54 protein-coding genes and 2 pseudogenes (1 of these 56 running past the window's edge) are annotated in these 57,671 nt (G+C 41.3%); 33 read left to right on the top strand and 23 right to left on the bottom strand.

What is annotated here, in order from left to right:
* Positions 1-569: the 5' portion of a GGDEF domain-containing protein gene (locus HLH18_RS07845; RefSeq protein WP_350642737.1), read on the bottom strand. Its footprint begins 634 nt before the window's first position; 569 of the gene's 1,203 nt are visible here — the first part of the coding sequence; it begins with the start codon at positions 567-569; its stop codon lies beyond the left edge, outside the window.
* A 400-nt stretch (positions 570-969) separates the two neighbouring features.
* Here HLH18_RS07845 and HLH18_RS07840 point away from each other — a divergent pair, with 400 nt between their 5' ends.
* From HLH18_RS07840 to HLH18_RS07830, 3 genes are all read left to right on the top strand, one after another.
* Entirely contained in the window at positions 970-1,917 is a 948-nt protein-coding gene (locus tag HLH18_RS07840) for a pirin family protein (RefSeq protein ID WP_171546392.1), read from the top strand.
* Between the two features lie 27 nt (positions 1,918-1,944).
* A complete protein-coding gene (locus HLH18_RS07835) occupies positions 1,945-2,343 on the top strand; it encodes an OsmC family protein (RefSeq protein ID WP_171546391.1) in 399 nt (132 codons plus the stop codon).
* A 98-nt stretch (positions 2,344-2,441) separates the two neighbouring features.
* Positions 2,442-3,089 carry a glutathione S-transferase gene (locus HLH18_RS07830; RefSeq protein ID WP_171546390.1) on the top strand — a complete coding sequence of 216 codons (648 nt, stop codon included), beginning with the start codon at positions 2,442-2,444 and terminating at the stop codon, positions 3,087-3,089.
* A gap of 23 nt (positions 3,090-3,112) precedes the next feature.
* Here HLH18_RS07830 and phoR read toward each other — a convergent pair whose 3' ends face one another.
* The 3 genes from phoR to HLH18_RS07815 form a co-directional block, all read right to left on the bottom strand.
* On the bottom strand, positions 3,113-4,471 hold the full coding sequence (gene phoR, locus HLH18_RS07825; RefSeq protein ID WP_171546389.1) for a phosphate regulon sensor histidine kinase PhoR: 1,359 nt from the start codon (positions 4,469-4,471) through the stop codon (positions 3,113-3,115).
* Positions 4,472-4,496: 25 nt separating this feature from the next.
* Positions 4,497-5,207, bottom strand: coding sequence for a phosphate regulon transcriptional regulator PhoB (gene phoB / locus HLH18_RS07820; RefSeq protein ID WP_067725841.1), 711 nt, complete (start codon positions 5,205-5,207; stop codon positions 4,497-4,499).
* Positions 5,208-5,426: 219 nt separating this feature from the next.
* On the bottom strand, positions 5,427-6,137 hold the full coding sequence (locus tag HLH18_RS07815) for a TetR/AcrR family transcriptional regulator (RefSeq protein WP_171546388.1): 711 nt from the start codon (positions 6,135-6,137) through the stop codon (positions 5,427-5,429).
* A gap of 233 nt (positions 6,138-6,370) precedes the next feature.
* Here HLH18_RS07815 and HLH18_RS07810 point away from each other — a divergent pair, with 233 nt between their 5' ends.
* The 9 genes from HLH18_RS07810 (at position 6,371) to HLH18_RS07770 (ending at position 16,110) form a co-directional block, all read left to right on the top strand.
* Positions 6,371-7,219 (top strand): SDR family NAD(P)-dependent oxidoreductase, encoded by an 849-nt coding sequence (locus HLH18_RS07810; RefSeq protein WP_171546387.1) that lies wholly within the window; start codon positions 6,371-6,373, stop codon positions 7,217-7,219.
* 661 nt (positions 7,220-7,880) lie between these two features.
* Positions 7,881-9,362, top strand: a complete 1,482-nt coding sequence (locus HLH18_RS07805) for a putative porin (protein ID WP_171546386.1) — start codon at positions 7,881-7,883, stop codon at positions 9,360-9,362.
* Between the two features lie 24 nt (positions 9,363-9,386).
* Entirely contained in the window at positions 9,387-10,442 is a 1,056-nt protein-coding gene (locus HLH18_RS07800) for an ABC transporter substrate-binding protein (protein ID WP_171546385.1), read from the top strand.
* 15 nt (positions 10,443-10,457) lie between these two features.
* Positions 10,458-11,708 (top strand): MFS transporter, encoded by a 1,251-nt coding sequence (locus tag HLH18_RS07795; protein WP_171546384.1) that lies wholly within the window; start codon positions 10,458-10,460, stop codon positions 11,706-11,708.
* Positions 11,705-12,547 carry an ABC transporter permease gene (locus HLH18_RS07790; RefSeq protein ID WP_171546383.1) on the top strand — a complete coding sequence of 281 codons (843 nt, stop codon included), beginning with the start codon at positions 11,705-11,707 and terminating at the stop codon, positions 12,545-12,547. Before HLH18_RS07795 ends, HLH18_RS07790 begins: the two co-directional genes overlap by 4 nt.
* 2 nt (positions 12,548-12,549) lie before the next feature.
* Positions 12,550-13,362 carry an ABC transporter permease gene (locus tag HLH18_RS07785; protein WP_171546382.1) on the top strand — a complete coding sequence of 271 codons (813 nt, stop codon included), beginning with the start codon at positions 12,550-12,552 and terminating at the stop codon, positions 13,360-13,362.
* Positions 13,363-13,373: 11 nt separating this feature from the next.
* Positions 13,374-14,402 (top strand): ABC transporter substrate-binding protein, encoded by a 1,029-nt coding sequence (locus HLH18_RS07780; RefSeq protein WP_171546381.1) that lies wholly within the window; start codon positions 13,374-13,376, stop codon positions 14,400-14,402.
* Positions 14,403-14,423: 21 nt separating this feature from the next.
* Complete coding sequence (locus HLH18_RS07775; protein ID WP_171546380.1) at positions 14,424-15,257, top strand: ABC transporter ATP-binding protein; 834 nt, start codon at positions 14,424-14,426, stop codon at positions 15,255-15,257.
* Positions 15,258-15,279: 22 nt separating this feature from the next.
* Positions 15,280-16,110, top strand: a complete 831-nt coding sequence (locus HLH18_RS07770; protein ID WP_171546379.1) for an ABC transporter permease — start codon at positions 15,280-15,282, stop codon at positions 16,108-16,110.
* A gap of 180 nt (positions 16,111-16,290) precedes the next feature.
* Here HLH18_RS07770 and HLH18_RS07765 read toward each other — a convergent pair whose 3' ends face one another.
* A complete protein-coding gene (locus HLH18_RS07765) occupies positions 16,291-17,388 on the bottom strand; it encodes a sigma-54 interaction domain-containing protein (RefSeq protein WP_171546378.1) in 1,098 nt (365 codons plus the stop codon).
* Between the two features lie 224 nt (positions 17,389-17,612).
* Between HLH18_RS07765 and HLH18_RS07760 the strand changes: the two genes are divergently transcribed.
* A complete protein-coding gene (locus tag HLH18_RS07760) occupies positions 17,613-17,828 on the top strand; it encodes a TOBE domain-containing protein (protein WP_086193917.1) in 216 nt (71 codons plus the stop codon).
* A 37-nt stretch (positions 17,829-17,865) separates the two neighbouring features.
* Positions 17,866-18,687, top strand: a complete 822-nt coding sequence (locus HLH18_RS07755; RefSeq protein WP_171546377.1) for an ABC transporter ATP-binding protein — start codon at positions 17,866-17,868, stop codon at positions 18,685-18,687.
* A 113-nt stretch (positions 18,688-18,800) separates the two neighbouring features.
* On the opposite strand, the gene HLH18_RS07750 is transcribed toward HLH18_RS07755, so the two are convergent.
* The 4 genes from HLH18_RS07750 to HLH18_RS07735 all read right to left on the bottom strand — a co-directional run bounded on the left by HLH18_RS07750 (position 18,801) and on the right by HLH18_RS07735 (position 24,659).
* Positions 18,801-20,162, bottom strand: coding sequence for an LLM class flavin-dependent oxidoreductase (locus tag HLH18_RS07750; RefSeq protein WP_171546376.1), 1,362 nt, complete (start codon positions 20,160-20,162; stop codon positions 18,801-18,803).
* A 311-nt stretch (positions 20,163-20,473) separates the two neighbouring features.
* Positions 20,474-21,844, bottom strand: coding sequence for an LLM class flavin-dependent oxidoreductase (locus HLH18_RS07745; protein WP_171546375.1), 1,371 nt, complete (start codon positions 21,842-21,844; stop codon positions 20,474-20,476).
* Positions 21,845-22,016: 172 nt separating this feature from the next.
* Complete coding sequence (locus HLH18_RS07740; protein WP_171546374.1) at positions 22,017-23,384, bottom strand: MATE family efflux transporter; 1,368 nt, start codon at positions 23,382-23,384, stop codon at positions 22,017-22,019.
* A gap of 120 nt (positions 23,385-23,504) precedes the next feature.
* Positions 23,505-24,659, bottom strand: coding sequence for a methionine aminotransferase (locus HLH18_RS07735; protein WP_171546373.1), 1,155 nt, complete (start codon positions 24,657-24,659; stop codon positions 23,505-23,507).
* A 223-nt stretch (positions 24,660-24,882) separates the two neighbouring features.
* Between HLH18_RS07735 and HLH18_RS07730 the strand changes: the two genes are divergently transcribed.
* From HLH18_RS07730 to HLH18_RS07720, 3 genes are read left to right on the top strand one after another with little or no spacing between them, the layout of a single operon-like run.
* Positions 24,883-27,747 (top strand): type VI secretion system Vgr family protein, encoded by a 2,865-nt coding sequence (locus tag HLH18_RS07730; protein WP_171546372.1) that lies wholly within the window; start codon positions 24,883-24,885, stop codon positions 27,745-27,747.
* Positions 27,747-29,342 carry a glycoside hydrolase family 19 protein gene (locus HLH18_RS07725; protein ID WP_171546371.1) on the top strand — a complete coding sequence of 532 codons (1,596 nt, stop codon included), beginning with the start codon at positions 27,747-27,749 and terminating at the stop codon, positions 29,340-29,342. The genes HLH18_RS07730 and HLH18_RS07725 overlap by 1 nt, the downstream gene beginning before the upstream one ends.
* Positions 29,343-29,365: 23 nt before the next feature.
* Entirely contained in the window at positions 29,366-29,899 is a 534-nt protein-coding gene (locus HLH18_RS07720; RefSeq protein ID WP_171546370.1) for a hypothetical protein, read from the top strand.
* A gap of 342 nt (positions 29,900-30,241) precedes the next feature.
* Here the strand turns inward: HLH18_RS07720 and HLH18_RS07715 are convergent, their stop codons facing one another.
* Positions 30,242-31,168 carry a Dyp-type peroxidase gene (locus tag HLH18_RS07715; protein WP_171546369.1) on the bottom strand — a complete coding sequence of 309 codons (927 nt, stop codon included), beginning with the start codon at positions 31,166-31,168 and terminating at the stop codon, positions 30,242-30,244.
* Between the two features lie 162 nt (positions 31,169-31,330).
* Between HLH18_RS07715 and HLH18_RS07710 the strand changes: the two genes are divergently transcribed.
* A complete protein-coding gene (locus HLH18_RS07710) occupies positions 31,331-31,951 on the top strand; it encodes a LysE family transporter (protein WP_171546368.1) in 621 nt (206 codons plus the stop codon).
* Between the two features lie 91 nt (positions 31,952-32,042).
* On the opposite strand, the gene znuB is transcribed toward HLH18_RS07710, so the two are convergent.
* The 3 genes from znuB to HLH18_RS07695 are packed head-to-tail and all read right to left on the bottom strand — an operon-like array spanning position 32,043 to position 34,108.
* Positions 32,043-32,843 carry a zinc ABC transporter permease subunit ZnuB gene (gene znuB / locus HLH18_RS07705; RefSeq protein WP_171546367.1) on the bottom strand — a complete coding sequence of 267 codons (801 nt, stop codon included), beginning with the start codon at positions 32,841-32,843 and terminating at the stop codon, positions 32,043-32,045.
* 3 nt (positions 32,844-32,846) lie between these two features.
* Positions 32,847-33,638, bottom strand: coding sequence for a zinc ABC transporter ATP-binding protein ZnuC (gene znuC / locus HLH18_RS07700; RefSeq protein WP_171546366.1), 792 nt, complete (start codon positions 33,636-33,638; stop codon positions 32,847-32,849).
* Entirely contained in the window at positions 33,611-34,108 is a 498-nt protein-coding gene (locus tag HLH18_RS07695) for a transcriptional repressor (protein WP_131290535.1), read from the bottom strand. Before HLH18_RS07695 ends, znuC begins: the two co-directional genes overlap by 28 nt.
* Before the next feature lie 141 nt (positions 34,109-34,249).
* On the opposite strand from HLH18_RS07695, the gene HLH18_RS07690 reads away from it, so the two are divergent.
* The 10 genes from HLH18_RS07690 (at position 34,250) to HLH18_RS07645 (ending at position 42,443) form a co-directional block, all read left to right on the top strand.
* Positions 34,250-35,089: a metal ABC transporter solute-binding protein, Zn/Mn family gene (locus HLH18_RS07690; protein WP_214647302.1), complete on the top strand. Its 840-nt coding sequence runs from the start codon at positions 34,250-34,252 to the stop codon at positions 35,087-35,089.
* A gap of 171 nt (positions 35,090-35,260) precedes the next feature.
* Positions 35,261-35,659, top strand: a complete 399-nt coding sequence (locus HLH18_RS07685; protein WP_131290529.1) for an ATP synthase subunit I — start codon at positions 35,261-35,263, stop codon at positions 35,657-35,659.
* A gap of 105 nt (positions 35,660-35,764) precedes the next feature.
* Positions 35,765-36,640, top strand: a complete 876-nt coding sequence (gene atpB, locus HLH18_RS07680; protein ID WP_004649569.1) for a F0F1 ATP synthase subunit A — start codon at positions 35,765-35,767, stop codon at positions 36,638-36,640.
* Positions 36,641-36,723: 83 nt separating this feature from the next.
* Complete coding sequence (atpE, locus tag HLH18_RS07675) at positions 36,724-36,969, top strand: F0F1 ATP synthase subunit C (RefSeq protein WP_000424060.1); 246 nt, start codon at positions 36,724-36,726, stop codon at positions 36,967-36,969.
* 38 nt (positions 36,970-37,007) lie between these two features.
* Positions 37,008-37,478 (top strand): F0F1 ATP synthase subunit B, encoded by a 471-nt coding sequence (locus tag HLH18_RS07670; protein WP_131290525.1) that lies wholly within the window; start codon positions 37,008-37,010, stop codon positions 37,476-37,478.
* An 11-nt stretch (positions 37,479-37,489) separates the two neighbouring features.
* The gene (locus HLH18_RS07665) at positions 37,490-38,026 is read left to right on the top strand and encodes a F0F1 ATP synthase subunit delta (protein ID WP_086193904.1); all 537 of its coding nucleotides are present in this window, start codon (positions 37,490-37,492) and stop codon (positions 38,024-38,026) included.
* 46 nt (positions 38,027-38,072) lie between these two features.
* Positions 38,073-39,617, top strand: a complete 1,545-nt coding sequence (gene atpA, locus HLH18_RS07660; RefSeq protein WP_131290520.1) for a F0F1 ATP synthase subunit alpha — start codon at positions 38,073-38,075, stop codon at positions 39,615-39,617.
* Between the two features lie 88 nt (positions 39,618-39,705).
* Positions 39,706-40,575 carry a F0F1 ATP synthase subunit gamma gene (gene atpG / locus HLH18_RS07655; protein WP_131290517.1) on the top strand — a complete coding sequence of 290 codons (870 nt, stop codon included), beginning with the start codon at positions 39,706-39,708 and terminating at the stop codon, positions 40,573-40,575.
* 26 nt (positions 40,576-40,601) lie between these two features.
* Positions 40,602-41,996, top strand: coding sequence for a F0F1 ATP synthase subunit beta (atpD, locus tag HLH18_RS07650; RefSeq protein WP_131290513.1), 1,395 nt, complete (start codon positions 40,602-40,604; stop codon positions 41,994-41,996).
* A gap of 27 nt (positions 41,997-42,023) precedes the next feature.
* Positions 42,024-42,443 (top strand): F0F1 ATP synthase subunit epsilon, encoded by a 420-nt coding sequence (locus HLH18_RS07645; protein WP_131290509.1) that lies wholly within the window; start codon positions 42,024-42,026, stop codon positions 42,441-42,443.
* Positions 42,444-42,902: 459 nt separating this feature from the next.
* Here HLH18_RS07645 and HLH18_RS07640 read toward each other — a convergent pair whose 3' ends face one another.
* On the bottom strand, positions 42,903-43,847 hold the full coding sequence (locus HLH18_RS07640) for a hypothetical protein (protein ID WP_171546365.1): 945 nt from the start codon (positions 43,845-43,847) through the stop codon (positions 42,903-42,905).
* An 81-nt stretch (positions 43,848-43,928) separates the two neighbouring features.
* Positions 43,929-44,372: an AAA family ATPase gene (locus tag HLH18_RS07635; protein ID WP_171546364.1), complete on the bottom strand. Its 444-nt coding sequence runs from the start codon at positions 44,370-44,372 to the stop codon at positions 43,929-43,931.
* 349 nt (positions 44,373-44,721) lie between these two features.
* On the opposite strand from HLH18_RS07635, the pseudogene adhP reads away from it, so the two are divergent.
* Positions 44,722-45,757 (top strand): annotated as a pseudogene (adhP, locus tag HLH18_RS16250) (alcohol dehydrogenase AdhP).
* Positions 45,758-45,815: 58 nt separating this feature from the next.
* Here adhP and HLH18_RS07625 read toward each other — a convergent pair.
* The 5 genes from HLH18_RS07625 to HLH18_RS07605 all read right to left on the bottom strand — a co-directional run bounded on the left by HLH18_RS07625 (position 45,816) and on the right by HLH18_RS07605 (position 49,374).
* On the bottom strand, positions 45,816-46,421 hold the full coding sequence (locus tag HLH18_RS07625) for a PM1805 family lipoprotein (protein ID WP_171546363.1): 606 nt from the start codon (positions 46,419-46,421) through the stop codon (positions 45,816-45,818).
* Between the two features lie 147 nt (positions 46,422-46,568).
* The gene (locus HLH18_RS07620) at positions 46,569-46,946 is read right to left on the bottom strand and encodes an RcnB family protein (protein ID WP_171546362.1); all 378 of its coding nucleotides are present in this window, start codon (positions 46,944-46,946) and stop codon (positions 46,569-46,571) included.
* Between the two features lie 207 nt (positions 46,947-47,153).
* Positions 47,154-47,699 (bottom strand): glutathione peroxidase, encoded by a 546-nt coding sequence (locus HLH18_RS07615; protein WP_171546361.1) that lies wholly within the window; start codon positions 47,697-47,699, stop codon positions 47,154-47,156.
* A gap of 175 nt (positions 47,700-47,874) precedes the next feature.
* Entirely contained in the window at positions 47,875-48,408 is a 534-nt protein-coding gene (locus HLH18_RS07610; RefSeq protein WP_171546360.1) for a PM1805 family lipoprotein, read from the bottom strand.
* A gap of 186 nt (positions 48,409-48,594) precedes the next feature.
* Complete coding sequence (locus HLH18_RS07605) at positions 48,595-49,374, bottom strand: helix-turn-helix transcriptional regulator (RefSeq protein WP_502708114.1); 780 nt, start codon at positions 49,372-49,374, stop codon at positions 48,595-48,597.
* 162 nt (positions 49,375-49,536) lie between these two features.
* Here HLH18_RS07605 and HLH18_RS07600 point away from each other — a divergent pair, with 162 nt between their 5' ends.
* On the top strand, positions 49,537-50,451 hold the full coding sequence (locus HLH18_RS07600; protein ID WP_171546358.1) for a DMT family transporter: 915 nt from the start codon (positions 49,537-49,539) through the stop codon (positions 50,449-50,451).
* 412 nt (positions 50,452-50,863) lie between these two features.
* On the opposite strand, the gene tsaC is transcribed toward HLH18_RS07600, so the two are convergent.
* The 3 genes and pseudogenes from tsaC to HLH18_RS07585 form a co-directional block, all read right to left on the bottom strand.
* Entirely contained in the window at positions 50,864-51,433 is a 570-nt protein-coding gene (gene tsaC, locus HLH18_RS07595) for an L-threonylcarbamoyladenylate synthase type 1 TsaC (RefSeq protein WP_171546357.1), read from the bottom strand.
* Positions 51,434-51,478: 45 nt separating this feature from the next.
* A pseudogene (gene dprA / locus HLH18_RS07590) lies at positions 51,479-52,625 on the bottom strand (DNA-processing protein DprA).
* Positions 52,626-52,714: 89 nt separating this feature from the next.
* A complete protein-coding gene (locus tag HLH18_RS07585; RefSeq protein WP_171546356.1) occupies positions 52,715-53,875 on the bottom strand; it encodes a LysM peptidoglycan-binding domain-containing protein in 1,161 nt (386 codons plus the stop codon).
* A gap of 119 nt (positions 53,876-53,994) precedes the next feature.
* Between HLH18_RS07585 and def the strand changes: the two genes are divergently transcribed.
* The 3 genes from def (at position 53,995) to HLH18_RS07570 (ending at position 57,141) form a co-directional block, all read left to right on the top strand.
* Positions 53,995-54,525, top strand: coding sequence for a peptide deformylase (gene def / locus HLH18_RS07580; protein ID WP_171546355.1), 531 nt, complete (start codon positions 53,995-53,997; stop codon positions 54,523-54,525).
* 93 nt (positions 54,526-54,618) lie between these two features.
* Positions 54,619-55,047 carry a DUF2946 family protein gene (locus HLH18_RS07575; protein WP_171546354.1) on the top strand — a complete coding sequence of 143 codons (429 nt, stop codon included), beginning with the start codon at positions 54,619-54,621 and terminating at the stop codon, positions 55,045-55,047.
* 87 nt (positions 55,048-55,134) lie between these two features.
* Positions 55,135-57,141 (top strand): TonB-dependent copper receptor, encoded by a 2,007-nt coding sequence (locus HLH18_RS07570; RefSeq protein ID WP_171546353.1) that lies wholly within the window; start codon positions 55,135-55,137, stop codon positions 57,139-57,141.
* The last annotated feature ends 530 nt before the right edge of the window (positions 57,142-57,671 follow it).

Below are 57,671 nucleotides of genomic sequence, written 5' to 3'. Positions count from 1 at the left end.
ATTTCATCCAGGCTGACCAACTGAAATACACCATAAAAAATGACAGCACTAATTAGCAAAGAGGTGAAAATTGAATTTCGAAAAGAAACTTGTACAGATAAATTGCCCAATAAAATAAAAATCACAGCGGCATATATATACGTGGTCACGATTGGACTATGTGACAAAACCAGAAGATCTAGCCATAGTGCAACTGCTACCGCGACGTATATGGGAAGTAAGCTGTCTATAATTTTAATATTTTTGCAGTAACGAAAGGCGATCCCGTTGATTAATATTGCACAGACCACAAGAATAATCCGTGAAATACCTGAAAGCATGCCAATTTCAGGGATCAGCAACCAGTCTACAAAAAAGTAACTTAAAAATATAATCTGACCAATAAAATTGACGCATTTTAAAAATTGTCGTTGGTGTTTGTTTTGATAGTCCAAGTAATATTGTTGAAATTGATCCGGAATACGTGTGGCTGGATCTCGTAATTCTTGTTCTATCTCTTTTTGATTTTCAACAGTACACAGCTGCTTTGGTAAAATATAGGCAGCTTCATGATTTGAATTTTTATCCACATTTGTCCCAATCTGATCAGGATTTTTATCATTGTTGTTATGAGAAATTTTTTGATCTCCCCTAAACATGGAGATACCCCTTTCTGTGTGGGCTTCATAAAGCAAGAATAATAGGGATAGTAATGAATTTTGTATATAACTTAAACAATTAATGGGGTGGGCAATTGTGACAAAATTTTATTTATATATAAAATTCATATGAATAGGACATGAATAGTAGGGTGGATGAAGAATGAAGAGATTGTTTTATTAAGGAAAATTTCAAAAGTAATATTGTTCTATACATGGTATTCAGCGTATTAACTTAGCTATAGGCTGAATCTGTAAGAGCCTATATGATCATAAGAATAGATTCAGGACATTCAAGAACGGTTTAGTCCGTACGATTCAGGATAAAAATATGACCAATAGCAATTATATAGAGCTTTCTGATTCAGATGATTGTGAAAAATACGTGAATCAATTTATTCAGGAATTTCCTTTACGTAGCGCGGAAATTGGGCAGGGAACCCTGATCAAACGTGCTTTGCCAAGTCGCCATAAACGCTTAATTGGGGCATGGTGTTTCTTGGATCATGCCGGTCCCGTGACTTTTCCACAAGGTGATGGCTTAGATGTTGGACCTCATCCACATATAGGTTTGCAGACCTTCACCTGGATGATTGAAGGCACCATGATGCATACGGATAGTTTGGGTACAAAACAGTTACTTCGCCCGAAGCAGGTCAATTTGATGACCGCAGGTTATGGGATTTCACATACTGAAGTTGCACCAGAAACTGAAACTCATATGCATGCTGCACAGCTCTGGATTGCGTTGCCAGATGATAAAATGAATATGGCGCCCTGTTTTGAGCATTATCCAGAACTTCCAGTCGTAGAAAAAGATCAGGTTGAATTTACCGTATTGGTCGGAGAGTTTTTAAAAACCAAATCACCGGTAGCCGTACATACGGAATTACTCGGGGTGGATTTAACGGCAAAAGAATCAGCTACCACCCGAATTAAACTCAATCCAAAATTTGAATACGGTTTCATGGCTTTGGGTGGGGGTGCTGTCGTGAATGGTCATGAACTGACTGAAGACAATATGGTCGTTCTTGAGCCGGGGGTGGCTGAAATTGAAATCCAGCTGCATGCGGGTAGCCGTATTCTACTGTTGGGTGGGGAACCTTTTGAGTCGCCAATATTATTGTGGTGGAACTTTGTCGGTCGTACTCAGGAAGAACTTTGCAAGGCTCGTGATCACTGGATTGAACAAGATGAACGCTTTGGCAATATTCCTGATTATCCAGGACCACGCTTAGAAGCGCCGGCATTCCCGGATAAAATGCGTGCCTCTAAATAAAAATAATATTTAGGAATGATCATCCTCATGGCCATTATTGCAAATGCAGAAGTACACAGCTTGGCCGAACCTTGGTCGGGCGAGATCAAGACTGGGACACACCAATTTATGACGGATAAACCCGAATCTTTTGGTGGGCAGGATAAAGGCCCTGCACCTTATGATTTGATTTGTTCAGGTTTGATTTCTTGTACCATGATTACGCTACGCATGTATGCCAGTCATAAAGGCATAGAGCTGGGTGAGTTTTCTATTGAAGCCGATTTTAATGCCAATAAAGAAGGCAAAGAGTGGATTGAACGTCGTTTGTCGTTTGCACAACCTTTGTCGGATGAGCTAAAGCAAAAGGTTTTAGAGATCAGCAGTAAAACGCCGGTGACCAAAACATTGTTACGTAGCCTAGACATTAATACTGTACTTGTCTAAGTTGATGAACCGATTGAAATGACATTTTGTGTAAAGCAGGATGTCATTTTTTTAGGGCTATACGTATAGTCAAAGCAGAAAAAATAGAGAGCAAAATAATGATTACATTGCACCACTTAGATCAATCCCGTTCCTTTCGAATTTTATGGGCTTTAGAGGAACTGGCTCTGAATTATCAGGTCAAGTTTTATAAACGCTTACCCACTTTTGCCGCACCGCCTGAATTAAAACTGGTTCATCCTTTAGCTAAAGCACCGGTATTGACCGATGCGGATCAAACCATTGCCGAATCTGCGGTGATTTTGCAATATCTGCAAGAAACCTATGATCAGCAACAGCAATTTAAACTGCAGAATAAGAAAGATCAGCAGCAATATCGCTATTGGATGCATTATGCGGAAGGTTCATTAATGCCGTTGTTGGTGATGCAATTGGTAATGAACAATGTACCGAAACAAGTACCCTGGCTGGTAAAGCCGGTCGCGAAAAAAATTACAGCAGGGGTGAAGGCTGGGTTTATTCAACCGCGTTTAAAAGATCATATTAACTATCTGGAAGATTATTTGGCGAAGCATGAATATGTGGCAGGCGATTTTTCTTTTGCCGATATTCAGATGGGTTTTCCGTTAGAGGCCATTCAGTCAAGAATATCAGGGTCATATCCTTATATCTCGGCCTATGTAAAACGTTTGGGGGAACGCCCGGCTTATCAGCGAGCAAAGTTTAAAGAACAGAACCTGGCTTAGAATGAGCCAGATATACTGTACGTCTAGCTCATCTGGTAGAGGCGTTCTTTAGGGAAGATCACTTTAAAAGTTGAGCCCTGGTTTTCTTTCGATTCAATTTCTAAATGTGCACCGTGTTGCATGAGTACATGTTTCACAATGGCCAGTCCTAGACCAGTTCCACCGGTTTGACGGCTACGTGCGCTATCGACACGATAGAAACGCTCGGTCAAACGCGGCAGATGTTTGGGGTCAATCCCGATCCCGGTATCTTCAACGGTAAAGATGCCATGCTCGCCATCATCATGCCAACCCATGGTAATGGTTCCGCCTTTAGGGGTGTATTTAATGGCATTGGTAATCAGGTTGCTGAAAGCACTGGCCAGTTCGGTATCTGAACCAATCAGGTCGCAATGACTGTCAATATCTAGATTTAGCGTGTGGTGATAGTCAACGTTGTAGGCTTGAGCATCATCAAACAGCTGGTTCATCAGACTCGGCATTTCAATAATCTGGTTCTTGGCAATTTGCTTGCTGCTTTCTAAACGAGAGAGCAGTAATAAGTCATTGACCAAGGCATTCATACGTCTAGTTTGTGCCTGCATCTGGTCAAAGGCACGTTTCCAGCGTGGATTTAAATCTTCCTGATCGGTAAAGGTTTCAATATAACCACTGAGTACGGTCAAGGGGGTACGCAGTTCATGGGAAATATTGTCGACAAAGTCTTTACGCATTTGTTCCAGATTATGCATGCGGGTGACGTCATAAGCCACCAATAGACGGCTCTCGCCACCAAAACGGGTCATTTTGACTTGTACATAATGGTCTTCAAAGGCTGAAGATTTCATTTTCAAGCCGTCGGGCGCATCGTCGATATTGTTGAAATATTGAATAAAATTCGGCTGACGCAGCAGGGTTAAAATATTACGGCCCCGATCTAAAGGTTTTATCCCGAGTAACTTTTCCGCTGCGGGATTCCACCATTCAATTTGATGTAAGTCATCAATCAGAACCACGGCTTCGGCTAGCGCAACCAGTGAAGATTGTGCGCGGTCAATTAAGCCGACCATTTCTGCTTGTACAATACGTTCTTGGCGCTGTGCGCGATAAACATTAAACAGTAATGCGCCCCAGATGCCATCCAAGTTGGGCGGAACATCATAAGGACGGTTAGAAATCCATTCATTCACCAAATACAGTGAACGGAGTTGCAGAGCAAAAAATATCGCGAAAGCGATGAAAATAAAAATCCAAAAATACCCAATCCCGATACCCATTAAAGCTGCAATGAGCAGTAAAAAGGCCAGTAAACGTAAATCTTGCTTGGCAAAAGTCCATAAACTGCTGTAACGGAATTGTTTATGTTCTCGTGCAATTTCCGGGATGGGGTAGGGTTCATACATAAAATGTGATTTACCTAAAAAACGACTAACCTAAAGCGACATCCGCGCGGGTAGAAAAACGGTAACCTGTGCCACGAACGGTTTGTATATAGCGGTCAACCCCAAAAGGTTCCAGCACTTTACGTAAACGGCGAATATGCACGTCAATGGTACGGTCTTCAATATACACGTTACCACCCCAAACCTGATCAAGCAATTGAGCACGGGTATAGGCACGTTCCGGATGGGTCATAAAGAATGCCAATAAACGGTATTCTGTTGGCCCCATCTCTAGAATATTATCAGCGTAACTGACGCGCTGGCTGACCGGATCAAGCATCAGACCATTGGCATCAATGGTTTTTTCGCCACTTAAGGCATTGGCACGACGTAATACCGCTTTAATACGTGAAACCAGTTCCCGGGTCGAGAAAGGTTTGGTCATATAGTCGTCTGCGCCCGCATCGAGACCTTGTACTTTATGGTCTTCTTCGCCGCGTGCAGTCAGCATGATCACTGGAATTTCATTTAAGCTTTCATCGCGTTTTAAGCGGCGGCAGAGGTCAACTCCGCTGATACCACCCGGTAACATCCAATCTAATAAAATAAGCGCAGGGCGTTGATCCACGATCATTTGGTGGGCTTGTTTAGCATCTTCTGCCTGTAAGCATTGAAAGCCTGCCATGTCTAAAGATGTATGAATCATCTCTCGAATGGGAAGTTCGTCATCGACGATTAATATATAGTCATCTTTCACAACGCAATATCCTATTTGATGTTAACGGTGAACCGTTTTGTATTTTATGACAGGCTTATTACAAAGATTAATTATGACAGTATCATTGCAGAAAAGGGGAGTATGCCAATTTTCGCAAAGAAATGTGACAATTCTTATACTGAAAAATAAACAATTTAAAATAAATCAGTCATCTAAATATAATGAATTCAACGCATTGGGTGAATTTTAACCTGAAGATTAAGATGAACTTTCTTTTTTCATTATTTTTTCTTTTTCTGAAAAAGTATCCAGCAACGATAGAAAAACAATACTGCAAGACGATAAAACCTCTTGCATCGACTGTTTAAAGCCACTGACCACCCAGCGAATGGCAATTTGAGTGACATAGCCATTTAGCCCAGTTGCAACTAAAGAAATTTCACGTTCAGAACGGTCAATATGCGGCATCATTAACATGACAAAGGCATGAATCATGCGGTCAAAACGTAACATGGTTTCATGAATGGTGGCTTGATTATGCAGCTCCTGAACCAGCATGGCATCGATATAAATAATCCGTGCCATACCTGGATTATCTTTTAATGTGGTGAGTAAGGCGGTTAAGCCTGATTCAATCATTTTGCGTGGGTCGGTCGAGGCCTGCATGATGGCTTGCATGACATTGTGCTGCAATTGATCGATCAATTTTAAAAAGATGGTTTGAAACAGTTCATCACTTTTCTTAAAAGATTCATAGAAGTAACGTTCGGTCAGTTTGGCTTCATTGCAAATATCTTTTACCGTCACCGCAAAAAAACCATGCGTGCCATAGGCTTCAATGCCTGCTTCAATCAGTTTTTCACGACGTGCCTGTTTACGCTCAGTTAAAGACAGGCCTTTAAATTGACGTTCTTTGCTTTTCGACGGCTTATTTTGTTGTTGTTCAAGATTTTCGTGTTGTTCAGTCATAAATATGGTGTGCCGAATTAAATCTAGGTTTTGCCCTATGTTAACAATAATTTATTCACAGACCTATGCTGAAAATGGCCAGATGGTCTTTGATCTTGCTATTGATCATATATTATATTGACAATGAGTATTGTCAAAATTATATTGGATGGATGAACTGCACCTCATCCCAACAGAAAAACAATCGAGATGTTTAGGTGAATGGTGCAGAAAAAATTGAATAAGGATGAGTCATGAAAAATTTTAAAAATAAAGTCGCAGCCATTACCGGTGCGGGTTCAGGTATTGGTCAGCAATTGGCTGTACTTTTGGCAAAGCAAGGTTGTCATTTGTCCTTAAGTGATGTGAATAAGCAAGGTTTGGAAAAGACAGTTGAATTGGTCAAAGAGAGTCATGTCCGGGTGACGACGAAAAAAGTCAATGTGGCCAAGCTTGAAGAAGTGCGTGACTGGGCCGCAGAAACCGTGAAGGATCATGGTTCAGTCAACATGATTTTTAACAATGCCGGTGTGGCATTAGGTTCAACCGTTGAAGGGGCAAGTTACGAAGAACTGGAATGGATTGTGAATATTAACTTCTGGGGTGTGGTCTATGGCACCAAAGAGTTTTTACCTTTAATCAAGAAATCGGGTGAAGGGCATATCATCAATATTTCCAGTCTGTTTGGTTTAACGGCTCAACCAACCCAGTCTGCCTATAACGCCACCAAATTTGCGGTACGTGGTTTTACTGAATCACTGCGTCAGGAACTGGACATGGAAAATTGTGGGGTAAGTGCGCTATGTGTCCACCCGGGCGGTATTCGTACCAATATTGCCAATGCGGCAAAAATGAATGACAGCATTCGAAGCTTAGGTATGCATCCAGAAAAATCGGCAAAATCCTTCAATAAATTATTACGTTGCCCACCAGAAGAAGCAGCACGTCAAATTATTGAAGCGGTGCAAAAAGATAAACGCCGTTTATTGATTGGTAATGATGCCAAAGCCATTGATTTGATGCAGCGCATTTTGCCGACTGGTTATCAGCGTGTTATGGCATTCGCTACAAAATTAGGCAATAAAAGCAAGAAATCTGCTTAAACCAAAAGCGCTTAAAAACCCGCAAATCGCGGGTTTTTTTATGCCTTAAAATTGCGGTATTTCGAATACTCAAAAAATTATTTTTCCTTAAGTTTTAGCTTATAAATTGAAGTTGGAGCGATGTTTAAAAAGCAGCCTTATATCTAAAAATAAGAAATAAAAATATAGAAACAAGCTGATTTGAAATAAGCACGTGTTGAAATATCAACACACATACCGCGTTAAAACCAACATGCCTGGTTGGAATAAAAACAATAAATTTAGTAAAAACAATAATTTATATGGTTGGCACGGTTGTTGCGAAATAACAGAAACTAAAACATGAAGAATAGGTCAAAACCTATGCGCAATTTAAATCATTTAAAAGTAAAACCACAGTGCTTGAGTATAGCCCACATGACTTCAGCTGATTTAGTGATGTGCATGACTATGTGTGGCTGTACCTACTGTCGCTAATAGAAATTGATTTAAAAAATGGCTGTTGGATGATCTGGACTATTGATCACGTGAATTATCCGAAGTTCGTTCAGAAAATAAAGAAAACTGAATAAGAGACAGGCCGCATAACCCATATTTCCCACGCACTACATTTACCCCCAAGTTCTTGGCTTGGGGTTGGGGCAGCTTTGCGCTTTGGGGCACAAAAAAGTGAAATGAGAGTATGAAAAAAACATCGTTAAACCTTGCAGTGACATTGATTTTATCTGCAAGCAGTCAATTGAGCTTTGCCAGTGACGCTGACTTACAACAGCAGCTGAGCAGCTTGAAACAACAAATTGAAACCCTGCAACAACGCTTAAATGCTGTTGAAGCACAACCCCAAGCCAAAGCTGCTGTTGTGGTACCCGTGAATGACAGCGTAGACAGTTATAGCAGTGAAGATACCGAGGGATCTGAACTGGCTGCTGGCCCAACACCGGCAACCTCCGATGACATTGAAGGTTTACGTGCCGATTTAGAAAACTATAAATATGACCAGTCTCGTCAGTACGAACGTCAAACGGTCAAGTCGACCCGCGATACAACTTTATTCGGTACGGTGCAACTGCGTGCCAATGTGCAGGACAATAACACTGCACCCAATACGCCTAAATCGAGCTTCGATGTGGGTACGGCATTGCTGGGTGTACGCGGTAATTTATTTAAAGATTATAACGAAGGCAAAAACCTCGATTATCAAGCATCGTTCGGTTATTCAAAACGTAATGATGGCAGCAATAATAGTAATTTTAACTTGCTCGATGCCTACCTGCGCTATCACGTATTGTCGACCAATGGTGGCGCAGAAATTCCACGCTTGAATTTAACCCTAGGTCAGCAATTACTGCCTTTTGGTCTGGATGTCCAGTCACCTGAAGATTTACGCCCCACCATCAGTACAGCAACCGCACCCACCTATCTAGGTTTATTTACCCGCCAAAACGGTTTGATTGTGCGTGGTGATGCCAAGCCTTTTGTGGACTATGGTGCGAACTACCGTGCCCCGTTGTTTGAATACGCGCTTGGTGTGACCAACGGCAATGGCAGCAACAAAACTGATGACAATAACGGCAAAGACTATATTGGCCGTGTGGCATTCACTTTGCCGGTGGACTATGCAAGTTGGTTACGTGAATTCAAAGTCGGTGCGTCTTATATCAAAGGCGAAGCAAAATTATCCGGCTCAGGTATTAGCGACAACAAAGCAAAACGTGATCGGCTGGGTTTCGATGTCTATTACAACCATGCACCTTTTGGGGTGACCTACGAATATCTACAAGGCAAAACCGATTATATCGACACGACTGTGCCTACCATAAAAGAAGCCAAGGCGGAGGGGCATACCTTTACCGCGTTCTATACCCTGGGTGACCAGTTCTACAACAGTATTAAATCCAATGCCAAATTTGACGATTTCTGGCCGAAATCGATTCAAGGTTACTACCGTTATGACAGCTATAACCCGAATAAAAATCAGCAAGATTATCTCGATAGCGCAAGTGGCCGTATAGGTGAATATGACATTCATTCACTTGGCCTAAACCTGTTTTTTGCCCAGACCACCAAATTCCAGTTGCAGCTCAATCACTACACTTACGACATTGAAGCCGCATCACAAAAAGACAGCAACGAATTGCAGGCGCAATTCCAATACACCTTTTAATTTTGATTGTTAAGGAACAGTTCGATGAAACTTTTTTCTAAAAAAATTGCGGCAACATTTTTAGCCCTCTCCGCATTCGGTTTAAGTTTACACATCCATGCAGCCAACCCAAAAGAAATCCGAATTTCTATGTCGGGTGCAGGTGAAGGCGGTAAGCCAAAAACAGGCAGTAGTTTTGTTGCTTCCGCGCATTTACGCGGTGTACTCGAGCAAGAATTTAAGAAAGATGGCATTGTCGTGAAATGGTTATTCTTCCCGGGTGCAGGCCCTGCAACTAATGAAGGTTTAGCCAACGGTAAAGTCGATTTTGCTTTACATGGTGATTTACCTTCATTGGTGGGTCGTTCTACTGGACTGAAAACCAAGGTTTTGTTTTCTACGGGACGTTTTGGTCCAACCTATGTGGTGATCCCTGCTGGATCAAATGCGAAGTCTTTTGCTGACCTCAAGGGTAAGAAGTTTTCAATCTTTAAAGGTACCAACCAACAAATCGTTTTTAATCGCGTGTTGGCTAAATATGGCTTTACCGAACGTGACCTACGGGTGATTTCACAAGATGGTTATTCTGCGCGTACATCTCTAGCAACAGGTGATATTGATGCCGCGATTACTTCACCCTTTAGTCTGGTTTCACGTGGAGTCGCAAAAACTTTAATTGAAATTAAAGACCCGAGAGTTGCCCCGATTGCACATTTTTGGGTAACCGAAAGTTTTGAAAAACAATATCCAGAAGTGACGCAACGTGTCGTCACGACACTGATCAAACAAGCAAAGTGGAGTTCAGAAGAAGCTAACCGTGTCACTCAATATAAGTTGTGGTCACAAAGCGGTATTCCACTGGTCGATTACCAAAAAACCTGGGATGGCTGGAACCTAAAAGATCGCAATACGCCATTACTGGATGAATTCCATCGTTCACAAATCGACAGTGCTTTAAAAATTGCCAAAGATGCGAAGTTAATCCGCCGCGATGTCGATACCAAAACCTGGTACGAACCAAAGTATTTAAACAATGCTTTAAAAGAACTGAATTTGCAGAACTATTGGCGCACCTTTAATGCCAATGGCCAGCCGAAATAATTCAGGAACATGGCTATGAATCCAATTGAAAGCAATGTTGTCACTACACCATTAACCGCAAAATTCATGAGCAGTTTTGTGCTGTTGACGATTATTGCCGGTTTAGGTGTGGGCGTTGCACGTATCCTGATTTCATTGTACGCCGTGCAACTTGAGGCGACTGAGTTTCAGTTGGGACTGATTGCGGCAGCGCAAAGTGCAGGTGTTTTGTTGATGGCACTGCCGATTGGGGTCATGGTGCAGCGTCTGGGTTCACTGAAAGTTTTTAGTCTGGGTAGTGTGATTGGTGCGGCTTTATATGCACTGACTCCGCTGCAAGAAAGTGCTTGGTACTTACTTATGCTGACTGCATTGGTGAGCTTTGTTTTACCGATGCGTTTTGTCTCGATCAATACGGTTTTTCTGAGCAATCTAAAACGCCTTGGGCCAGCCAAAGCAGGCTGGTTCCGTGGTTCGCACATGATGGGATTTTTCCTGATTGCCCCAGCTTTGACCGTATTGCTGATTCAGTATTTTGGTTATGGCGGCAGTTTTTACTGTGTAGCTGTGATGTTTCTGGCCACACTATTTTTTGCACCCTTTTGCTTTCAGCCGATTCATCAAACCGCAGCCAATGCACCGAGTTTTAAATTGCGTGATGTGGTGGCTCCATTGGCATTACTGAAAACCCATGCAGCTTTACGTGTAGTCTGCGCTTTAGAGTTTTTAAGCAGTATCGCAAATAATTATTTTGGCTTTTTTATTGTCGTCATCGCGATTCAAAGTTTCTCCATGTCGGAATCGGTCGCGGTGATGTTGCTCACCACCCAAGGCATTGTGTTTGTCGGCTCACTTTTCACACTGGGTGGCTTGGCTGAACTGATTGGCTATTCTAAATTTTACTGGATCGGACTGAGTTTAATTAGCAGTGCATTACTGATTTTGGCATTGACCCCGGTCACATTCTGGATGTGGCCGTCATCGCTGATGTTGGGACTGGGTTTGGGCATGTTGCATATTGCCAACTTTATGTCCTTTGCCAAAGTCGGCGAGCAAACCGCGATGGCAAAAATCTCACCGATTTTGGCTTTGGTCGGTCCGGCTGGTGGTTTGTTTGGTGGCTTTTTAGGCGCAGCCTTTGGCGCCAGCATCGGCTTACAAAATTTATTTTTCCCAATTGGTCTGGCATTTATCGGACTGATTTTATTGATCTCTCATGATCAGGCATTTATCTCTTTTTTAAAACCTGATGATTCACAACAACTCGCAGAAGGACAAGAACCATGAGCCTTACGAATGTAAGCACACATTCGGTACAGTGGCAAAGTTACCGGAGTACATTTGAATTTTTTAAGAAATACCTGAAAGTAACCTTGCAATTGGCTTGTGGTCTGCTGCTACCGGTGTTGTTTTTGGCGGTGTGGCATGTGGCAACCGTGCAGCAGTGGTTGCCAGAACAGATTTTGCCCGCGCCACAATTGGTGTGGAGTACCAGTGTTGAACTTTGGCAGTCCGGTGATTTGCAATTTCACTTTGCCACCAGCGCCAAACGTATTTTATGGAGTGTGTCTTTAGGTGTCAGCTTAGGCTTAAGCTTTGGGATCTGGTTTGCATTGTCACAACGCGCGCAGCGTTTTGTGTTACCGAGTATCAACTTACTGACCCAGTTTCCGATCATAGGCTGTATTCCACTGCTGATGATTTTCTTGGGCATTGATGAAGCCTTGAAGATTGTTGCGATCTCACTTACGGTAATTTCTCCAGTATTGATTGCGACCTTTAAAGGCATTCAACAAGTATCAAACCGTTTGCTAGAAGTAGCGCAAGTTTATCAATTCTCTAAATTTCAGACCTTTTCTAAAGTGATTCTGCCTGCCAGTCTGCCGGCCATTATTAGTGGTTTGCGTCAAGGCGTAATGCAGGCATGGTTAGCTTTGGTCTTTGTCGAACTACTGGCCAGTAGTGAAGGCATTGGCTTTCTGATGGTATGGGGACGTCAATTGATGCAGATGGATATTATTTTCATGAGCATCATTTTAATTGGCATCACGGGCTTTGTTTTAGACAGTGTATTGGCTGCCTTTGAACGCCTTGCTCGTTTTTACGCAACACGAGTAGGAGGCTAATCATGTCAGAACTCAGTCTTGCAAAATCAGTAATCAGCGTAAATCCAGGGGTGGAAAAAAGTATCAAAGTGCTGCAAGCCTTGATTTTACCTATCACTTTTATTGCACTTTGGGTGCTAGCATCGGCTTTACAGTGGCTCGATCCTAAATTGATTCCATCGCCACTCACGGTACTAATGGGTGCTATCCAGAGCTTTAGCCAAGCTGAATTTTGGCAAGGGTTTGCCGCCAGCCTGAGCCGTAATTTTGTCGGCTATGCGATTGGCGCCAGTCTAGGTGTTGCCTTTGGTGTAGCTTTAGGCACCACGCGCTGGATCAACTGGCTATTCGCACCCGGTTTTAATGTGTTACGTCAGGTTTCACTGTTTGCATGGTTGCCGTTGATCTCGACCTTTTTAGGCTATGGCAACGGCGCAAAAATCTTGTTTATTAGTCTTTCAGTATTTTATCCCGTCGCCTTGCATAGCCTTGAAGGCGTGAGCAGCATCAGTGCGAAATACAGCGAAGTCGCAAGAGTCTATCAATTTCCCAAACTCTACACCTACCGCAAGCTGATTTTACCGGCAGCCAGTCCACAGATTTCTGTCGGTCTGCAACTGGGTTTGATTTTTGCCTGGCTGGCAACCGTGGGTTCCGAATTTCTATTGGCAAATTATGGTGTTGGACTGGGTAATCTGGTCATTCGTGGTCGTGAGCAGTTTAATGTGTCTTTGATTATTTTAGGCATGTTGAGCATTGGCATGGTTGGAGTGATTTTAAACAGCATCCTAGCCCGTATAGAACGAAAAGTACTGCGCTGGCAGCAGCGTAGCTAGGAGAAATAACAATGAAAATACTTCCTAAATTTTGGCAAAAAGCGCTGCTCGGTGCAGTGATTGCAACCAGTGTGATTGCTGGTTGTAGCACACAACAGCTGGAAAAAAATCCTGCCGCAGCAGTCACGCATTTACGTTATCAAAGTTATCCCGGTCTGGTGTCCTTGCCTGAGCTGGCACAAGACTTGGGTTATCTGGGTAAAATTAAACTGGATTATGTGGGTACGGTGCAAGGTGGCCCACAGGATTTACTAACCCTGGTTTCAGGCGATGTCGATTTTGCCTCTGCCTTTAATGGCGCCGTGGTGAAAGTGATTGCAGCGGGACTGGATGTCGTGCCAGTTGTTGCATCCTACGGTAGCGATACGGAAATGAACGTGGGTTTCTATGTACTGGAAAATAGTCCGATTCGTAGCGCACGTGATTTTATTGGTAAAAAAGTCGCGGTGAATGCCTTTGGCGCACATTATGAGTTTGTCATCAAAGATTACTTATTACGTCATGGTTTAACTGAAAAAGAAATTCGTGATGTGGAGCTGATTGTCTTGCCGCCGGTCAGTACCGAACAAGCGCTGCGAAATGGTCAAATTGATATTGCGGTGTTCTCAGGCATTTTAGAAAAACGCGCATTAAAGAGTGGTGGTGTGCGCCCGATCTTTAAAGACATTGAGTTATACGGTCCATTTACCGCGGGCAGTTATGCGATGCGTAAGGACTTTATTACAGAGCATCGTGATGCAGCAAAAACCTTTGTGAGCGGTGTCGCACGTGCGCAAGAGTGGTTGCATCACACTCCGAAAGAGCAAATTGTGACGCGTATGGAAAGCATTATTGATAAACGTCAGCGCAACGAAACTAAAGTCCTGATTCCGTATTACACCGGAACAGGGGTAAAAGCGGTGGGTGGGGTACAAAAAGACCAAGACTTCGCGCCGTGGGTCAAAGCGTTGGTAAAAGAGCAAAAATTAAAACCGCATCAGCTGAATGTCAGCACGCTGTACAGCAATGAATTTAATCCTTATGCAGCACAAAAAAATTAAGCTTAGAAAAGGAATACAATAATGACCAGTGCCTTAAATTTAGATCATGTGCGTAAGGTTTTTCCTGCGCAAAATCATCCTCATAGCAAAAATTATAAACCTGAATTCATCGCGGTTGAAAATGTCACTTTAGATATCCAACACGGTGAATTTGTTTCCATTGTTGGACCAAGTGGTTGCGGTAAATCGACTTTACTTGACCTGATTGCGGGCTTAACCAAACCCTCTTCGGGGCAAATTTTACTCAGTGGTAAGCAAATTACCCAGCCGGGTTTGGATCGTGGCATTGTATTTCAGCAATATGCGCTTTATCCATGGCTGACTGCTTTGGAAAATATTGAATTTGGCCTGGAAGCCAAAGGTGTAGACAAGAAAACCCGTCGTGAAAAAGCTCAGTATTATTTGCAACTGGTAGGACTTTCAGGTTTTGAAAAGCATTATCCCAATGAACTGTCAGGGGGGATGAAACAGCGTGTTGCCATTGCCCGTAGCTTGGCTTATGAACCTGAAATTTTACTGATGGATGAACCCTTTGCCGCATTGGATGCGCAGACCCGTGAAACCTTGCAAGAAGAGCTGATTAAAATCTGGCAAAGCTCGAAAAAAACCATTGTTTTTATCACCCATAGTATTGATGAAGCAATTTTCCTCAGCCAGCGTGTGGCGATTATGACCTCCAGGCCAGGGCGAATTAAGGAAGTCATCGACATTCCAGCCAGCCTGAAAGCCAAAGCTGAGGACATTCGCTCCACGGCGGAATACGGCAAAATTCGTCATCAAATCTGGTCGCTTTTAAGCGAAGAAGTGATTAAGGCGCAAGCACTCGAAAAAGACAAACAGCTTGCACACGCATAAATAAAATTGAGGATTATTCATCATGTCATCGACTCAACAGGTTATCGTACATAGCGAAACCTATAGCGCGGCAAAACCGCGACTACAACTCACGTGGCTCAACACCATTTTTAAACGCAGTATTGCCATCATTTTATTTTTATTACTTTGGGAAAGTTTGCCACGCTTAGGTGTGGTCAGTCCCGCATTTTTACCGCCGTTGTCGGTCGTCCTGGATACGGCATGGCAGCTCTATCAAAGTGGTCAATTGGGTACGCATTTCTTTGCCAGTATTCAACGTTCCATTATCGGCTTTGTCCTGGCCTTAGCGATTGCCATTCCATTAGGGCTGGTGATTGGTTGGTACAAACTGGTTGCAGAAACTTTAAACCCATTGTTGGAACTGTTTCGTAACACCACTGCGCTCGCATTAATGCCGCTATTCATTTTATTTTTAGGTATTGGTGAAGCCTCAAAAATTAGTTTGCTGGTTTATGCGTGCACCTGGCCGATTCTGTTAAATACCATTACCGGGGTACAAACGGTTGATCCGCTACTGATTAAATCAGCGCGTACCATGGGTTTAAAACCCTATCAATTGTTCCGTAAAGTGATTTTGCCGGCATCGGTGCCGACCATTTTTGTCGGCATCCGCTTGGCTGGAGCGATCTCGATCCTGGCGCTGGTGGCGGTTGAGATGTTCGGTGCCAAAGCAGGTCTGGGTTACCTGATTATGTATTCACAATTTAGTTTTGAAATTCCACAAATGTTTGTCGGGATTTTAGTGATTACCTTGGTCGGCCTATCGTTTAATTATATTCTGATTGGTTTGGAAAAATACTTTACTGCCTGGAAACGTAATCCCTCAGAATGATATAAAAATGTAAAAAAGCAGTGTTGATTCACTGCTTTTTTATGTTTGCTAAAATAATAAGTATGTAAGTTTTAAAATAAATAAAATATTGATTTTTTAGTTTAAATTAAAATAAAACTCTAAAATAAATTATGTATTTTTTAATATAGTGTCTGATTTATTTTTAAAAAATACATTTAATTATAATAATGCATATTTCATTAAACGCGTGCGAATCACATTGCGTGTCACGCCAAGCAAGCGTGCAGTATACACCTGATTGTATTCGCAGTAAGCATAGGCACTACGAATAAACTGTTCTTCAATCAGTTCATTGATATTCAGTTGTGGCAATTGCTGCGAGGCTTGAAACAAATGTTGAAAGGTGGATTGCAATAATTTTTCAGCATCGGCATTGGCTAAAATTTCTGGTAGTGCAGATAGGTCTAAATCGTTTTGCTGTGTACTTGGATTTTGTCCTTTGCTGCGGCTATGCAGAAGGTTTGAGAAGCGAATATCATCTGGTTCAATCACACCATTCTGACTGACTAAAACCGCATGATGAATGGTGTTTTCCAGTTCACGAATATTACCGGGCCAGCGGTGCTGATGTAACTTTTTTAGCGCTAAAGGCGAGATGCGTAAAGGGGTGGCATGGGGATTGGTTTGATAGCGTTCCACAAAGAATTTTGCCAGCGGTAAAATGTCGTCACGACGCTCTGCAAGTCTTGGAATTCGTAGTAAAGCTACGTATAAGCGGTAAAATAAATCCTCACGGAATTTACCTTCCAGTACGGCTTTTTCAAGGTCGATATTGGTCGCTGCAATAATCCGTACATTAATCCGAATCGGCTTGAGCGAGCCGACCCGGACAATCTCGCGTTCCTGTAAAATGCGCAGTAATTTCACCTGCATCGGCAGCGATAAATCACCAATTTCATCTAAGAACAATGTGCCATTGTGCGCTGCTTCAAACCAGCCAATGCGCTGATTGATTGCACCGGTAAAGGCACCTTTTTCGTGACCGAATAACTCGCTTTCTGCTAAAGATTCGGTTAAGGCGCCGCAATTGACCGCAATAAAAGGGCCTTTGGCACGGTGACTCAAGGCGTGAATTTGTCTGGCCACCAATTCCTTACCCGTACCGGTTTCGCCAATAATCAAGGCATTGGCATCGCTTGGCGCAATTTGTTCAATGCGCTCCAGTAACGCCTTTGATAGAGGATCTTCAAAGACGGTCGCTCGGGCGCGTTCGTAGCGAACCGTCTGACTGACGCTAGGATGCGTTAATATAGACATATGATTTGCTTCATTATAAAAATTGAACTCATCATGAAATATTTAATATCGAAAAATAAATAATAAAACGATATTTAATTATCTGTTTTGCTGCATAAATACTTTTTGATAAATATATCTGTTAAACAGATAAATAAAGCATGCATAACTAAATATTAAATCGAGATAAATGATCAGCTAAAAATATTTTATATTAAGTAAATCATAAACACAGAGTAATTATAATGACAATCACAGCTGTTAACGTACGTAATCAATTTAAAGGCGTTATTCAAGAAGTATTAGAAGGTGACGTTGTTTCAGAAATCAATGTGGAAACCAAAGCAGGTCTGTTCACTTCAATTATTAGTACCCGTTCAGTCAAAGATCTTGATCTTAAAGTGGGTTCTGAAGTGGTGGTATTGATCAAATCGACGGAAGTGTCCTTGGCGAAGCTGTAATTCGCCATGACCTCAAGCTTTACAGGAGAATTGAGTTATGACACAGCAAGCAACAGGCCATATATCTATTCAGCAACTGAGTAAAACCTATCCAACGCAAAATAATGACAAACTTACTGTACTGGACGATATTAATTTAGATATCCAGCCGGGAGAATTTATCAGTATTGTCGGCAGCAGTGGTTGTGGTAAATCCACACTATTACGCTTATTGGTTGGACTGGAAAACAGCTATCAAGGTCAGATCCAGGTGGATGGCAAAAAGATTTTTGGCACCAGTTTAAACCGCGGGATCGTATTTCAGGACCATCGTCTTTTTCCGTGGTTAAGCGTGCGTGAAAATGTGCGTATTGCACTGCATCAAAGTAAGCTGACCCGTGCTGAAGAAGACAAGCTGATTGATGAACATCTGCAACTGGTTAATCTGACCAGTTTTGCCAATGCCTATCCATCGCAGCTTTCAGGCGGGATGAACCAGCGCGTGGCGATTGCCCGCAGTTTGGTGAATCGTCCGGAAATCTTGTTTCTGGATGAACCATTTGGCGCACTGGATGCCTTAACCCGTCAGAACCTGCAAGATGAATTGCAGCGGATTTGGCAGGCAGAAAAAATCACCATGGTAATTGTGACCCATGATGTGGAAGAAGCGGTATTTCTAGGTGATCGCGTGGTGGTGATGCAGCCGCATCCGGGTCGAATTAAACGCATTGTGGATGTGCCCGTTGTGCATCCACGCAAACGTGAAGATGTGCGTTTGCACAATATTAAAAATGATATTTTGCTCGATTTTAGTGACCCATTCAAAGATCAACTCCACAGTAAGCCAGCGAAGTTTTCCGATTACCAGTTTGCCTGGTAGTCACATTTTTGTTTGATCCAAAAGCCTGCGTAAAGCGGGTTTTTTTATATCTTTTAAAAATAATCCGATATAAAAAATCCCTCATAAATGAGGGATTTTTAATTGGTTTTAACTTAAGAGGCTTTTACTTGTTGACGTGCCAAAACATACTGGTTTTCAGGACGTTTCAGTCCTAAGTTTTCACGCAAGCTTGAGCCTTCATATTCGGTACGGAACAGGCCACGGCGCTGCAGTTCAGGCACAATAAATTCGACAAAGTCATTCAGACCGGCAGGGGTGGTCGGCGGCAAAATATTAAAACCATCCGCGCCTTCATTTTCGAACCATTGTTGCAGTTGATCCACCACTTGTTCAGGCGTGCCAATGAGAGTCCAGTGACCACGTGCTGATGCAATATATTCATACAGTTGGCGAATGGTAAAATTATGCTTGCGCGCAATATCAATCATCATTTGCTGACGGCTGGAGAAATTAATGTCGGCATCTTCAAGTTTCGGGAAAGGAGCATCCAGGTCATATTTTTCTAAATTAATCCCGCCAGATAAACCTGACAATAAACTTAAACCGACTTTTGGATGAATTAAGCTGTTCAATAATTCATATTTTTCTTGCGCTTCCTGTTCAGTTTTAGCCACGAAAATAGACACACCCGGCATGATTTTCAAGTCATCTGCATGACGGCCATATTTCACTAAACGGCTTTTGACATCACGATAGAACTCTTGGGCATCTTCCAAATTTTGTTGAGCGGTAAAGATGACCTCAGCATATTTTCCTGCAAGCTCTCGGCCATCTTCGGACTGGCCCGCTTGCACAATCACCGGATAACCTTGCGGTGGGCGAGAGACGTTTAGGGGGCCTTGGACGCTAAAATATTTGCCCTTGTGTTCTGGCTCGTGAATTTTATCGGCATGGAAAAATTGCCCCGTTTCCTTGTTATAAATAAAGGCATCATTTTCCCAAGAATCCCAAAGTTTTTGGGTTACTTCGATAAATTCATCGGCACGTTCATAACGTGTTTTAGGATCTGGATGTTGTTCTAAGCCGAAGTTACGCGCGGTATCGGGGGATGCGGTGGTCACCACATTCCATGCTGCACGACCTTTGGAAATATGATCTAAAGACGCAAATTTACGCGCCAAAATGTAGGGATCTTCATAAGTGGTTGATGCGGTCGCAATAAAGCCCAGATTTTTGGTCACTGCAGACAACGCAGCAAACAAGGTCACCGGTTCAAAGCCGACGCCTTTATCCCCTAAGCCTAATTCACCTTCAATTGCCGAACCCCAACGAACGGATAAGCCATCTGCTAAAAAGTAAGCATCAAATAAACCCTTTTCTGCGGTTTTTGCGAGTTCGATAATGTAATCAAGATTCAAGTGGTCTTGAGGGCGAGATTCAGGATGACGCCAGCCCGCAGCATGTTGAGCGGTCGCGGGAATAAAGGCACCGAGTTTAATTTGACGTTTTGACATTGTTCTATCCTATGATTGGTATTTTTCTCAACAGTGCATATTTCAAATTGTATGCCAATTAAAAAATATAATTAAAACAATAATATAAAATAGATATGATTTTTATATGTTTAATAATCAGCAGAAAAAAGGGCAGCTTTGTTTAAAAGCAGACAGTAGAAAAAATGCAGTGCTTATATGAAAAGTGAGCTATTGAATGAGAAGAGGGCAATCTCTGTTGTTATGCTATTTTTTTAGATAAATCAAAAAGGGGGGATTTTTAAAAATGGCATAAAAAAATGCCCCGAAGGGCATTTTAAATCGTTCTTGGATTAAGATGCCTGCGCTTGTTGTTGTACCAGAACATATTGGTTTTCAGGACGTTTTAAACCCAGATTTTCACGCAAAGTGCTTCCTTCATATTCAGTGCGGAACAGGCCACGACGTTGCAGTTCAGGCACAATAAACTCCACAAAATCATTCAGACCTGCTGGAGTCGACGGTGGCAATACATTGAAGCCATCTGCTGCTTCATTTTCAAACCAGTTTTGCAACTGATCCACCACCTGTTCCGGTGTACCAATGAGCGTCCAGTGACCGCGTGCCGAGGCAATATATTCATACAGCTGGCGGATGCTGAAGTTATGTTTTTGTGCAATCTCAATCATCATTTGCTGACGGCTAGAGAAGTTGATGTCGGCTTCTTCCAGTTTCGGGAATGGTGCATCCAGATCAAATTTTGAAAGATCAATATGACCAGCCAAACCAGAAAGTAAGCCTAAACCGACATCTGGGTGAATCAGGCTGTTTAACAACTGATATTTTTCTTGGGCTTCTTGTTCGGTTTTTGCCACGAAAATGGATACGCCCGGCATGATTTTTAAGTCATCGGCATGGCGACCGTATCTACTTAAACGTGCTTTGACATCACGGTAGAAGGCTTGTGCATCATCCAAACTTTGTTGTGCAGTGAAAATGACTTCGGCATATTTTGCTGCCAGTTCACGACCATCTTCCGACTGACCCGCTTGGACAATCACCGGATAGCCTTGCGGCGGACGAGGGACATTCAGTGAACCTTGTACATTAAAATATTTGCCTGTATGTCGCGGTTCATGCTGCTTGGTTGCATCAAAGAATTGACCGCTTTCTTTATTATAAATGAAGGTATCATCTTCCCAGGAATCCCAGAGTTTTTGCATCACTTCAATAAATTCATCGGCACGTTCATAACGGACTTTTGCATCTGGATGGGCAGTAAAACCAAAGTTTCGTGCCGTATCGGCTGAAATGGTGGTGACCACGTTCCATGCGGCACGCCCTTTAGAGATATGATCTAAAGAGGCATATTTACGTGCCAAAAGGTAAGGTTCTTCATAAGTGGTTGATGCGGTGGCAATAAAACCAATGTGTTTGGTCACTGCTGAAATAGCCGCAAATAATGTTACCGGTTCAAAACCAACCACCTTGTCGCTATAACCAATACTTTGCTTGTTTTTGGAAGCACCATGACTCCAATTCACCGATAAGCCATCGGCAAGAAAATAGGCATCGAATAACCCTTTTTCGGCAGTTTTCGCCAGTTCAATCGCGTAATCAATGCTTAAATGATCTTGTGGACGAGACTGCGGGTGACGCCAGCCTGCTGCGTGCTGAGAGGTGGTGGGAATAAAAGCACCCAGTTTAATTTGTCGTTTCGACATGGTCATACCCTGTTGTAATCATTCATTTTCACATGGTTATAACAAGGAATCAGAAGCTTGGAAAATACGATAAAATTAAATCCTTATCAGCTATATGGGATAAGGAAATGGATCGTATCAATCCGCCTTTTGCAGTGGCTTTTGCAAAGAACAGTGATTGTTTAATTTATTTTTAAATTAATGCCTTAACGGTTTTTTTCTTCCAGACTAATTGATAATACAGACCTTGAAGAATACATAAGCAGACAAAGGCCAAGGCATACGCATACCAGATGCCTTGCAAGCCCCACCATTGGCTGAACAAATAGGCGCACGGCACTTCAATGCCAATAATGGCAGCAATATTAATGATCATGGGAACAGTCACCGTACCACTGGCACGCATGATTGAAGCAAAAATGGCACTCGCACCAAAAAAGATAATCGACCACAATACAATAAATAAAAGTTGCTGCCCTAGTACAACCACCGTCGGGTCGGTGATAAACAGTGCCATCAGATATTTTGAGAACAGATAAGCCAAAGCCACCAGTCCACCGGTAATGACGATATTCATACCCAGTGCGGTACGCGTGACTTTGTTCAGGAGTTCTGATTTTCCTGCACCAATCGCTTGAGCGGCAAAAATGGAAGCAGCAATAGAAATAGACAGAGCGGGAAATTGAATATAGTTCAGCACCTGATTAACTGCCCCATAGGCTGCAGTTGCATGCGAACCATAACGATTCACCAAGCCGACAATGACTAATCCTGCAACGGATGTCGTCACCATTTGAACCCCAGTTGGAATGCCCAAACGCAGAATGATTATACTAAGTTCACGTTGATGGCGAATATGACTGAGCAGATGACGGTCAGGCTTAAGTGGATGATCTTTTTTATTTAAATATACGGCTAAAAAGATCAGTACCGCAAGGTAACCGACAATGGTGGCAATGGCAGGTGCAACAATGCCCATTTTCGGAAAGCCAAAATACCCCGCAATCAGCACAGGGGTAATCAGTACGCCAATCAGAATAGTCATGCCGGATGCAATCAGCGGGGTGGTACTGTCACCGACACCGCGTAAAATTGAAGTATAAATAATATAAATAAACAGCAAGGGACTGCCGGCCAGCATCCATTGTACATAAGGCAATGACAGATGCATGACATCTGGATCTGTGCCTAAGGCTAGCAAAATATGTTCAGCAAAAAGCACCCCGAACAGGGCAATAATACTGCCGCCAATTAAAGTCATAAACAGGGTCGAACCGACGACAAAACGGACTTTTTCAATATTTTTCGCCCCCCAGGCTTGTCCAATCAATACGGTTGCACCTGCTGAAAGGCCAATTACAAAAGCCAACAGACAGAACAAAATCGGGAAGAATACAGCCACTGCTGCAATCGCATTCACCCCCATCATTTGCCCGACAAAAATGGTATTAATCGTTCCTGAAAGGTTCTGCAAAATATTGGTCGCAATCAACGGCCACAGAAAAACTAAAAATGTTTTCCATAAGTTTTGTTGATCGAGCAGTGATTGATGATGGGGCATGGAACGTCCTGTAAAAATATTTTTATCATTTTCAGATTTAAGCTAACCCTAGCTGAATTAGCTTAAAATAGCCTTAGCTTTTAGGTAACTGAGGCTTAAACTTACGAATACATCATCAACTTAAACAGCAGATAAAATGGCAGATGCCTGTTCTAAGGTTTCATCTTTTTTGGCAAAACAAAAACGGATTAAACGTAAATTTTCGGGCGCTTGCTGATAAAAAACGGAAACAGGAATCGCCACAATGCCATGATGCTCAGCGAGAAATTTACACATCTCGACATCGTTTAAATCGGGGCGAATGGCACTGTAATTTAGGTTCTGGAAATAAGTCCCTTGTGACGGGGTAAAATAAAAGCGTGAGTTGCGAATGCCTGAATTAAACAGATCACGTTTATCCTGATAAAAGTCGGCAAGTTGTTCAATATGTTCAGGATGCTGTTGCATAAAAGTCGCCAGTGCCATCTGTATTGGAGTGACACCGCAAAAACTGACAAATTGATAAACCTGCCTAAATAGTTTCATCAGTTCAGGCGATGCGATACAGTACCCGGTTTTCCAGCCCGTGACATGAAAGGTTTTACCAAAGGAACCGACCACAATGCTGCGGTCACGCAATTCAGGGAAAGACAGCGCCGAATAGTGCTTTTGACCATCAAAAACCAGATGTTCATAGACTTCATCGGACAGCACTACAATATTCTTGTCACGAATCAGTTCAATTAAATTTAACCAGTCCTGATGTGACCAAATTGCACCGCTAGGGTTGTGGGGAGTATTCACAATGATCATTCGGGTCTTGTCGTTGATGGCATCTTTGACCTGATTCCAGTTCACAGAAAACTCGGGTGCAACCAGAGGAATATGAATGGCTTTGCCACCCACCAGTTGCACACTTGGGCCATAACTGTCGTAGCTGGGGTCAAAAATAATGACTTCATCACCGGCATGAATGAGTGCCTGAATCGTACAAAAAATTCCGATGGTTGCCCCTGGGGTAATGGTGATTTCCGTGACGGGATCAATCACCAGTTGATCGCGTTTTAAAAATTGATGTGCCAATTGTTCGCGTAGCGAAATCAGTCCATCACTTGGCGCATATTGATTAAAGCCATCCAAAGCAGCTTGGCTTAAAGCTTTTAACAGCGCAGGAGGGGCTGCAAAATCGGGAAAACCTTGAGAGAGATTTAACGCATTCAGGCGATGTGCCATTGCAGTCATCACACTGAAAATAGTCACCCCTTGTGCAGGCAGTTTGGAATGGAGGTTAATCATGACCCGAACTCTTGAATATTGTTATTCTTTTCAGTGTAGCAGCAACACAGGAACTGAAAAATAAAAGTCTAATTTAATCTCTGCATTTTTAACCTCATCTAATCCATTTAAGTGAATGCAGCTTTTTCATAAAATTAACAAAAAACTCACTAGACTAAAAAAACAACATTTCCTAGAATGCAGCCACTTATTAAAATAATATCCTTAAAAATAATAAATTATTATGTTAAACACTATCCATGCTGTGATTGAAGCTATGGGCTTAAGTTTGCAAAAACGCGCCCTGCATTTATATTTTTCCAACGAATTGCTCAATCCTCAGGTCTTTATTCAAAGAATTGAAGGACAACATCGCATTAATCATGGCTTCAAGGCTGAACTGATTTGCTTGTCGACCAACGCGTATATTCCGCTGAAACAATTTATTGGCGGGCGAGTCGCTGTCGATCAAGTCACTGATTTAGGTGAACTCTCACGAATCACAGGTGTGGTGACGGGAGCTAGCCAAGGTCAAAGTGATGGGGCATTAACGCTGTATAAACTCACCATTGAAGATGCGACCGCACTCTGGCACAAGCGCCGGAATAGTCGTGTGTTTATGAACAAAAGCGTGCGTGATATCAGTGAAATCCTGTTTAAAGAATGGCAAAGTAAAAGTGCCTTATTTGCCGCCAGCTTGAGTCTAAATACGCAAGGCTTAACCCGGGAATACGATGTCCGTCCTTTTGTGATGCAATCCAATGAAACGGATTATGAATTTCTCACACGACTCTGGCGCAGTGAAGGCATTAACTGGCTGATTGATGAGTCTGAATACCGAGTTGCAGTTTCCTCCTTTACGATTCAGCCGCAGAAACTACGTTTAATTGATGAGAATCATCAATATAGTGGGTTAAACAGAAGATCAATCCGATTTCATCGCAGTCATGCCACAGAACGCTTGGATAGCATCACCAGTTTTATTGCCGAACGCTCTTTGCAGTCCACCGCAATTCAGATCCAGCGTTGGCAAGCCAACAGCCTATCGCAAGATCAAGCTAATAGTCTGTTTAGTACTCATCAACATAGTGAGTTGCAAGACAATGAAATCTTAAGCTTGGAGCAGGCTTGGACGATCAGCCCGGCATGGACATCAGATTTAACCGGTGCGGATCAGACTACGGTTTCAGGTCGTAAGCAATTAGAAAAACTCAATCAGCAGTTGTCCCGATACCAAGATTTGCAGGCCAAATTCTTCACCGCCAATAGCAGTGTACGTGATGCACAGGTGGGGTATTGGTTTGAATTAATCGATCATCCAGAAATTGATCTGCATTCAGGTTCAGATAAAGAATTTCTGATTTTGGGAAAAGCTTTTTATAACCAAAATAATTTACCGAAAGATATTCTCCGCCAGCTAGATGCCTTATTAACTTTAAGCCGTTGGCACCACCAAGGCGATGAACGACAAGCCAATGAGCTGTATGTAGTACGTCGTAATGTTCCCGTGATGCCTGAATATAGTCCTTTAATGCATCGACCTGCGGCCTATCCACAACGAGCCAAAGTCGTTGGACCTGAAGGTGAAACCATTTTTGTGGATGCATGGGGACGCATCAAAGTCCGCTTCATGTTTACTCGTGCGGACGACCATGATCACGATGGCGGTGCGGGGAGTAATGACAACGATACCGATTCAGCCTGGGTTGATGTGTTGACCCCTTGGGCAGGCGAAGGTTATGGCGCACGATTCCATCCTCGAATTGGTGAAATTGTGGTGATCGACTTCTTTGAAGGTGATGTTGACCGGCCTTTCGTGGTGGGACGTATTCATGAAGCTGAACGCCATCAAACCAGGTTTGATATTAAAGGTCAGTTGCCGGATACCAAAAAGTTAAGCGGTATTCGTTCACAAGAAGTGGCTGGAGCAGGCTTTAACCAGCTCCGTTTTGATGACACCACCGGACAGATCAGTACCCAATTGCAGAGCAGTCATGGTACCAGTCAGCTGAATTTAGGAAATTTGAGCCATCCTAAAGATAAAGAAATCAGTGATGGGCGTGGTGAAGGGTTTGAGTTAAGGACAGATCAGTACGGTGCTGTTCGAGCAGGTAAGGGACTACTAATTTCGACATATCCTCAAGATCAAGCCAATGGTCATCATCTCAGTACAAATGAAGCAAGAACTCAACTGCAATCAAGTCTGAATAATTCTGAAGTATTGAGTCAAATCGCAAAAAATCAGCTGACAGATCCGTTAGATGTTTTAGAAAATTTGAAGGCTTTTCTTGAGCACATTGAAAGTGGGGAAAAAGAGCAAGCGGATAGCTTTAAACAGTCTTTAATGCTATTGGCTGCGCCTGATTCGATTGCCCTTACGACAAATCAAGATATTCATATTTCAGCAGATCAACAGATTAACCATAGTGCGGGGGAGAGTATTAACTTCAGCACACAAAAGTCTTTGATTGCGCATGCAAGTCAGAAAATTAGTCTTTTTGCAGTACAAGAAGGAGCAAAGTTATATGCAGGAAAAGGAAAGGTTGAATTACAAGCACAGGATGATGCCATTGAAGTCATTGCTCGCAAGGTGATTAAGCTGATTTCTACCGAAGATAAAATTGAAATGATTAGCCCTAAAGAGATTGTACTGACTGCTGGTGGTTCGCAGTTAAAAATTAATAGTGAAGGTATCTTTACTACGACTGGTGGCAAGTTTGAGAGTAAGGCGGGGCAGCATAGTTTTATGGGAGGGGGGAAGGTAGTTATGCCTCAGACAAGTCTGCCAATACTGGAAACGCCTTATAGTAATCAAATGGATTACAGCTGGAATAGTTTTTCAGAGGGTGAAAAGGAAATTTTTGTTGTTGATAAATTAGATGGAAAATTAATTAAAAATATTAGAAATGAGCTAGATAGCGAAAAAAACATGAGTTCCTTAAGATTCTATACTCCACAACAAACAGAATTTACAGCCTTGGGATTTAATTCTTTAAATACTTATTTAAGTCAGGAAATATCAAACAATAATTGTGATGAGTTAATAGAAGAAATAGAAGAAGAAATTTTAGAAGATGATGAAGTTTATACAGAAGAGGATTTTGATTAATGAGTAATCTAGTCACAATTTTTTCTAAATTCTATGATAAATCTGGTCAACACATTATTAATCTAAATGTAAAGTCTCGTTATCATGGATCAACCAGAGAAAACCAGCAAAAGACAGATGGAAAGGGTTTTTTCATCTTTCAGGCATCTTCTAATAGAACAATCGAAATTTTGGTCAAGCCTCCAAATGCTAACGATTATATGGTTTTTAAAACGATTAATTCGTCCGTCATTTCATCCACTACTCATCCAATAAAAGTTTGTTTACCAAAAACTATTGAAGAATATCGAAAAGAAAATATAAAAATTCCTCAGAGTAAAACAGTAAAGAATTTTTTTAAGGTGGTTGATAGTAATGGAAAAGTGATGACTAATTTTCCTATACAATCACGTCCTAAAGGGAAAAAATCTTTTGAACGTTCTACTAATGAAGAAGGACTTGTAGAAATAGAATCTTCTCCAAATAGAGACATAGAAATTTTAGTTCTGACATCGAGTGATAAATTTGTTCTAAAAAAATCTGTAAATTCTGGCAATGGTTCACAACAACCAGTTCTTATTAAATTAGATGAACCATATGATAATTTTAAAACTTTATCGACAATAACGCTTCTAGATAGAAATGATAATAATTATATTGTAGAAAAAACAAATGTTGAAATATGGGCTCTAGATAGTAAAGAAAAAAATATAATTACTACTTCAAATGGAAAGCTTGCGGTTCGAGGTTATATTGGAAAGTGGTTGAAGATAACACTATATAAACCTGATGGTAGCCCGCTAAAATCTGTAGACTATTTGCCAAAAAGAATAAATGAAAGTTCAGTTAAGTTGCATTTAGATGTGGATGTAACAATCGGTAGAACAGCGAAAAATGAACCGAATATTACTAAACAGATAAGAGCAAATATACTTATAACTATGAATCAAATGCAAAAAATGTGGCCCAAAGCTGATCCTGAAAAAATGAAGCCTATTTTAGATGAATTAAATAGAGATCTAATTGGCTATAAGCTAGATACTAGATTAAGACAAGCTCATTTTATGGCTCAAGTTAGACAAGAAGTAGGGTCTTCATTTTCATTAAGAGAACAAGTTGAATATATGGGGGCAGCAGCATTAAAACAAATCGGATACTATAGAACACATCATAAAGATGCATATATAGATGGATATAAAAAAGGCAAAGGACCTGCAAATGGAGAAGTAATTGCTAACCGTATGTATGATGATAATTATAGAGGAGAAAAATATAAATTAGGTAATACCTCTCCGGGCGATGGTTGGAAATATTTAGGACGAGGATTAAAACAGTTAACAGGTAAGTCTAATTACCAAGATTTAACTAATATGTATTCAATTATATGGGCAGATGAAAAAGTGGATTTTGTAAAAAATCCAGAATTAATCGAAAAGCCTAAATATGCTGTAAGATCTGCTATTCGCTTTTGGCTAAAATATAAGTTATATGATGTAGCTGATAAAGGAGCGGAGGGAGTACAAGTGGATACTATTACTAAGATAATCAATAAAGCTACAGATTCATATGCTGCTCGTCGTCAGCATTTTATCCATGCTTATAAAATTTTTATTTAATTTAGTGGGAGTAGGACTATATAATGAAAAAAAAATCATTAATTATTTTTTTAAGTATACTAAATTCTTTTTTTTCTCAGAATTTATTTGCAAAAAAATATTGTACCCAAAGTGAAATTATTAATTTAAGAATTTTTGAAAAAAATAATTATAAACTATATAGTTATTCTTGTAGTACAAGTGAAGGTATCTATTTAAAAAATTTTTTAGGAAATTCAAATAAAAGAATTTTTTTAAATGAATTTGCTGATTTTGCGGCTAAAGAATCTCCTGAACTTCTAGCAGTAAGCGTATACAAGGCAAAGACCCAAAAGCCTCCAATTTTAATAACACTTCATAGAGCATACTATTGCTGTACTCCCCAGTTAGAGGGAAATATTTATAAAGTTAATCTTTATCAAATTATTGGAAATAAAAATAATTTTTCAATAAGAGATGTAACAAATATACTTGGTGAAAATTCAGAAGGTTTTGAGGGGCAATCGGAGGGTCAAGTTTTTTATAAATATAAAAATATTGCATCTATAAAAGAATGGCTTGAAGTAAATTATAAATAATATGCTAATTTTAGAGGTTAAAGGAGGTAAGGAGATACAATTTATAAAAGAATGGCTTGAAGTAAATTATAAATAATATGCTAATTTTAGAGGTTAAAGGAGGTAAGGAGATACAATTCGATAATTTCTGGAAATCAAACTTTTGTTTCAGTACTGAAGTTTAAGTATAAAGGGGGGGAATTATTAAATGTGATTATATCCAGAATTACTTATACAAAAATTGCGGTAGGTAGTTTATTAATGATCATAATTTGACTTATATGGACTGTAATTATAAAGTAAAAAAGACTTTAATCAAAAACTAAAGTCTTAAAATTTATAAAGTAAAAAATTAAACAGGTGTTAAATACACCCTTCCAAAACCTTTTTCAGCAATTCCTCACTAGGTGCAAAGTAATAAGCACCATCAACTGGAGTTACAAAGTGAAGCAGGCGATCATGAATACCATCGCCAATTGTACCAAACATGTGTTGCAACATATGATCAATAATTTCTAAGTTCTTGGTATACGCAATAAAGAATAAACCTTGGTCCCCTTTACCATCACCATAAGGAAGAGAGTGACGTAAAATTTCCATTTCTTCGCCTTCATCATCTTCTATCACCACACGGGCAATGTGGGCATTTTTAGGTTTAACGTCGTCATCCAGTTCAATAGATTCTAATTTAGTCCGACCAATCACATTTTCTTGTGCATCGACTTTTAATTGTTTCCATTTTGCCAAGTTATGCGCATAACGTTGTGCAAAGACGAATGAACCATCAGCGAAAACGCCAGCATCTTCACCGAGTAAAGCGACTTCTGCACGGTCATCCGGGAATTGTGGGTTTTCAGTTCCGTCAATAAAACCAGTCAGGTCACGACCGTCAAAATTACGGAAACATACCCGTTCATCCAACACTTCAACTTTATCTTGAATACCTTCAAAGAAAGATTGGCTTAAGGCAAAGCAAATGTCCGTGCGTTGAGATGCAACATGAATTAAAACATCAGCAGGAACAACAGTCATTTGAAATGAACCGTGGATGGATTCTAATTGCTTAAAACCCTCAGGAGTTTGATTATAAAGTTTTGCCCAAAGTTCAGGACCAAATGCTACACCCGTTTTAATCTGTGCATTTGGATGCTGGGTGATTAAACGATCACGGGTGGTAAATAAATCTGCAAGTTTTTCTTTTAACCCATCAAGCGTTAAGTCTTTTAAACGTAAAACAATAAACCGAGCATGATCTGATGGTAATGGTAAAATTACAGATTGGGCAGTCATACATGACTCCTAACAATTTTTATAAAATACGTGGCTGGCTTTATTGTGCCTCATCACTGCCTGAGTGAATAGCCCAAAATTTTATTTTGATCGTTGATTTTTAAAGCTTCTGAAAGATGAAAAGTCATATAATAAGTCGGTCTTTCTATCTTCTTGTATTTTATGTCTTACCAAGTTTGGCTGGCGTATATGCTGGCGTGTTGGGTCATCAGTATTTCACCGGGTGCAGGTGCAATCGCTTCAATGTCGAGTGGTCTGAATTATGGCTTCCGCCGTGGCTACTGGAATGCTTTAGGTTTGCAACTCGCATTGTTGGTACAAATCGGGATTGTCGCAGCCGGGGTAGGGGTATTATTTGCGACTACACCATGGGCTTTTCTAGTGGTGAAATGGTTTGGCGTGTTGTATTTATTGTATTTGGCTTATTTGCAGTGGACTGCACCAACGCAATCGATTGAGATTCAACACGAACAACCGAATAAATCGATCCCTAAATTGGTTCTATATGGTTTCTTGGTCAATATGAGTAATCCCAAAGCCATCGTGTTTTTACTTGCAGTGCTGCCGCAGTTTTTGGATTTATCCAAACCACAATGGATTCAATATCTGATTATGGCGGTAACCATGGTCACGATTGATCTGATCGTGATGGCGGGTTATACAGGGCTTGCAGCCAAAGTTTTAAGATTGCTGCGATCACCCAAACAGCAAAAATATATGAACCGGACTTTTGCAGTGTTGTTTAGCTGTGCAGCGGGATTACTTAGCTTGGTACATCAGTAATCAGTCAAGATTATTTTGCCTCTCCTTATTAAGGAGAGGTTATTAGAAAATAAATGCATCTTAAAAGAATGATAGATATATAAAGGAAAGACTAAGCCAGCTTCTTCACTTTCTGCACTGTAAAAATCACTGCAAACAAAATCGCCATGGTGAGCACAATCGTTAAGCCTGTCGATGTATCTAAACCTGCACTTGACCATAAACCTACACTAATCCCGATTTGAGCAATCACAAAAGCCCAAACCACCATCTGTTTAGGTGAGTTTGCCAGAAGTCGTGCAGTTAATGCCGGAATGACCAGTAAAGCACCCATCAACAATGAACCTACCGCACGTAAAGCCAACACGGTAAAGAGTGCCAATAACAACATAAACACCAGACGTTGCCATTTGGCATTCACGCCTTCACTTATTGCCATATCGGGGTCAATTGCAATTTGAATCTGCGCTTGCCAGTTTTTATACAGCACAGCTAAAGCGGCAATAATCACAAAAGCAAACATGGGGAGATCGGACCATGAAATTTGTAGCAGATCACCAAAAAGATAGCTGAGCAGTTCGGGTCTTAAACTTGGAATATGCTGGATAAACAATAAGCCTGAACAGAGTAAGGTGGCTGAACAGAGTGCCAGCAAAGCATCATTGGGCAGGCGAGGGTCATGCAGGACCCATAAAATACCGACCAACAAGAATGCCAAAAAGGTCACGCCTAACCAAAGTGGGAGGCTTAAAGCACCGGCAATCGCAACACCCAGTAAAGTACCGTGTGCCATGGTGTCCGCAAAAAAAGACATCCGGCGCCATAACATTAAACAACCCAGCGGAGCAGTCAGAAACACCAGTAGTGTTCCCATGGTCCATGCAGGTAACAATATTTGTAACCATTCCATCATGGCTTAAGCTTCCGGTTCTGGGTGAATATGGGGACGAGGATCATGCTGGCACGGGGTTGCACTGTCACCGTGAGCACAATGGTCGTGATGATGCTGATAAAAAACGCGATTGGTACCAAAAATGGCTTGATATTCTGGATGCTTTTGCACGTTTTCAGGTAAGCCGCTGCAACAGATATGTTTATTCAAACACACCACGCGGTGCGTACCTTGCATGACCCATTGCAGGTCGTGAGATACCATTAACACGGCACAGCCATATTTTATTGGCAAGCTTCTTACATATTCGTACAGTTCAGCTTCAGATTGAATATCCAAACCTTGCATCGGTTCATCCAGAACCAGTACATCGGGTTGACGTAGTAAAGCACGTGCCAATAAAACACGTTGTCGTTCACCACCCGATAGTTGCTGTACTTTAGAATCTTGGAGTTTGGTAATGCCGGTATCGCAAATAATTTCTGCTTTTCTATCCGCGTCACATTTTTCTAAAGCCAATAAGTCTTGTACCCGTAAAGGCAAGCTATGCGACGGATTAAACTTTTGTGGCACATAAGAAAATTTTAATTTTTTATGACTATGAATTTTGCCTGAATTGGCTTTCACAATCCCTAAAAGCACTTTAATCAGGGTAGATTTCCCTGCGCCATTCGGACCAATCAACGTGACAATTTCTCGCTCATGTAAGGCGAAATCGACATTCTTTAAAATGTCACGCTCATCGATACGTACACTGATTTTGTCTAAGGCAATCAGTGGATGAGCTGTTACTGTTTGTTGCGACACTGCTGACATATCCCAGAAATTTCAATAATACTGTGATGTGCAGTAAATTGATCAGATGCTGAAAGCGCATCTAATTGTGTTAATAAACCCTGTGCAGAAGCTTCTGTCACATTTTTGCAATGGGTACAAATTAAAAATGCAGCCTGATGTCCTTCACGCGGATGACAGCATGGAATGTAGGCATTAATAGAAGTTAAACGGTGGATTAAGCCTTTTTCTAATAAAAAGTCTAAAGTGCGATAAACTGTCGGTGGGGCAGCAGGGCGGTCTGAATCACTTTTAATTTTAGCCAATAAGTCATATGCACCCATTGGACCCGTGGCATTTAAAATCAGGCCTAATACTTCTTTGCGTAACGGTGTTAAACGTGCGCCAGTTGCCGCACAGAGGCTTTCAGCTTCAGCCAGTCGTGTTTCGACATTATGATGGTCATGTACGCCATGTAATGCATTGTGATGTTCGTGCGAACATAAGCTCATAGCCAACCTCAAGTGCGAAATTTATAAAAACAAATGGACATTAAATCTTAACATGAAGCGATACCCGTTTCGATTAGCCGTAGGTATTTTTGTCTATTTGTTATATTATAACACCTGTTGAAAATTTAGTGATCTTCTTTCATGTCCCGTTTCTTTGCATTTTGTGCGCTTGCTTTATTCACCACCTTAAGCTGGTCACAAAGTTTAGTGGTCTCTACGCATCCAATTTATCTTATTGCTGAAGAAATCACGCAAGGGGTTGAAAAGCCTGTACTGTTATTGGCGGATCAAACCGGACACGATGTCACGCTTACGCCTGCACATCGCAAAGCCATCCTGGATGCATCACTGGTGATCTGGTTGGGCAAAGCACATGAAGCCCCATTGAATAAGCTGTTGTCTGATAATCCCAAAGCCATTTCTATTTTAGATTCCGGTATTGTGCAAACCTTACCTCAGCGTACTACCCGTGGTGTGCCGTTGAACAATACCGTAGATACCCATGTGTGGTTAGATCCAAATAATGCGGTGCGTATCGGCTTTTTTATTGCAGCCCTGCGTTCACAACAATTACCCGAATATAAAGATGCCTATTGGGCGAATGCCAAGCGCTTTGCACAAGAGATGTTGCAGACTGCACAACAATATAATACCAATTCACCTGTAAAGACTTACTGGGCATATCATGATGCTTATCAATATTTAGAACGTGCCTTAAATTTGAAATTTGCCGGTGCATTGACCGATGATCCGCATGTCGCACCGACGATGGCGCAAATTAAATACCTAAATGATAGCCGTCCGAGTCGTAAAATGTGCCTGTTGGCTGAAGGGCATGCCAGTAAAAATCAATACCAGAAATTGAATCCGATTACCTTTCAGGCAGTAGATGAAAGCATGGGTGGGGCAGGGGATTTTGTGCTGGCTTGGAAAAAACTTGCCGAGCAAACCCATAACTGTGTGCTAAATGCACGAAAGTAATACAAAAAATAAACAACTATTGATTAGTATGAAAGCAACTTAATCGTTGAAAAAAACCAGACTTAGGTCGGGAAAAGATTGCATGTTCAGGGGTGTAACTCTATAATGCCTGCGATTAAAAACGATCATCAGCTAAACTTGTCAAGCATGAATGCTGTGAGTGAATAAATAATGAGCCGAACTAGTCGCATGATTGATCGACGATTAGCGAAAGCTTTGGTCATCTTACAAGCATGCATGATCCCTGTTTCAGCCTTGATAGCGTGGGTCCTGAAAGACTCGACTGCAGCCTACAGTGCCGCACTTGGTGCGTTGGTGTGTTGGCTTGCAAGTTGTTATTTTTCTTGGCAATCGTTTCGAGCCGCAGGTGCGCGAGCTTCAAAGCAGGTTCTTTCGAACATGTATAGAGGCTTGATGGGCAAGTTTGCCATTGTGATCGTTGGTTTCATTTTAATTTTAAGTAACGTTAAACCGTTGTCAGCGGTAGCGTTGTTTTGTGGTTTTATCCTCGTTCAAGCCATGTCGTGGGTCGCTCCTTTTTTGGCGTCACGTCTACAAAAACGAGTTTAAGCACAACAAAAAATTGAAAAGTTTTTTAGGAGATGGACGAGATATCAGGCAGCACGCGATGTTCGTTCACTCTATTTAGTATTTGACATTGACCAGGTGTGATTTATGGCTGCTGAAGAACATGCGCTTACTTCGACCGAGTATATCAAGCATCACTTGACCAATTTAACCTATGGCAAAATGCCGGATGGTTCTTGGAAATTGGCTGAGACTGCTGATGAAGCTCAACAGATGGGGTTCACTGCTATTCACTTGGATTCAATGGGTTGGTCAATCACGCTTGGTGTGATTTTCTGTTTGTTGTTCTGGTGCGTAGCGAAAGCTGCAAACTCTGGTGTTCCTACCAAGTTCCAGTCTGCAATTGAAATGATCATTGAGTTTGTTGACTCAAGTGTTCGCGACACTTTCCATGGCAAATCACGCTTAATTGCACCACTTGCATTGACCATTTTCGTGTGGATTTTCCTCATGAACGCAATGGACTTGATCCCAGTTGACTTTATCCCGTATACAGCTCAATTGATTGGTGCAAACGTGTTTGGTATGGACCCTCACCACGTTTACTTCAAGATTGTTCCATCTACTGACCCTAACATTACCCTTGGTATGTCATTGTCTGTATTTGTTTTAATCCTGTTCTACAGTATCCGTGAAAAGGGTATTGGTGGTTTTGTTGGCGAATTGGCACTTAACCCGTTCAATCCAAGTAACCCAGTTGCAAAAGCGTTGCTTATTCCAGTGAACTTAATTTTGGAATTGGTAACCTTCCTTGCACGTCCAGTTTCATTGGCTCTCCGACTTTTCGGTAACATGTATGCAGGTGAGTTAATCTTCATCCTCATCGCGTTATTACCGTTCTGGATCCAGTGGGCGTTGTCTGTGCCTTGGGCGATCTTCCATATTCTTGTTATTACGCTACAAGCATTCATTTTCATGATGCTAACTATCGTATACTTGAGTATGGCTAGCGAAAAACATTAATGGTATTGCCTGACTGTCACGAGATGGTTGGGTACAGTTTTCTAACTTAATTTGGTATAAAACCTAACCTCTGAGGAATTATCATGGAACTCACTTTAGGTCTAGTTGCAATTGCATCTGCTATCTTGATCGCTTTTGGTGCTTTAGGTACTGCGATTGGTTTTGGTCTTTTAGGCGGCCGTTTCCTTGAAGCTGTTGCTCGTCAACCAGAATTGGCTCCACAACTTCAAACTCGTATGTTCTTAATCGCAGGTCTTCTTGATGCTGTGCCTATGATCGGTGTTGGTATTGGCTTGTTCTTCATCTTCGCTAATCCATTTGTAGGTTAATCAGCTTAATTCCTAAATTAAACTATTGAGGAATAGCTATGAATATCAACCTCACATTGATTGGCCAAGCAATTGCATTTGCGATGTTTGTCGCATTCTGCATGAAGTTTGTATGGCCACCACTAATCAATGCGATTAGTGAACGTCAGCGTCGTATCGCTGATGGGCTAAATGCTGCTGAAAAAGCAAAAGCTGACCTTGCCGATGCGCAAGCTCAAGTGAAAGCTGAATTAGATGCGGCAAAAGCACAAGCGGCTCAATTGATCGAACAAGCGAACCGTCGTGGTGCACAATTGATCGAAGAAGCGCGTACCCAAGCAGCTGCTGAAGGTGAGCGTATCCGTCAACAGGCGAAAGAAACTGTTGATACTGAAATCAATGCTGCACGCGAAGAATTACGTCAACAAGTTGCTGCTTTGGCAGTTACTGGCGCAGAAAAAATTCTGAACCAGCAAGTTGATGCGGAAGCTCACAATGCCATGCTTACTCAGCTGGCTGCTAAACTTTAAGCGAGGCGATTATGGCTGAACTCTTGACGTTGGCACGCCCGTACGCAAAAGCAGCATTTGCTTTCGCTTCTGAGCAAGGTGCAACTGACAATTGGTCGAATGTGTTACAAGTGCTCAGTGCTGCGGTGCAAGACGAAGCATTTTCCGCTTATTTGAATCGCCCTGAGCTTACTCCTGCTGAGCAGGTAAGTGTTTTTGCAAAAGTTTTAGGTGAGAATCAAACTCAAGAAGTGTCAAACTTTTTGACTCTTCTTGCAGACAACGATCGTTTAGCGTTGTTACCTGAAATTGAAGCAGAATACGAACTACTCAAATCACAGAATAACAATACTGTGGATGTTGTGATTGAATCAGCATTCCCTGTGACTTCTGTACAAGAACAATTACTTGCTCAAGCGTTAGAGAAAAAATTTAACGCTGCTGTAAATGTAACTGTAGAAGTTAATCCTGCATTAATCGCAGGTGTTGTTATTCGTGCAGGCGACCAAGTGATAGATGACTCTGCACTTAACAAGCTTGAAAAAATGCGGACTCGTCTTCTTGCTTAATTGCATATAAGAAGACTGAACTTAAAAAAGATTGAGGTATAGCGCAATGCAACAACTGAATCCATCCGAGATCAGTGCGCTCATTAAACAGCGTATCGGCGATCTGGACACCAGCGCGACCGCTAAGAACGAAGGGACCATTGTTATGGTTTCCGACGGTATTGTGCGTATTCACGGCCTTGCTGATGCAATGTACGGTGAAATGATCGAATTCGACGGCGGCTTATTTGGTATGGCACTGAACCTAGAACAGGATTCAGTGGGCGTCGTTGTTTTAGGTAACTACTTAAACCTTCAAGAAGGTCAAAAAGCGCGTTGCACAGGTCGTGTATTAGAAGTTCCGGTTGGTCCAGAACTTTTAGGCCGTGTCGTAGATGCTTTGGGTAACCCAATTGATGGTAAAGGCCCGATCGATGCAAAATTAACTGATGCTGTTGAAAAAGTAGCACCAGGCGTAATTTGGCGTCAATCAGTGGATCAACCTGTACAAACTGGTTATAAATCAGTAGATACAATGATCCCTGTAGGCCGTGGTCAACGTGAGTTGATCATTGGTGACCGTCAAACTGGTAAAACAGCAATGGCGATCGATGCGATCATCGCTCAGAAACATTCTGGCATTAAATGTGTATACGTAGCTATTGGTCAAAAACAATCGACTATCGCTAACGTTGTGCGCAAGCTAGAAGAAACTGGCGCTATGGCGTATACCACTGTTGTAGCAGCAGGTGCATCTGATCCAGCAGCAATGCTGTATTTGGCTCCGTACTCTGGCTGTACAATGGGCGAATACTACCGTGACCGCGGTGAAGACGCGTTAATCATTTATGATGACTTGTCTAAACAAGCAGTTGCGTATCGTCAAATTTCATTGCTTTTACGCCGTCCACCAGGTCGTGAAGCGTATCCAGGTGACGTGTTCTATCTACATTCACGTCTACTTGAACGTGCTTCTCGTGTATCTGCTGACTACGTTGAGAAATTCACTAACGGTGAAGTTAAAGGCCAAACTGGTTCATTAACTGCATTGCCGATTATTGAAACTCAAGCGGGTGACGTATCTGCATTCGTACCGACTAACGTAATTTCGATTACAGATGGTCAGATCTTCTTAGAAACATCATTATTCAACGCAGGTATTCGTCCTGCTGTGAACGCGGGTATCTCTGTATCTCGTGTTGGTGGTTCTGCGCAAACTAAGATCATCAAAAAATTGTCTGGTGGTATCCGTACCGCTTTGGCTCAATACCGTGAATTGGCAGCGTTTGCTCAGTTCGCTTCTGACCTTGATGAAGCAACTCGTAAACAACTTGAACATGGTCAACGTGTAACTGAGTTAATGAAGCAAAAACAATATGCTCCTTACTCAATTGCTGACCAAGCTGTTTCAATTTATGCATCTAACGAAGGCTATATGGCTGACGTTGAAGTGAAGAAAATCGTAGACTTTGATGCTGCGTTGATCTCTTACTTCCGTTCAGAACATGCTGCGTTAATGCAAAAAATCGATGAAACTGGTGATTACAACAAAGACATCGAAGCTGCTATCAAAGCAGGTGTTGAAAGCTTTAAAGCGACTCAAACTTACTAATTTTAGCAATTGCTAAAAGCTAGTCGGTTTGGTTCACGGAATCAACCTTCGGAGGCTTGAAAGAGCCTTCGAATACTAGGTTAAGCGTATGGCAAATTTAAAAGAAATTCGCGCCAAAGTAGCCAGTATCAAGAGCACGCAAAAGATTACTCGCGCGATGCAAATGGTGGCTGCTTCTAAAATGCGTCGTGCGCAAGAGCGCATGGCTCAAGGCCGTCCGTATGCCGAAAATATGCACCGTGTAATTGCTCATTTGGTACAAGCGAACCCTGAATACAAACACCGTTATATGGTTGAACGTCCGGTAAAACGCGTTGGCTATATCATTGTTTCTTCAGATCGTGGTTTGGCAGGTGGCTTGAACATTAACTTGTTCAAGAAGGTTGTTAAACACGTACAGCAACAACAAGAGCAGTCAATTGAAGTTCAATTTGCTTTAATTGGTCAAAAAGCGGTTTCGTTTTTTAAAAACTACGGCGGTAAAGTTCTTGGTGCAACGACCCAAGTGGGTGATGCTCCAAGTCTTGAACAGTTATCTGGTTCTGTACAGGTGATGTTAGATGCATTTGATAAAGGCGAGTTAGATCGTATTTATCTTGTATCAAACGGCTTTGTGAATGCCATGACTCAAAATCAAAAGATTGAGCAACTCGTTCCTTTGGCAGCTGCTGAAGAAGGCGAGAATCTGAACCGTTCATACGGTTGGGATTATATCTATGAACCAGAAGCTGAAGAGCTATTAAATGGTTTGTTGGTTCGCTATATCGAGTCTGTGGTGTATCAGGGTGTGATTGAAAACATCGCATGTGAGCAATCTGCACGTATGGTGGCAATGAAAGCTGCGACCGACAATGCGGGTGAAATCATCAAGAGCCTGCAACTTATTTATAACAAGCTGCGTCAAGCCGCGATTACTCAGGAAATTTCTGAGATCGTTGGTGGTGCCGCTGCCGTTTAACATTATTTTGAATTGAGGAGACAGCAATGAATAGCGGTCGTATCATTCAGATCATCGGCGCGGTTATCGACGTCGAGTTTGAACGCAACAGCGTTCCTAAGATCTATGACGCTCTCCATGTTGATGGTACTGAAACTACTTTAGAAGTTCAGCAACAACTTGGTGATGGCGTAGTTCGTACTATTGCAATGGGTTCTACTGAAGGCCTTAAGCGTGGTTTGAACGTAGTTAACACTGGTGCGCCGATTTCTGTACCTGTAGGTACAGCGACTCTAGGTCGTATCATGGACGTTCTTGGTCGCCCGATCGATGAAGCTGGTCCTGTTGCTACTGAAGCGCGTTTACCGATTCACCGTCAAGCACCTTCTTATGCTGAACAAGCTGCTTCTACTGACCTTTTAGAAACTGGTATTAAAGTCATCGACTTGCTTTGCCCGTTCGCTAAAGGTGGTAAAGTTGGTCTGTTCGGTGGTGCCGGTGTTGGTAAAACCGTAAACATGATGGAATTGATCAACAACATCGCGAAAGCTCACTCAGGTTTATCTGTGTTTGCTGGTGTTGGTGAGCGTACTCGTGAAGGTAATGACTTCTATCACGAAATGAAAGATTCTAACGTTCTAGACAAAGTAGCAATGGTCTACGGTCAGATGAATGAGCCACCAGGAAACCGTTTACGCGTAGCGTTAACTGGTTTGACTATGGCTGAATACTTCCGTGACGAGAAAGACGAAAACGGTAAAGGCCGTGACGTATTGTTGTTCGTTGACAACATTTACCGTTACACATTGGCTGGTACCGAAGTGTCTGCACTTCTAGGTCGTATGCCATCTGCAGTAGGTTACCAACCAACTCTTGCAGAAGAGATGGGTGTTCTTCAAGAACGTATTACATCGACTAAGTCTGGTTCTATTACGTCAATCCAAGCGGTATACGTACCTGCCGATGACTTGACAGATCCATCGCCTGCTACAACGTTTGCTCACTTAGACGCAACTGTTGTATTGAGCCGTGACATCGCATCTTCTGGTATTTACCCAGCGATCGATCCACTAGACTCAACTTCACGCCAATTAGATCCTTTAGTTGTTGGTCAAGAGCATTATGAAATTGCACGTTCTGTACAGAACGTATTGCAACGTTATAAAGAGCTTAAAGACATCATCGCGATCTTGGGTATGGACGAGCTTGCTGAAGAAGATAAATTGGTTGTTTACCGTGCGCGTAAAATCCAACGCTTCTTCTCTCAACCGTTCCACGTAGCTGAAGTATTTACTGGCGCGCCTGGTAAATTAGTATCTCTTAAAGAAACAATTCGTGGCTTTAAAGGTCTTCTAGCTGGTGAATACGATCACATTCCAGAACAAGCGTTCTATATGGTTGGTGGTATTGATGAAGTTATTGCTAAAGCCGAGAAACTTTAATTAGCTACTCTAATTTAGGAGATTCTCATGGCGACTATGCAATGTGATGTTGTAAGTGTAAAAGAGTCTTTGTACTCTGGCACTGTAACTATGCTAATTGCAAAAGGTGCTGGCGGTGAGTTGGGTATTATGCCTGGCCATGCTCCGTTGGTAACTTTGCTCAAGCCAGGCGCAATTCGCGTTTTGCTTGAAAATGGTACAGAAGAGTTAATCTATGTATCAGGTGGTGTTCTTGAAGTTCAACCGCACGTGGTTACGATTCTTGCAGATACTGCAGTTCGTGCACACGATTTAGATGAAGCGGCAATTATTGAAGCGCGTAAACACGCTGAACAATTGCTTGCAAATCAAAAGAGCGATTTGGACTCTGCTGCTGCTTTGGCTGCTCTTGCAGAAACTGCTGCACAGTTGGAAACGATCCGCAAAATCAAAAACCGCGCTCAATAAGAGACGGTTCAAGATTGAAAAAACCACCCGAAAGGGTGGTTTTTTTTATGGTGTAAGAATGAAAAATAAAAAGGAATTCAGATTGAAAAAGTTTTCAGAGCTTAGTTTGTATAGAAAAATACTTTCTATGCTCTTGCTTACTTTTTCTTATACCTTATTGATAACAAATGTGTTTATTTTTCGATATCAAATGATAAAGGGGCACCTTAGCTTCTTGTTTAAGTATGAGTGCAACTTTGTATGCAGCAATAGTTGCATATCTATTACTTGATCATTGGAAAATTCAGTATAGAGAAAACTTAAAATGAAAGTATTTCTGACCTGATGTCTAATAAGATTCTATTAAAGTGATTTATTCATTTAAAATGAGAGGGTAAAATCGAAACTTATCCATTCCTCACAATCTTTATCTTAAAGATTTCATCAAAACTGTTTGAGCTATTTTCCTAAATCAAAAGTCTAGTTTTTGTTGTCTTTGAAGAAAGCCTCTCTGAGCTGACCTAACAACAGACGATTCACTCTGTCATTTTGCATCTTAATTAATTGCTTTAATTTTTCAGCTTTTGGTGCATCTTCGGGTAAAAGGATATCTTCTTCAGATTGATCAGCATATGAAATAGGTCGAGGATTTGCTGGGACCAAATTAGATGAAGCTGGATATTCAACATGCCAAAGCTGAGTTGAAAGCGCCTTAATGTATTTATATTCATCCGTATTTGGTTGAAAACGTTTATACAGTTGTAAATCCTGCAATGCTTCTGAACGATTACGTGTTGTAGTTGAGGATGAACTTTGCCATTCAGCAACAATCGGATGAATTTCATGTTGCATTAAATGATAGGCAAGCCAGTCGCCAAGTAGGCTGTGGTCAATATCTGCAACAAAATCGCTATTTTGCTGGACTAACTGTTGTAATTGTTGCAACACGCTAATTTCTTGTTGTTGAAATGCATACCGTGCTCCATCATCCAGTTGTTCAAACTCTGCAATGGGCAGATCTAGAAAACGTTGTTGCTGTTCAAAAGCATCGACAATATTAGTTTGATGGATATTATTCCATTGTTGTAGAGCATGAATTTCAAGTTGTTGAATTTCTTTAAATGTCTTGCTGTGATAGTGACTGAGCTTAAGACGCTGAATATTTTGTTGGTTGAATTCAATTCGTTGCTTTATATATTCAACATAAGCACTTTTTTGCTTTGGATTGACCGGTTGAATGACATCAACCAATAACAATTGCTGCTGTTGATTGTGTTTGAGCCAGTCTTGAATCAGATGAACATCTTTTATTGGTTGAGAAAAAAATTGATTTAAGCGTGGCGTGGTTTTTTCGGGCATGATGAAATGCAACACGCCATATGCCATGATTGCTAAACAGACCACCACAAGAACAATTTTTTTCATTATATAAAATGTTTTTCTATATTTCTATTTGCACATTTTATAGTAAAAATGAGAAGTGGTTACTGTTTTTTTATAAAAACATCAATTATTTATAGGCAAAATTGAAAACTCTCCATTTCCCACAATCTTCACCTTAAAAATTTCATCAAAACCTTCAGCTAAACTGGGGTGTTCTAATTTTTTATAAGTTGCCCGAATACCGACTTCAGGAATATTGGCTTTGCCGATACGTTGATTATTTCGTTGTAAAGTACTGTTTAAGTCCGTATCAAAGAAATAAGAAATTACTTCAAAACCGGCAGCTTTAGCACGCTCAATATAACGTGGGCGATCTGCTTTTGTCGGGTTGGTATTATCAATCACACATTTGGCTTTACCCGCTAAACACGCTTCAAAAATTAGATTTTCACGATGCCGAGTTTTTAGCATATCCAAATTAATCCGCAAATGGCTGTGATGCAAATTCAGTAAATAAAAAGAGGATTTACCTGAAGCCTGAACACCGGTAAAAATAATCAGTTGCATGAAAAATTCTGCGAACTAGAAAGAGAATCTTCATTAAATCATGCAATGACTAATGTGGCAAAATTCCATTAAAAGACCTACTTTTGAATGTTGCAGACGGCTCATCGCTTTAGTATTTTTAAAACGCGCTGAAATCAACAGAACATCTGACTTTCTTGTTTCGCGATCTGCTTATTTGATTCATTTAAATCTTAGCTGAAAGATACCCTGTAAACGAGCTGCAACAATAATTCAAAACAAGTAAATCCCCTACAAAACCCCTACTATTGGCTATTTATTGCTCGATATAGTGAACCATGGTTTTTAAAAAAAGAACCATCTCAGTATGGGTAATAGGGAGAGAATTAACATGGCAAATACCATGAAAGCAGCGGTGGTGACTACATTTAATCAGCCACTACAAATACAAGAAGTTGAAATACCCAAAATCAGTCCGGGCAAAGTATTGGTAAAGATCATTGCCACAGGTGTTTGTCATACCGATTTACACGCCATGCATGGGGATTGGCCGGTGAAACTGAGTTTACCCTTTATTCCGGGACATGAAGGCGTGGGTGAAGTCATAGAAATAGGTGATGGAATTGATCACTTAAAAGTGGGGTGATATTGTGGGTGTTCCATGGCTTTATTCGGCTTGTGGTCACTGTGATCATTGCTATGCAGGCTGGGAAACGCTGTGCAAAAAGCAACAAAATTCAGGTTATTCAGTCAACGGAAGTTTTGCCGAATATTGTCTGGCAGATGGTGATTATGTCGGTGTCGTTCCCGAAGGTGTCGATCTTCTTGAAATCGCTCCGATCTTGTGTGCAGGTGTTACAGTATATAAAGGCTTAAAAATGACGGAAGCCAAAACAGGGGACTGGGTTGCCATTTCCGGTATTGGCGGTTTGGGTCATGTGGCGGTGCAATATGCAAAAACCATGGGCTTTAATGTGGTCGCCATTGATGTCGATGACACTAAGCTTGATTTGGCAAAAATCCTGGGTGCGGATGTCGGATTAAATGCGCTTAAAGTCGATGTGAAAGAAGAAGTACTGAAAGCCACAGGCGGTGAGGGATGTCATGGCGTATTGGTAACCGCTGTATCGCCTAAAGCATTTGAACAAGCAGTTGCGATTGTACGTCGTGGCGGAACTATGGTCTTGAATGGTTTGCCGCCCGGAACATTCGACTTGTCCATTTTCAATATGGTGCTGGAGGGAATTACGGTGCGTGGTTCGATTGTCGGAACACGTTTAGACTTGAAAGAAGCACTGGATATTGCGGCTCGTGGCAAGCTCAAGGCTCATATTCATGTGGAACCGTTAGAGAATATTAATGATATTTTTGAGCGTATGGAGCACGGGAAAATCGATGGGCGTATTGTGATTGATATGAGGCTTTAAGTATCCATTTTATTAGACCAATTCAGCTCAACTGAATTGGTCTAAATTGGTTTAAGCATTAGCTTTCTTGATTTGGTTCATTTGGGTCTTGTTCATCCTGTCCTTGTGGAATCATCATCCCGGCCAATTTGATCATTTCCATTTGGATGCTACCCATCTGTTTTTCAATTGTCTTGAAATCGACCTGACTCAAATCCACTTCACCATTTAAAAATGGGGTAGCAAGGACTTGCTGATTGGCTTGCATGATATTTTGACGAATCGAATCAATTTCCTGACTTTTTAGGTTCAAGCCAGTCAGTGCCTGATTAAAACCTGTCAGTTGTTGTTGTAAATGTTTAGCAGTGGTTTGTAGCTGCTGCTGATCTTTGTCATTGATGGCAGTTTCTAAATCAGTTTGAGTTTGCTTGAGCTGCTCAACATAATCGCCGGCTTTCAGCTGCATATCTGCAACATCACGCACGATATAAAACATGTTGCCACTTTTCAGATCAGCCTTAGGTGTTTCGGCTGATTCTTTAGAAAGCTGTTCAGATACTTCGCTTGATTGTGAAGTTTGGTTTTCTGTTGAATCAGGAGAATTGGCTTGCTCACAGCCCATCAACAAAATGCCCGCACTAAACATCACAAAAGGAGAAACCACATTTTGGATGAATTTTTTCATAACCAATTCATATCTTTACTTTAATGATGCTTAATATAAGGGTGAAATGTGTAGAAAAAACTGATTGTTGCAAAGCGATAACAAATTTATTTTCAGGCATTAAAAAAGAGTGCCGAAGTACTCTTTTCTCACCCCAGATCGCTGGAATTAACCGCCAATGATTTTGATGATGTTATGACTCATCACATTCATTAGAACATAATCGCCATTCACTTTAATCCATTGTTGGTTTTTACCAGGTTTGCTCAATTTTTTGTATTTAGTGTGGTCAACTTTATAGCTTTTGCCATGATATTGGCTTGGTACTTTTTGACCCACTCTCCAGTCATGTGACGGATTTACCGCTTTTTTATGTACAGCATTGTGATGTTGCTGAACAGGTGCTTTATGGTGGTTTTGAGCAGGCGGTTGGTTATGTTGCTGGTTGTGTGGTTGTGAATGATGATCTTGTGGAGCAGCCATTGCAGGTGCAGCAACCAAAGCAGTAGAGAGTGATAAAACGATTGCTTTTATTAGAGTATTCATACTTTACCTTTTGTTCATGGCGGTTTGTTTATAGCTTCATCTTATGCCTAAGTCATTGATAGATAGTGAACGTCGTGTTATTGAATAATTAAAATAAAGGATGAAATATGGAGTAGGGATGATGGATTTTTATTAATTTAAATTATTGTTTTTATAATAAAAAATAAGCACCTACACGGTGTGTAGATGCTGACATTGTGGTTACAATTACTTGGCAAGTTCGGCATTCACCGCATCAACGATACGTGCATCATCCGCAGTAATATCCGGTGCGAAACGTGCCACAACCTCACCATTTTTATTGATCAGGAATTTTTCAAAGTTCCACAGCACTTCAGGTTTAGGATTCGGGGTTAAACCATAATCAACCAAATCTTTCCACCACGGACCTTCACCGATGCGTTCTGGAATCGCTTGAGTCAATGTTTGATAAAGCGGGTGCTTGTCTTCACCGGCAACCGAAATTTTAGAAAAAAGCGGGAAATCGACCTGATAATTGAGTGAACAGAATTCCTGAATTTCGTCGTCAGAACCCGGTTCTTGTGCCAGGAAGTTATTGGCAGGAAAACCTAAAATCTCAAGTCCTTGCTCTTTCTTTTCCTTATACAGTTTTTCCAAGCCTTCATATTGTGGGGTAAGACCACACTTCGATGCGGTATTTACAATGAGCAGAACTTTACCTTGATATTGGTTCAGTGTGGTGTCATTGCCTTGAATGGTTTTGACAGGAATGTCATAAACGGATTGGCTCATTCTGTTGTCCTTAAATGCTTGAGATGATCACTGTTTTGTTTTAACGGTTATTGTGCCTATCGACAAGCATTTATTCGGGCTTGTTGAGAATTTAGTCTTTGTGCGCAAATCTTCCCAGATAAAGGAATTAAAAAAAACAGGCTGATAGACCTGCTTTTTAGATATCCGCCCAAGATTATGGAGCTGTTTTCGCTTTGGTTTGCAAAGCCTGCATTTCAGTGAGCAATTCTTTTTGCAATTGAGTGGCTCGGTTTTGCAGTTCGGTAATTTTTTTGGTATCGGGTGGATTGGCAATACTCGCTTCAGAAAGTTCTATTCCAATATTATTGGATTTTTTGATTTTGTCGCGGACAGCATCAAGCTCTGAACTTTTCAGGTTTAAAGCATCGAGATCTTGATTAAAACGTGCAATGTAGGTTTTCATTTCCGTAACAATCGCATTTAAAGAAGCTTTATCACTTTTTTGTGCAGCTTCATTGGCTTTATTTTGCAAGGCTGCTGCTTCTTTGGCTCGACTGTTGGAGAGCGTTTCAATTTGCTTTAAATCATTTTTAATATCTGTGGCATTGTTTGAACTTAAGGCAGCGGTTGCGGGTTGAGTGCTAGCAGGGCGAGTCGATGACGATGCAGGTGCTTCATTTGGTTTTTTATCACAGGCCGTGAGTGCCATAGCCGCAAAACACAGTGAAGCCAGTAATCGTTTTTTCATAACGCATCCTCACAGGTCTAATTCAATCATTAAACCTGATTCTATTCATTCAAATTTAAAAATACGGCACATACTCAGTTGAGTATGGTGATCAAAATTGCATACGTTTCTGGCTGCTGACTATGGTTTTTTTGTTGGGTTATTTACCGCAAATTGCAAAAAATGTAAGTTAAACTCATATAAATATTAGACATCACGCAGTTGCGCAGGGGTTTGTTCCGTATAGCGTTTAAAGAATTCAATAAAGCTGGAACTGTGCTGATAACCCAGTTCATAGGCCAATTTTTTCACGGTTTTGCCTTGGCGAATTTGTGTGATCGCATATAAAATTTTCGCGCGATTGCGCCATTCAGATAAGCTTAATTGTAATTCTTGCTGGCTTAAACGCAGTAAATGTCGTTCGCTTATGGAGGAGTCGCGGAGCAGTTGCTGCAAGCTTTTCTGAAATAGTTCTGGATTTGCTAATTCTTGTAATAGCGGCTTGAGCAGGACATGACTGGTTTGTGGTAAATAATGCTCATAAGCCGGTGCTGTTTTCAGTTGATCCATCAGCACTTGTAATAAATGCGGGTAATGTGTGGTCATTATGCCTTGTTGTTTTTGTTCCAGGGTTTCATGTACCAGATGCCGAAGAAAGGGGCGAATACTTAAAGTTTTGGTGCAAGGTGAAAAATGTTCACATAAAGAAGGATGGATTCGAATACAGACATAATGTGTGATTTGTTCATCTAAAGCGATAGAAGTATGTGCGGTTTGAGGTGGCAGCCAGAGACCGTAATTCGGTGGCGACAGATAAATTTGTCCTTCAATTTCATATTCTAGAATACCATTCAGGCTAAAATTAAAATCGCCCCATAAGGAACTGTGTGGCGCAACAATTTCATCCTTTTGATAAAAGAAATCATCCACTTCTATATAGTGTTCAATATGTTCCAGCATGTGAATGTCCTTGTTCTCAATTTTTATATGTCACTGCCTCAATTTTATAAAGATCATGAATTTTACTTACGCGGCAGTGAAGCAATCTAGATGTGTCTGTAGCTCGATATGAATGTCTGAAATCCGATATTCTAATTATTTCAGACTTCAGTAAAAATGAATACTGGATATTCAAGTACAGGAAAGGGTATGACACAGCAAAATAAAACAGTCTGGTGGGCACTTGGTTTGCCATTACTGGCGGTTTTAATCTGGTCAATGAATATCACGGTGACACGCTATGTGGCAGATTATATTTCTCCTGTCAGTATCAGTTTTTATCGCTGGCTAGTCGCTTTCCTGATTTTAACGCCCTTTATGTTGGGCAAAGTCTGGCGTGAACGTCATTTGGTTTTGCAACACTGGAAACAGCTTGCAGTATTGGGTGCTTTTGGCATGGTGCTGTATCAGGGCTTGGGTTATACCGCAGCACATTATACGACGGCGACCAATATGGGCATTATCAATGCTTTTATTCCCGTGTTTACCATCTTTGTTTCCATGCTCATGCTCAAGGAGATTCCGAATCGTTTTGCAGTGGTGGGTAGTATTTTATCTTTTGCCGGTTTGCTCTATGTAATGGCACAGGGAAATCCGCTTCATCTGATTCAGTCAGGTGGCTATCTGGGCGATATCATGATGGTGCTGGCGGTATTTTTCTATGCTTTTTATGGTGTGTTCCTGAAAAAGTGGCAACTCCAGATTCCATTGATGATTAGTTTGTATGTGCAGATTGTTTTTGCCTTGCTTTACCATTTGCCCTTTGTTTTATGGTTAGGATTGGATGCGATTGATCAACACAATGTCGGCAGTGTTGTCTATGCCGGTATTTTCCCCTCCTTGATTGCACCCTTGGTGTGGATGTTGGCAGTACAAATGATTGGACCGAATCGAACCAGTATTTTTATGAACTTAATGCCGGTCTGTACTGCGATTATTGCCAATCTGTGGTTAGCAGAAGCTTGGAAGATTTATCACAGTATGGGGGGCGTGGTCATTTTGCTGGGAATTTTATTGGCGCAAAAGAAAGTGGCGACAGTAGAAACAGTAAAATTGAATGCTTAAATTAAAAAATAAGATCAAAAAACCAACAAATGAATTAATTTTTTTCACTCATTTTTAATTGGATGGGGAGATGAATAATCGTTTTAATCATAGCTTGAAACGATTATTTAGAAAAAAGATGATTAAAAAATAGTGAGATAATTTAAATTGTTAAGAAAATATGATGAGTGTTTCATAGTTTTTAAGTGTTTTATAAGATAAATAATATATTTGTATAGCAATACAATTTATTGGATAATATTTATATCGTGAATGTTTAAGTATTTCTTAATAATATTTAAACTTTTGCAACCAGATTTACAGACCCTCTGGATGTGATTTATGCACATCCTTTTTATGCTCAGCCGTCCCTATATGGCTGAGCTTTTTTTTGCCTAAAAATTAGTATCTCTCAAAATAAAAATGATCCGCTTTAAGCGCGGACCACTTCACCTGTTTCGGCATCAATAATCCGGCTCGGTTCTTGGCTAAGACCCAAATCACCATTCAAATAATTGATTTGCGTTGAGAAATATTGATTGGCTTCTTGAAGTGAGTGTGCAGGCTTGCCACCGGCAGGATTGGCACTGGTCGATACAATAAAACCATTAAACGCATTGCATAGCGCCACGCATAAAGGATGCGTGGTGACACGTACCGCAACTTTAGGGTGGTTGCCTTTAATCCAGTTGGGAATATGGTCGCCTGCAGGCAGTAACCAGGTGGTTGCTCGTTCAGTCGGTGAGCGATGACTCCAGGAATCTATTACTTTTTCACGCATTTCTGCAGTAAGGGGTTCTAATAGAGGCTCAACTTGTGCGATCTGTGCTGCCAATAAAATCACCCCTTTTTCAACCGGGCGTTGCTTTAAGCGTAAAATTTCCAGGAAAGCCTGTTGGTTAAAAGGATCACAGCCTAAGCCCCAAACTGCCTCTGTAGGGTATGCTAAAACTTGTCCTTGTTTTAAACATTGAGCAGCTTCGGCAACAGAGGTGGTAATCATTGGATCTTATCTCTTCAAATACATTTAAGGGGGATATTGTGAACCTTATTTACTTGGACGACAACGTAGATACAAACCCGCCTGTTGCATACATAAGCCAAGTAGCTCTAATTCCATCAGTTGGCTGGTCAGTGTACCGATATCGGATTGCTGCTTAGCGACTATATCGTCTATGTTTTGTCCCACCCAATCCAGTTGGTTATACAGTGGCGTTAAGTGAGGCGGTAATTCGGTTTGTACTCCAATATGATTCGAATTTTTTGATTGTTCAATCTGCTGTTGATTCTGCCATTGGGTGGGCAGCGCTAAATCCTCAATTACCTGTTCAGGATGGTCGACCAAAATAGCACCTTCACGAATCAGTTGATGACAGCCTTGATGATGCTCACTATAAATATGTCCTGGAATGGCAAAAATCAATTTACCTTGTTCGGCCGCCCATTTCGCCGTGATTAAAGAACCGCTTTTCAGTGCGGCTTCTGCAACAATCACGCCAAGACTTAAGCCACTCACTAGACGATTACGTCGTGGAAAGTGCTGCTGTAAAGGCGGGGTTCCGGGTAAAAATTCAGTCACTACTGTACCCGAATGAGCAATAATCTGTTGTCGCAGTTGCTGATGCTGTGTCGGGTAGGTTTGGTCTAAGCCGGTGCCCCATTACGGCAATGGTTCGACTGTGGCGTAAAGCACCTTGATGTGCGGCTTCATCAATCCCTTCCGCTAAACCACTAATAATGTAAAAACCTTGATCACTTAAATAATAGGCAAAATCATAAGCCACTTGTCGCCCGTGGGTACTGGGTTTACGACTGCCGACAATCGCAACTTGCGGTTGCAACAGTGCTTTAGCATCACCTTGACCAAACAGAATAGGTGGTTTATCTGAATAAGGTAGTAGTTGGGTGGGGTAGTCAGGACGATCGAGGGTGAGAATAAAGTCGCTATGTTTTTGAATCAGGGCAACACAATGCTGAAATTGCAGCTGCGATTCAGGAAGATGAAAATCTCGCAGGCGTTGAATATGATTTTTGTGAATACCCAGCTTTTGCCACGTTTCAATTTGATCAGGCTGGGTTGCCTCAGCAAGATTGGAATAGTGTGCATTGATTTTATAAAAGCTGGTTAGCGAGTGTTGCACCAGAAACCACAAGCGAATGTAATTCAGCTGCAAGGAGCTTAATGAATTGAGCATAATGAGACCTTTAAAAATGTCTTCTTTTTATTGTTTGAAAAATAAAATGAGGCTGAATCTCAGCCTCATTCTAGATTTAGATTAAAGGATTATTCATCCATCAATGGTGGCTGAATGCCAGCACCGACTTTAATCGGTAATTCGCTATCAAGCACATAAGCATAGCTTAAGTTTTCAAAGCTTTTGAATACCATGATGTTACCGATACGCTGCCCAGGTAATTGAACACGTTCTTTGGTTTTCGGATCAGTTACGATTTCACCTTTTTGGTTCACTGTGAGCACATGTCCAACTTGAACCCCTTGTAAGCTACCACGGTCAATCGTCACCACACTGTGTTTTGCCGCTGTTCCGATGGAACCCATTACGCGAACCACTTGGCCACCGGCAACTACATCTTCGGCACTGCTTGGATAGAACAAGGTTGGCAGCATTGGATCATATTCAGGCAGAACACGATCACCACGACGAACTTCAGCATTATAAGTGTCTGTCAGTTCAAGGGTAGTAATGTCATTTTCACCACGAACAGCAATGCCTGATGCAACTTGAATTAACTCAAGACCGGCATTGTATTTTTTACCGTTGGCATCGCTAAACATATACGGTTCGCCTTCACGGTAAACTGCATAGCGTTGACCGACTTCCAGACCATTTCCGCGTGCATAAACGGTTTGACCTTTGGCAGCAAGAACACGTTGATCCGCAGTCCCCAAAATGTATGGCGTACCTTGAATCGATTCAGGGGCTATAATGGTGCTACGTTCTAACCAGTGTTTAATATATTCCAGTGGAATCACAGGAATGGCATTGTTTAAAGATTCAACCCGAACTTGAGGTTGCAGTTTTGTACCAGTGCCACCAGTATAACGACGGATAATCCCTTCACAGCCATCACCTTCATCTTTACCGATAATTGGTTTGCCATTATAGGTACACATCAGCAGACGGTCGCCCGGGAAAATCCAGTGTGGATTTTTCACGTGTTTGTTGCTTGCCCAAATCTCAGGCCAACGTACCGGATTCTTTAGAAACCTTTTGGAAATATCCCATAAAGTATCGCCTTTTTTTACCACATAGACTTGTGGCGCACCGGCTTTTAATGCAGGTGGATTGACATTTCGAGCAGGTGCCGCTTCAGCTACACTGACAACGCCGACCCCAACACTTACGCAAACGGCAAGTGCCAATAATTGTTTTTTAAACCCCAAGGCACTAAAAGTTGGCATGCCCTTCAAAACCTTTTTCATTATCATAATTCCTAAAATTATGTATGTAGTTGCGTTATAATAACGATATTACACACATTTTTTTGATGAAGCATTCCTTCATTTTGTTTTTTGATCAATGGCATAAGTGAGGACACCGTATGGCCTTATTACCTATTTTAAGTTTCCCGGATCCCCGTCTTCGTACCATTGCTAAACCAGTCGAAGAAGTCACTGATGAAATTCGTCAGCTTGCAGCAGATATGTTTGAAACTATGTATGAAGCGCCCGGTATTGGTTTGGCTGCAACACAAGTGGACTACCATATTCAGCTGATTGTCATGGATTTATCTGAAAATAAAGACCAACCCATGGTATTTATTAACCCCAAAGTTACCCCGTTAACTGAAGAAACTCAGCCCTATGAAGAAGGCTGCCTGTCAGTGCCTCAAATATACGATAAAGTTGAGCGTCCGTCACGTGTAAAAATTGAGGCAATTAACCTTGAAGGTCAATCATTTGAGATAGAAGCAGACGAACTTCTCGCTGTTTGTATTCAACATGAAATGGATCACTTAAATGGCAAGTTATTTGTCGATTATTTATCGCCATTAAAGCGTCAACGTGCACGTGAAAAAGTCGAAAAAGTTGTTCGTCAACGTGAAAAAGACAAGGTTGCGGTAAAACGTTAAGCACAAATATTTAAATAAAATGAAAAATAACAAAAAGCCCAATTTCGATTGGGCTTTGTTATACTCGGACATGACAAATTTTAGGGTTTGCCTGTGCTTTTACGTAGTGGGCTACTGCTATCTTGTATAGCGGTATTTTTACAGATTGCTGTTTTTTTACAGCCCTTGCTTCCGAAGCAATATCAGATTGCTCCGGTCTGTGAAACCATTACGCGTGCATTATTACTCAGCTCTACTTCTATTCATCAAACTTCTACTTCTGAACATTCCCAGCATCAGATCCATCAAGACACTCAAGAGCATGAACAACATGCAGGGCATGATCATGATGCCAATCATAAGTGTCAGTACTGTACCGTCTACGGTAATTTGGTTTTGCCCCCTGAATTAGAATTCAAAGAAGTTTTAGATCGTATCCAGGTTCGCTTAATTGCATTCCAGAAGACTTTTAGTCATGTCTGGTTTGTTTTACAGCGACTCTTTCTTCTGCCCCAAGGGCGAGCCCCACCACTATTTGCATAAATCAAAAGGTATTTTCGGGTCTTGACTGACTCTAGTCCTTGCGCTGCTTCAACCGCAGCTCATATTTATGTATTAGTGAGATTGAAAATGGCTCAGCCAAAATTCTTTTTACAGCCACTTGCGGCTGCGATTTGTGTTGCTTGTTATTCAGCTTCAGCATGTGCTGAACAGCAAACGGCAATCGTTCAAACTTTAGCGCCAATTGTAGCCACAGCTCATCAAGGCAATGATGCTAATGGTTTGATTGTGCATGCAGATCCCAAACAGCCGATCCAGCCAATTCCAGCCAGTGATGGTGCTGATTATCTGCAGAGTATTGTCGGCTTTAGTTCGGTCAACAGCGGGGCTGGCACCAATGGTGATGTGACGTTCCGCGGTATGTTTGGTTCACGGATTAAAATCCTGACGGATGGCACGGAAAATCTTGGGGCATGCCCAAGTCGCATGGATTCACCGACTTCGTATATTTCCCCAGAAAGTTATGATCGGATCTCGGTGATTAAAGGACCGCAAACGGTTCAATATGCCAATACCGGTTCAGCAGCCACGGTCATTTTTGAGCGTGGTCCGGAAACTGAATTAACGGCTGAAAAAAATTATCGTGGTCAGGCCAGTGTGCTGCTCGGTTCTTATGGTCGTCTGGATCAGAATGTGGAAACCGCGATTGGTGACGAAACTAAATATATTCGTTTAAATGCCAATCGTTCTGAGTCAGATGATTATCAAGATGGTAATGGTGATACTGTTCCATCGGCATGGGAACGCTGGAATACGGATATCGCTTTAGGTTGGACACCCGATGAAAATACCTGGATCGAGCTGAGTGGGGGTAAGGCAGATGGTGAAGCCGTCTATGCGGGACGCATGATGGATGGTTCCAAGTTTGCCCGTGAAAGTTTAGGACTTCGTGTAGAAAAGAAAAATCTTACCGATGTCATTCAAAAAGTCGAAGCTCAAGTGAACTATAACTATAACGATCATGTTATGGATAACTATAGTTTACGCGCCAAACCCATGATGGAAATGGCAACCAATGTGACACGTAAAACCTTAAATGCGCGTGTCGCCATGACCAGTGAATGGGATAAATTGCAGCTGATTACTGGTATCGATAGTCAGAATAATGAACATACTAAACGTAACGGAAGTCTGATGATGCCGTATCAAAATCAGCCACGTACTAAAGATATGGAATTCCAGTCTGTGGGGGCTTTTGGCGAACTCAGTTATCAGCTCAGTGACAACAATAAGCTGGTATCTGGTATCCGTCTTGATCAGGTCAATGTAGAAGCTGTTCAATCTCAACAGGAACGCAAAGAAACTTTACCAAGCGCTTTCTTCCGTTTTGAGAATCATCATCCCGATCATGAAGAGGGTAAGACCTATATTGGCCTGGGTTATGTCGAGCGTATGCCAGATTATTGGGAGTTATTCAGTCCTGTAAAGGGAAATAACAATCCGAATACCTTCAAAAACATTGAAACTGAAAAAACCTTACAGCTTGATTTAGGTTATCAGCATGCTCATGGTAATTTTAGTTCTTGGGCCTCAGCATACACGGGTTTAATACAAGACTTTATTCTCACTAAGTATAATGATGCGGACAAAGCTGAGAGTAGAAATGTGGATGCCGTGATTGCAGGTGCTGAAGCAGGTATGGGTTATCAATTTACCGATGCTATTCAAGCAGACATCAGTGCGATGTACGCTTGGGGTGAAAACACAACTAATAATACGCCGTTGCCACAAATCGCACCTTTAGAAGGGCGCATTAACCTTCGTTATATTCAAGATCGTTATAATTTGGGGGCTTACTGGCGTATTGTCGATGGCCAAAGTCGAATTAGCGAAAGAGAAGGGAATATCGTTGGTTATGACAATAAAAAAAGTGCAGGTTTTGGAACTTTATCTTTAAATGGCACTTATAACCTCTCTGAGGGTGTAGATTTCTCCGTTGGTGTTGATAATGTCTTGGATCGTGCATATACCGAGCATTTGAATAAAATGGGGAATGCGGGTGTAGGATTGCCTGCAAGTGAACAATTCAACAATATTGGACGAAATTACTGGGCACGGATCAGTATGAAATTCTAAATTTGCTTAATATTCCAAAAGCCATTGCTAAATAGCGGTGGCTTTTTAAATTTTTAACATTCGCGTTTATTTTTTCATATTTAAATAGAGCATCTATTATTTCTAGGAATAAGACCGGATAAAACAAGTTTTGTGTATATAAACGCCAGCTTGGCGAAGAATAAACCAAGAATGGAGTATGGATTAAACAATATAAGTCATGTGATAAAGATTTTTATAATTTAAATTTAATTAAAACAATATCTTATGTTGATTTTGGGTGTGTTTTGTTGGGTGTGCTCAATAAAATTTAAAAATAATGAAAATAAATTAACTATATATAACAGTAATTTATATTTTTATTGGTTTGAAAAACAAACACACGATAAAAAATCTTTGCAATAAGTGTTGCAACCCCTCTGAAATGCTGTAGAATGCACATCCATCGGCGGTGATGTTGATTAAAACTTGTTGAGAAACAAGGATTTAGCCTGAGTGGTGTGAATCTGGAAGTCTTGAATAAGTTTAAAAATAATCAATAAAACCTGTTG

The organism is Acinetobacter sp. ANC 5414 (assembly GCF_013004295.1).
Classification (GTDB): Bacteria; Pseudomonadota; Gammaproteobacteria; order Pseudomonadales; family Moraxellaceae; genus Acinetobacter.
The sequence above is the reverse complement of the archived record's forward strand: the minus strand, read 5'-3'. Positions and strand labels throughout refer to the sequence as shown.

Bases quoted from the DNA above. Each gene is read 5' to 3' on its own strand.
- def (WP_171546355.1), top strand. From the start codon at position 53,995: ATGGCCTTATTACCTATTTTAAGTTTCCCGGATCCCCGTCTTCGTACC.
- HLH18_RS07780 (WP_171546381.1), top strand. From the start codon at position 13,374: ATGAAAATACTTCCTAAATTTTGGCAAAAAGCGCTGCTCGGTGCAGTG.
- atpA (WP_131290520.1), top strand. From the start codon at position 38,073: ATGCAACAACTGAATCCATCCGAGATCAGTGCGCTCATTAAACAGCGT.
- HLH18_RS07755 (WP_171546377.1), top strand. From the start codon at position 17,866: ATGACACAGCAAGCAACAGGCCATATATCTATTCAGCAACTGAGTAAA.
- HLH18_RS07615 (WP_171546361.1), bottom strand. From the start codon at position 47,699: ATGAGCCAATCCGTTTATGACATTCCTGTCAAAACCATTCAAGGCAAT.
- HLH18_RS07715 (WP_171546369.1), bottom strand. From the start codon at position 31,168: ATGACTGCCCAATCTGTAATTTTACCATTACCATCAGATCATGCTCGG.
- HLH18_RS07620 (WP_171546362.1), bottom strand. From the start codon at position 46,946: ATGAATACTCTAATAAAAGCAATCGTTTTATCACTCTCTACTGCTTTG.
- HLH18_RS07670 (WP_131290525.1), top strand. From the start codon at position 37,008: ATGAATATCAACCTCACATTGATTGGCCAAGCAATTGCATTTGCGATG.
- HLH18_RS07775 (WP_171546380.1), top strand. From the start codon at position 14,424: ATGACCAGTGCCTTAAATTTAGATCATGTGCGTAAGGTTTTTCCTGCG.
- HLH18_RS07720 (WP_171546370.1), top strand. From the start codon at position 29,366: ATGAAAAAAAAATCATTAATTATTTTTTTAAGTATACTAAATTCTTTT.
- HLH18_RS07695 (WP_131290535.1), bottom strand. From the start codon at position 34,108: ATGAGCTTATGTTCGCACGAACATCACAATGCATTACATGGCGTACAT.
- HLH18_RS07665 (WP_086193904.1), top strand. From the start codon at position 37,490: ATGGCTGAACTCTTGACGTTGGCACGCCCGTACGCAAAAGCAGCATTT.
- znuB (WP_171546367.1), bottom strand. From the start codon at position 32,843: ATGATGGAATGGTTACAAATATTGTTACCTGCATGGACCATGGGAACA.
- HLH18_RS07610 (WP_171546360.1), bottom strand. From the start codon at position 48,408: ATGAAAAAACGATTACTGGCTTCACTGTGTTTTGCGGCTATGGCACTC.
- HLH18_RS07725 (WP_171546371.1), top strand. From the start codon at position 27,747: ATGAGTAATCTAGTCACAATTTTTTCTAAATTCTATGATAAATCTGGT.
- HLH18_RS07745 (WP_171546375.1), bottom strand. From the start codon at position 21,844: ATGTCGAAACGACAAATTAAACTGGGTGCTTTTATTCCCACCACCTCT.
- HLH18_RS07785 (WP_171546382.1), top strand. From the start codon at position 12,550: ATGTCAGAACTCAGTCTTGCAAAATCAGTAATCAGCGTAAATCCAGGG.
- HLH18_RS07770 (WP_171546379.1), top strand. From the start codon at position 15,280: ATGTCATCGACTCAACAGGTTATCGTACATAGCGAAACCTATAGCGCG.
- HLH18_RS07710 (WP_171546368.1), top strand. From the start codon at position 31,331: ATGTCTTACCAAGTTTGGCTGGCGTATATGCTGGCGTGTTGGGTCATC.
- HLH18_RS07730 (WP_171546372.1), top strand. From the start codon at position 24,883: ATGTTAAACACTATCCATGCTGTGATTGAAGCTATGGGCTTAAGTTTG.
- HLH18_RS07645 (WP_131290509.1), top strand. From the start codon at position 42,024: ATGGCGACTATGCAATGTGATGTTGTAAGTGTAAAAGAGTCTTTGTAC.
- HLH18_RS07750 (WP_171546376.1), bottom strand. From the start codon at position 20,162: ATGTCAAAACGTCAAATTAAACTCGGTGCCTTTATTCCCGCGACCGCT.
- HLH18_RS07805 (WP_171546386.1), top strand. From the start codon at position 7,881: ATGAAAAAAACATCGTTAAACCTTGCAGTGACATTGATTTTATCTGCA.
- HLH18_RS07570 (WP_171546353.1), top strand. From the start codon at position 55,135: ATGGCTCAGCCAAAATTCTTTTTACAGCCACTTGCGGCTGCGATTTGT.
- HLH18_RS07600 (WP_171546358.1), top strand. From the start codon at position 49,537: ATGACACAGCAAAATAAAACAGTCTGGTGGGCACTTGGTTTGCCATTA.
- HLH18_RS07840 (WP_171546392.1), top strand. From the start codon at position 970: ATGACCAATAGCAATTATATAGAGCTTTCTGATTCAGATGATTGTGAA.
- atpB (WP_004649569.1), top strand. From the start codon at position 35,765: ATGGCTGCTGAAGAACATGCGCTTACTTCGACCGAGTATATCAAGCAT.
- HLH18_RS07815 (WP_171546388.1), bottom strand. From the start codon at position 6,137: ATGACTGAACAACACGAAAATCTTGAACAACAACAAAATAAGCCGTCG.
- HLH18_RS07835 (WP_171546391.1), top strand. From the start codon at position 1,945: ATGGCCATTATTGCAAATGCAGAAGTACACAGCTTGGCCGAACCTTGG.
- HLH18_RS07830 (WP_171546390.1), top strand. From the start codon at position 2,442: ATGATTACATTGCACCACTTAGATCAATCCCGTTCCTTTCGAATTTTA.
- HLH18_RS07760 (WP_086193917.1), top strand. From the start codon at position 17,613: ATGACAATCACAGCTGTTAACGTACGTAATCAATTTAAAGGCGTTATT.
- HLH18_RS07790 (WP_171546383.1), top strand. From the start codon at position 11,705: ATGAGCCTTACGAATGTAAGCACACATTCGGTACAGTGGCAAAGTTAC.
- atpG (WP_131290517.1), top strand. From the start codon at position 39,706: ATGGCAAATTTAAAAGAAATTCGCGCCAAAGTAGCCAGTATCAAGAGC.
- HLH18_RS07585 (WP_171546356.1), bottom strand. From the start codon at position 53,875: ATGAAAAAGGTTTTGAAGGGCATGCCAACTTTTAGTGCCTTGGGGTTT.
- HLH18_RS07635 (WP_171546364.1), bottom strand. From the start codon at position 44,372: ATGCAACTGATTATTTTTACCGGTGTTCAGGCTTCAGGTAAATCCTCT.
- HLH18_RS07735 (WP_171546373.1), bottom strand. From the start codon at position 24,659: ATGATTAACCTCCATTCCAAACTGCCTGCACAAGGGGTGACTATTTTC.
- HLH18_RS07810 (WP_171546387.1), top strand. From the start codon at position 6,371: ATGAAAAATTTTAAAAATAAAGTCGCAGCCATTACCGGTGCGGGTTCA.
- atpE (WP_000424060.1), top strand. From the start codon at position 36,724: ATGGAACTCACTTTAGGTCTAGTTGCAATTGCATCTGCTATCTTGATC.
- znuC (WP_171546366.1), bottom strand. From the start codon at position 33,638: ATGTCAGCAGTGTCGCAACAAACAGTAACAGCTCATCCACTGATTGCC.
- phoR (WP_171546389.1), bottom strand. From the start codon at position 4,471: ATGTATGAACCCTACCCCATCCCGGAAATTGCACGAGAACATAAACAA.
- HLH18_RS07640 (WP_171546365.1), bottom strand. From the start codon at position 43,847: ATGAAAAAAATTGTTCTTGTGGTGGTCTGTTTAGCAATCATGGCATAT.
- HLH18_RS07690 (WP_214647302.1), top strand. From the start codon at position 34,250: ATGTCCCGTTTCTTTGCATTTTGTGCGCTTGCTTTATTCACCACCTTA.
- HLH18_RS07795 (WP_171546384.1), top strand. From the start codon at position 10,458: ATGAATCCAATTGAAAGCAATGTTGTCACTACACCATTAACCGCAAAA.
- atpD (WP_131290513.1), top strand. From the start codon at position 40,602: ATGAATAGCGGTCGTATCATTCAGATCATCGGCGCGGTTATCGACGTC.
- HLH18_RS07625 (WP_171546363.1), bottom strand. From the start codon at position 46,421: ATGAAAAAATTCATCCAAAATGTGGTTTCTCCTTTTGTGATGTTTAGT.
- tsaC (WP_171546357.1), bottom strand. From the start codon at position 51,433: ATGATTACCACCTCTGTTGCCGAAGCTGCTCAATGTTTAAAACAAGGA.
- HLH18_RS07765 (WP_171546378.1), bottom strand. From the start codon at position 17,388: ATGTCTATATTAACGCATCCTAGCGTCAGTCAGACGGTTCGCTACGAA.
- HLH18_RS07685 (WP_131290529.1), top strand. From the start codon at position 35,261: ATGAGCCGAACTAGTCGCATGATTGATCGACGATTAGCGAAAGCTTTG.
- HLH18_RS07740 (WP_171546374.1), bottom strand. From the start codon at position 23,384: ATGCCCCATCATCAATCACTGCTCGATCAACAAAACTTATGGAAAACA.
- HLH18_RS07800 (WP_171546385.1), top strand. From the start codon at position 9,387: ATGAAACTTTTTTCTAAAAAAATTGCGGCAACATTTTTAGCCCTCTCC.